This window comes from Anoxybacillus sp. CHMUD (assembly GCF_013096965.1).
In the GTDB taxonomy this organism is placed as follows: domain Bacteria; phylum Bacillota; class Bacilli; order Bacillales; family Anoxybacillaceae; genus Anoxybacillus; species Anoxybacillus kestanbolensis_A.
Genome location: NZ_SDLG01000018.1, coordinates 1 through 50,253, shown reverse-complemented (window position 1 = coordinate 50,253; position 50,253 = coordinate 1). Strand labels below are relative to the sequence as shown.

50 protein-coding genes, 2 tRNA genes, 3 rRNA genes and 1 pseudogene are annotated in these 50,253 nt (G+C 40.3%); 1 reads left to right on the top strand and 55 read right to left on the bottom strand.

Annotation, left to right across the window (positions count from 1 at the left end; all coding sequences use genetic code 11):
- The 45 genes and pseudogenes from ETB99_RS11480 to metG all read right to left on the bottom strand — a co-directional run.
- Positions 1 to 122, bottom strand: a 16S ribosomal RNA gene (locus ETB99_RS11480); the annotation flags it as partial.
- A gap of 258 nt (positions 123 to 380) precedes the next feature.
- Positions 381 to 1,865: a lysine--tRNA ligase gene (gene lysS, locus ETB99_RS11475; RefSeq protein WP_077428208.1), complete on the bottom strand. Its 1,485-nt coding sequence runs from the start codon at positions 1,863 to 1,865 to the stop codon at positions 381 to 383.
- Positions 1,866 to 1,933: 68 nt separating this feature from the next.
- A complete protein-coding gene (gene dusB, locus ETB99_RS11470; protein ID WP_004888612.1) occupies positions 1,934 to 2,935 on the bottom strand; it encodes a tRNA dihydrouridine synthase DusB in 1,002 nt (333 codons plus the stop codon).
- Entirely contained in the window at positions 2,935 to 3,465 is a 531-nt protein-coding gene (folK, locus tag ETB99_RS11465; protein WP_077428206.1) for a 2-amino-4-hydroxy-6-hydroxymethyldihydropteridine diphosphokinase, read from the bottom strand. Before folK ends, dusB begins: the two co-directional genes overlap by 1 nt.
- Before the next feature lie 3 nt (positions 3,466 to 3,468).
- Positions 3,469 to 3,831, bottom strand: coding sequence for a dihydroneopterin aldolase (gene folB, locus ETB99_RS11460; protein WP_006323680.1), 363 nt, complete (start codon positions 3,829 to 3,831; stop codon positions 3,469 to 3,471).
- Entirely contained in the window at positions 3,821 to 4,654 is an 834-nt protein-coding gene (gene folP, locus ETB99_RS11455) for a dihydropteroate synthase (RefSeq protein WP_077428204.1), read from the bottom strand. The genes folB and folP overlap by 11 nt, the downstream gene beginning before the upstream one ends.
- Positions 4,654 to 5,523 carry an aminodeoxychorismate lyase gene (pabC, locus tag ETB99_RS11450; RefSeq protein WP_171700644.1) on the bottom strand — a complete coding sequence of 290 codons (870 nt, stop codon included), beginning with the start codon at positions 5,521 to 5,523 and terminating at the stop codon, positions 4,654 to 4,656. The genes folP and pabC overlap by 1 nt, the downstream gene beginning before the upstream one ends.
- 6 nt (positions 5,524 to 5,529) lie before the next feature.
- The gene (gene pabA, locus ETB99_RS11445) at positions 5,530 to 6,105 is read right to left on the bottom strand and encodes an aminodeoxychorismate/anthranilate synthase component II (RefSeq protein WP_006323677.1); all 576 of its coding nucleotides are present in this window, start codon (positions 6,103 to 6,105) and stop codon (positions 5,530 to 5,532) included.
- Between the two features lie 5 nt (positions 6,106 to 6,110).
- The gene (gene trpE / locus ETB99_RS11440; protein ID WP_077428198.1) at positions 6,111 to 7,511 is read right to left on the bottom strand and encodes an anthranilate synthase component I; all 1,401 of its coding nucleotides are present in this window, start codon (positions 7,509 to 7,511) and stop codon (positions 6,111 to 6,113) included.
- A gap of 120 nt (positions 7,512 to 7,631) precedes the next feature.
- Positions 7,632 to 8,558 carry a cysteine synthase A gene (gene cysK / locus ETB99_RS11435; protein ID WP_077428196.1) on the bottom strand — a complete coding sequence of 309 codons (927 nt, stop codon included), beginning with the start codon at positions 8,556 to 8,558 and terminating at the stop codon, positions 7,632 to 7,634.
- Positions 8,559 to 8,627: 69 nt separating this feature from the next.
- Positions 8,628 to 9,518 carry an Hsp33 family molecular chaperone HslO gene (gene hslO / locus ETB99_RS11430; RefSeq protein ID WP_035021107.1) on the bottom strand — a complete coding sequence of 297 codons (891 nt, stop codon included), beginning with the start codon at positions 9,516 to 9,518 and terminating at the stop codon, positions 8,628 to 8,630.
- A 5-nt stretch (positions 9,519 to 9,523) separates the two neighbouring features.
- Positions 9,524 to 10,297 carry a type III pantothenate kinase gene (locus ETB99_RS11425; RefSeq protein ID WP_006323673.1) on the bottom strand — a complete coding sequence of 258 codons (774 nt, stop codon included), beginning with the start codon at positions 10,295 to 10,297 and terminating at the stop codon, positions 9,524 to 9,526.
- Between the two features lie 100 nt (positions 10,298 to 10,397).
- Positions 10,398 to 12,281: an ATP-dependent zinc metalloprotease FtsH gene (gene ftsH, locus ETB99_RS11420; RefSeq protein ID WP_077428194.1), complete on the bottom strand. Its 1,884-nt coding sequence runs from the start codon at positions 12,279 to 12,281 to the stop codon at positions 10,398 to 10,400.
- Between the two features lie 86 nt (positions 12,282 to 12,367).
- The gene (hpt, locus tag ETB99_RS11415; protein WP_006323671.1) at positions 12,368 to 12,913 is read right to left on the bottom strand and encodes a hypoxanthine phosphoribosyltransferase; all 546 of its coding nucleotides are present in this window, start codon (positions 12,911 to 12,913) and stop codon (positions 12,368 to 12,370) included.
- 21 nt (positions 12,914 to 12,934) lie between these two features.
- Complete coding sequence (tilS, locus tag ETB99_RS11410) at positions 12,935 to 14,317, bottom strand: tRNA lysidine(34) synthetase TilS (protein WP_171700643.1); 1,383 nt, start codon at positions 14,315 to 14,317, stop codon at positions 12,935 to 12,937.
- An 81-nt stretch (positions 14,318 to 14,398) separates the two neighbouring features.
- On the bottom strand, positions 14,399 to 15,352 hold the full coding sequence (locus ETB99_RS11405; RefSeq protein WP_077428214.1) for a serine/threonine protein kinase: 954 nt from the start codon (positions 15,350 to 15,352) through the stop codon (positions 14,399 to 14,401).
- Positions 15,315 to 16,070 (bottom strand): annotated as a pseudogene (locus tag ETB99_RS11400) (vWA domain-containing protein); the annotation flags it as partial. The gene ETB99_RS11405 and the pseudogene ETB99_RS11400, both read right to left, overlap by 38 nt.
- Before the next feature lie 54 nt (positions 16,071 to 16,124).
- Entirely contained in the window at positions 16,125 to 18,590 is a 2,466-nt protein-coding gene (gene spoIIE / locus ETB99_RS11395; protein ID WP_077428190.1) for a stage II sporulation protein E, read from the bottom strand.
- 179 nt (positions 18,591 to 18,769) lie between these two features.
- Positions 18,770 to 18,841: transfer RNA gene (locus ETB99_RS11390), tRNA-Glu, on the bottom strand.
- A gap of 11 nt (positions 18,842 to 18,852) precedes the next feature.
- A tRNA-Met gene (locus tag ETB99_RS11385) sits at positions 18,853 to 18,929 on the bottom strand.
- A 134-nt stretch (positions 18,930 to 19,063) separates the two neighbouring features.
- A complete protein-coding gene (locus ETB99_RS11380) occupies positions 19,064 to 19,456 on the bottom strand; it encodes a S1 domain-containing RNA-binding protein (RefSeq protein ID WP_006323664.1) in 393 nt (130 codons plus the stop codon).
- Positions 19,457 to 19,550: 94 nt separating this feature from the next.
- Positions 19,551 to 19,922, bottom strand: coding sequence for an FtsB family cell division protein (locus ETB99_RS11375; protein WP_077428189.1), 372 nt, complete (start codon positions 19,920 to 19,922; stop codon positions 19,551 to 19,553).
- A 22-nt stretch (positions 19,923 to 19,944) separates the two neighbouring features.
- A complete protein-coding gene (gene yabQ, locus ETB99_RS11370; RefSeq protein ID WP_309138150.1) occupies positions 19,945 to 20,541 on the bottom strand; it encodes a spore cortex biosynthesis protein YabQ in 597 nt (198 codons plus the stop codon).
- 8 nt (positions 20,542 to 20,549) lie between these two features.
- Positions 20,550 to 20,843: a sporulation protein YabP gene (gene yabP, locus ETB99_RS11365; RefSeq protein WP_004888559.1), complete on the bottom strand. Its 294-nt coding sequence runs from the start codon at positions 20,841 to 20,843 to the stop codon at positions 20,550 to 20,552.
- Between the two features lie 66 nt (positions 20,844 to 20,909).
- Positions 20,910 to 21,167, bottom strand: a complete 258-nt coding sequence (locus ETB99_RS11360; RefSeq protein ID WP_021095778.1) for an RNA-binding S4 domain-containing protein — start codon at positions 21,165 to 21,167, stop codon at positions 20,910 to 20,912.
- Position 21,168: 1 nt separating this feature from the next.
- Positions 21,169 to 22,620 (bottom strand): bifunctional methyltransferase/pyrophosphohydrolase YabN, encoded by a 1,452-nt coding sequence (yabN, locus tag ETB99_RS11355; RefSeq protein ID WP_171700642.1) that lies wholly within the window; start codon positions 22,618 to 22,620, stop codon positions 21,169 to 21,171.
- A gap of 2 nt (positions 22,621 to 22,622) precedes the next feature.
- On the bottom strand, positions 22,623 to 24,179 hold the full coding sequence (locus ETB99_RS11350; RefSeq protein ID WP_171700641.1) for a putative polysaccharide biosynthesis protein: 1,557 nt from the start codon (positions 24,177 to 24,179) through the stop codon (positions 22,623 to 22,625).
- Between the two features lie 57 nt (positions 24,180 to 24,236).
- On the bottom strand, positions 24,237 to 24,773 hold the full coding sequence (gene spoVT / locus ETB99_RS11345) for a stage V sporulation protein T (protein ID WP_021095775.1): 537 nt from the start codon (positions 24,771 to 24,773) through the stop codon (positions 24,237 to 24,239).
- Between the two features lie 196 nt (positions 24,774 to 24,969).
- Entirely contained in the window at positions 24,970 to 28,482 is a 3,513-nt protein-coding gene (gene mfd, locus ETB99_RS11340; RefSeq protein ID WP_305792554.1) for a transcription-repair coupling factor, read from the bottom strand.
- Positions 28,483 to 28,540: 58 nt separating this feature from the next.
- Positions 28,541 to 28,771, bottom strand: coding sequence for an anti-sigma-F factor Fin (fin, locus tag ETB99_RS11335; RefSeq protein ID WP_004888543.1), 231 nt, complete (start codon positions 28,769 to 28,771; stop codon positions 28,541 to 28,543).
- A 66-nt stretch (positions 28,772 to 28,837) separates the two neighbouring features.
- Positions 28,838 to 29,401, bottom strand: a complete 564-nt coding sequence (pth, locus tag ETB99_RS11330) for an aminoacyl-tRNA hydrolase (RefSeq protein WP_006323728.1) — start codon at positions 29,399 to 29,401, stop codon at positions 28,838 to 28,840.
- A 56-nt stretch (positions 29,402 to 29,457) separates the two neighbouring features.
- Positions 29,458 to 30,084 carry a 50S ribosomal protein L25/general stress protein Ctc gene (locus ETB99_RS11325; RefSeq protein ID WP_077428181.1) on the bottom strand — a complete coding sequence of 209 codons (627 nt, stop codon included), beginning with the start codon at positions 30,082 to 30,084 and terminating at the stop codon, positions 29,458 to 29,460.
- 56 nt (positions 30,085 to 30,140) lie between these two features.
- On the bottom strand, positions 30,141 to 31,091 hold the full coding sequence (locus tag ETB99_RS11320; RefSeq protein ID WP_077428179.1) for a ribose-phosphate diphosphokinase: 951 nt from the start codon (positions 31,089 to 31,091) through the stop codon (positions 30,141 to 30,143).
- A gap of 17 nt (positions 31,092 to 31,108) precedes the next feature.
- Positions 31,109 to 32,485: a bifunctional UDP-N-acetylglucosamine diphosphorylase/glucosamine-1-phosphate N-acetyltransferase GlmU gene (glmU, locus tag ETB99_RS11315; protein WP_171700639.1), complete on the bottom strand. Its 1,377-nt coding sequence runs from the start codon at positions 32,483 to 32,485 to the stop codon at positions 31,109 to 31,111.
- A gap of 184 nt (positions 32,486 to 32,669) precedes the next feature.
- Entirely contained in the window at positions 32,670 to 32,960 is a 291-nt protein-coding gene (gene spoVG, locus ETB99_RS11310; RefSeq protein WP_003398210.1) for a septation regulator SpoVG, read from the bottom strand.
- An 88-nt stretch (positions 32,961 to 33,048) separates the two neighbouring features.
- Entirely contained in the window at positions 33,049 to 33,429 is a 381-nt protein-coding gene (locus ETB99_RS11305) for a RidA family protein (RefSeq protein WP_004888532.1), read from the bottom strand.
- A 431-nt stretch (positions 33,430 to 33,860) separates the two neighbouring features.
- Positions 33,861 to 34,685 carry a pur operon repressor gene (purR, locus tag ETB99_RS11300; protein WP_004888529.1) on the bottom strand — a complete coding sequence of 275 codons (825 nt, stop codon included), beginning with the start codon at positions 34,683 to 34,685 and terminating at the stop codon, positions 33,861 to 33,863.
- Between the two features lie 15 nt (positions 34,686 to 34,700).
- Entirely contained in the window at positions 34,701 to 35,567 is an 867-nt protein-coding gene (gene ispE, locus ETB99_RS11295) for a 4-(cytidine 5'-diphospho)-2-C-methyl-D-erythritol kinase (protein ID WP_171700638.1), read from the bottom strand.
- A 127-nt stretch (positions 35,568 to 35,694) separates the two neighbouring features.
- Complete coding sequence (veg, locus tag ETB99_RS11290; protein ID WP_004888526.1) at positions 35,695 to 35,964, bottom strand: biofilm formation stimulator Veg; 270 nt, start codon at positions 35,962 to 35,964, stop codon at positions 35,695 to 35,697.
- 199 nt (positions 35,965 to 36,163) lie between these two features.
- Entirely contained in the window at positions 36,164 to 37,078 is a 915-nt protein-coding gene (gene yabG, locus ETB99_RS11285; protein ID WP_171700646.1) for a sporulation peptidase YabG, read from the bottom strand.
- 38 nt (positions 37,079 to 37,116) lie between these two features.
- Positions 37,117 to 38,004 carry a 16S rRNA (adenine(1518)-N(6)/adenine(1519)-N(6))-dimethyltransferase RsmA gene (rsmA, locus tag ETB99_RS11280; protein WP_004888522.1) on the bottom strand — a complete coding sequence of 296 codons (888 nt, stop codon included), beginning with the start codon at positions 38,002 to 38,004 and terminating at the stop codon, positions 37,117 to 37,119.
- Positions 37,997 to 38,569 carry a ribonuclease M5 gene (gene rnmV / locus ETB99_RS11275; RefSeq protein ID WP_171700637.1) on the bottom strand — a complete coding sequence of 191 codons (573 nt, stop codon included), beginning with the start codon at positions 38,567 to 38,569 and terminating at the stop codon, positions 37,997 to 37,999. The genes rsmA and rnmV overlap by 8 nt, the downstream gene beginning before the upstream one ends.
- Positions 38,570 to 38,629: 60 nt before the next feature.
- A complete protein-coding gene (locus ETB99_RS11270; protein ID WP_077428169.1) occupies positions 38,630 to 39,823 on the bottom strand; it encodes a resuscitation-promoting factor in 1,194 nt (397 codons plus the stop codon).
- Positions 39,824 to 40,027: 204 nt separating this feature from the next.
- The gene (locus tag ETB99_RS11265; protein ID WP_171700636.1) at positions 40,028 to 40,795 is read right to left on the bottom strand and encodes a TatD family hydrolase; all 768 of its coding nucleotides are present in this window, start codon (positions 40,793 to 40,795) and stop codon (positions 40,028 to 40,030) included.
- A gap of 116 nt (positions 40,796 to 40,911) precedes the next feature.
- Positions 40,912 to 42,849 (bottom strand): methionine--tRNA ligase, encoded by a 1,938-nt coding sequence (metG, locus tag ETB99_RS11260; protein ID WP_171700635.1) that lies wholly within the window; start codon positions 42,847 to 42,849, stop codon positions 40,912 to 40,914.
- 478 nt (positions 42,850 to 43,327) lie between these two features.
- On the opposite strand from metG, the gene ETB99_RS11255 reads away from it, so the two are divergent.
- Positions 43,328 to 43,618, top strand: a complete 291-nt coding sequence (locus ETB99_RS11255; RefSeq protein ID WP_171700645.1) for a transition state genes transcriptional regulator AbrB — start codon at positions 43,328 to 43,330, stop codon at positions 43,616 to 43,618.
- Between the two features lie 36 nt (positions 43,619 to 43,654).
- Here ETB99_RS11255 and rsmI read toward each other — a convergent pair whose 3' ends face one another.
- From rsmI to ETB99_RS11205, 10 genes are all read right to left on the bottom strand, one after another.
- Positions 43,655 to 44,521 carry a 16S rRNA (cytidine(1402)-2'-O)-methyltransferase gene (rsmI, locus tag ETB99_RS11250; protein ID WP_171700634.1) on the bottom strand — a complete coding sequence of 289 codons (867 nt, stop codon included), beginning with the start codon at positions 44,519 to 44,521 and terminating at the stop codon, positions 43,655 to 43,657.
- Positions 44,522 to 44,527: 6 nt separating this feature from the next.
- Entirely contained in the window at positions 44,528 to 45,262 is a 735-nt protein-coding gene (locus ETB99_RS11245; RefSeq protein ID WP_171700633.1) for a tRNA1(Val) (adenine(37)-N6)-methyltransferase, read from the bottom strand.
- Positions 45,263 to 45,316: 54 nt separating this feature from the next.
- The gene (gene yabA, locus ETB99_RS11240) at positions 45,317 to 45,664 is read right to left on the bottom strand and encodes a DNA replication initiation control protein YabA (protein WP_064220570.1); all 348 of its coding nucleotides are present in this window, start codon (positions 45,662 to 45,664) and stop codon (positions 45,317 to 45,319) included.
- A gap of 15 nt (positions 45,665 to 45,679) precedes the next feature.
- The gene (locus ETB99_RS11235) at positions 45,680 to 46,507 is read right to left on the bottom strand and encodes a PSP1 domain-containing protein (RefSeq protein ID WP_006323759.1); all 828 of its coding nucleotides are present in this window, start codon (positions 46,505 to 46,507) and stop codon (positions 45,680 to 45,682) included.
- Positions 46,500 to 47,498: a DNA polymerase III subunit delta' gene (gene holB / locus ETB99_RS11230; protein WP_064220572.1), complete on the bottom strand. Its 999-nt coding sequence runs from the start codon at positions 47,496 to 47,498 to the stop codon at positions 46,500 to 46,502. The genes ETB99_RS11235 and holB overlap by 8 nt, the downstream gene beginning before the upstream one ends.
- A 10-nt stretch (positions 47,499 to 47,508) precedes the next feature.
- Positions 47,509 to 48,138, bottom strand: coding sequence for a dTMP kinase (gene tmk, locus ETB99_RS11225; RefSeq protein WP_004888504.1), 630 nt, complete (start codon positions 48,136 to 48,138; stop codon positions 47,509 to 47,511).
- Between the two features lies 1 nt (position 48,139).
- On the bottom strand, positions 48,140 to 49,564 hold the full coding sequence (locus ETB99_RS11220) for an aminotransferase class I/II-fold pyridoxal phosphate-dependent enzyme (protein ID WP_128999515.1): 1,425 nt from the start codon (positions 49,562 to 49,564) through the stop codon (positions 48,140 to 48,142).
- An 81-nt stretch (positions 49,565 to 49,645) separates the two neighbouring features.
- A complete protein-coding gene (locus ETB99_RS11215) occupies positions 49,646 to 49,828 on the bottom strand; it encodes a sigma factor G inhibitor Gin (RefSeq protein ID WP_035021128.1) in 183 nt (60 codons plus the stop codon).
- 127 nt (positions 49,829 to 49,955) lie between these two features.
- Positions 49,956 to 50,072: ribosomal RNA gene (gene rrf, locus ETB99_RS11210) — 5S ribosomal RNA — on the bottom strand.
- 59 nt (positions 50,073 to 50,131) lie between these two features.
- Positions 50,132 to 50,253: ribosomal RNA gene (locus ETB99_RS11205) — 23S ribosomal RNA — on the bottom strand; the annotation flags it as partial.

The following is a 50,253-nucleotide window of genomic DNA, read 5'->3' as shown; positions in this document are numbered from 1 at the left end:
CGTGTTACTCACCCGTCCGCCGCTAACGAATCAAAAGCAAGCTTTCGATTCGTCCGCTCGACTTGCATGTATTAGGCACGCCGCCAGCGTTCGTCCTGAGCCAGGATCAAACTCTCCATAGAAAGTTTATATCTCTAGCTTCTTTACGCTTTTCGCTTCGTTCAGTTTTCAAGGAACATCTCTTTGTCGCTATTTAAGCGACTTTTTTAATATATCATTTACTGTTTTTCTTGTCAACAACTTTTTATCTTTCTTTTTTACGTGTTACTTTCAACACGGACGTTTAGTAATATATCATATTCGATCATCCTTAAGCAAGATGTTTTTTTAAGAAAAACTGAGTGAGGAAAAGTACCTCACCCAGTTAAGCTTCCCTGCAATTATTTATGACGCATTTGAGGGAATAACAATACATCGCGGATCGATGGAGAGTTCGTTAACAACATAACAAGACGATCAATGCCAATTCCTAACCCACCCGTTGGTGGCATCCCGTATTCTAATGCTTCGATAAAATCTTCGTCCATTTCATGCGCTTCGTCGTTTCCTTGTTCTTTTTCTCTTAACTGCGCTTCAAACCGTTCACGTTGATCGATTGGGTCATTTAATTCTGTGAATGCATTTGCATGCTCACGTGCAACGATAAATAGTTCAAATCGATCTGTGAAACGAGGATCTTCTGGATTTTTTTTCGCTAAAGGCGAAATCTCAACTGGGTGCCCATAAATAAATGTTGGCTGAATAAGATGTTGTTCTACTTTTTGTTCGAAAAATTCATTTACGATATGACCAAATGTCATATGTGGAGCTACTTCTACTCCATGCTCTTTCGCCAATTGACGCGCTTCTTCGTCGCTCATGTGCTTCCAGAAGTCAACGCCCACATACTCTTTAATCGCATCAACCATATGAAGTCGTTTCCATGATGGCGTCAAATCTACTTCATGTTCTCCATATTGGATTTTTGTCGTTCCAAGCACTTCTTGAGCAATATGCGCAATCATATCTTCTGTTAATTTCATAATATCAGTGTAATCAGCATAAGCCTCGTAAAGCTCAAGCATCGTAAACTCTGGATTATGACGTGTTGAAATGCCTTCGTTCCGGAATACACGACCGATTTCATATACTTTCTCTAGTCCACCTACAATTAAACGTTTTAAATGTAATTCGATCGCAATACGCATATACAATGTCATATCTAAAGCGTTATGGTGCGTAATAAACGGACGGGCTGCAGCTCCTCCGGCAATTGAGTGCATCATCGGCGTCTCTACTTCTAAATACCCTTTTTGATCTAAATAGCGACGCATTGATTGAATAATTAAACTGCGTGTAATAAACGTTTTTTTACTTTCTGGATTCATAATTAAATCGAGATAACGTTGGCGGTAGCGTTGCTCGATATCTTTGAGCCCATGATATTTCTCAGGGAGCGGGCGCAACGATTTCGTCAACATTTCATACGAGTGTACCTTGATAGACAATTCTCCCACTTTTGTTTTGAATACTGTTCCTTGTACACCGACAATATCTCCTAAATCTGACGTATCGAAAATTTCATACTGCTCTTCACCAACATCGTCTTTGCGCACATAAATTTGAATTTGTCCCGTCAAATCTTGAATATGAGCAAATCCCGCTTTCCCTTTCCCGCGCTTCGTCATAATGCGACCAGCGATAGAAACATGAATTTGCCTTTCTTCCAACTCTTCTTTTGATAAATGACCGTATAATGTAAACAATTCTTCTGCTTGATGTGTACGCTCGAATCGTTTTCCAAATGGATCTATCCCTTTTTCACGCAACTTATGTAACTTTTCACGACGAACTAATAGCTGATCATTTAATTCCTCATGCGACATAACGAATTCACTCCAATAACCGTTTATTTTTTTTAAGAAATACTGCCAGCATGAGCTGACAGTATGTTTTACGATTCTATGACAACATGTTGTTCTTTTGCTTCAACTTCCTCCACAAAACTCATAAGCAACGTCACGAGTTCATCACGCGTCTGACATTCATTTATCGCATTGCGAACTTTGGCATTTCCACGAATACCTTTTAAATACCAAGCGGCATGTTTACGCATCTCTTTTACAGCGATATATTCATTTTTTAAAGCAATTAAACGATCCAAATGCAAAATACACACTTCGATTTTTTCACGTACAGACGGTTCCGGAATAAGTTCACCCGTTTCCAAATAACGAACGGTACGATAAATCATCCATGGATTACCGAGAGCAGCACGCCCAATCATGACGCCATCGACGCCTGTTTGTTCTAACATTCGTTTAGCATCTTGAGGGGTCTGGACATCACCGTTACCGATAACGGGGATACGAACCGCTTCTTTCACTTGCTTAATGACGTTCCAATCCGCTTTTCCTTCATACATTTGTACGCGAGTTCGGCCATGAACAGCAACCGCTTGTCCACCTGCCCGTTCTACCGCCTGAGCGTTTTCGACAGCATAAATATGGTTTTCATCCCAACCGATTCGCATTTTTACCGTGACAGGCTTCTCCACCGCATCGACGACGGCGGCTACCATGTCGTAAATTTTATTTGGATCTAACAACCACTTTGCTCCCGCGTCACACTTCGTAATTTTTGGAACAGGGCATCCCATGTTAATATCGATAATATCGGCGTTCGTATGTTGATCTACATATTTAGCGGCTTGTACAAGCGTCTCTTTTTCCCCACCAAAAATTTGCAAGCTCAATGGTTTTTCACGCTCGTCAATATAGAGCATGCCCATTGTTTTTGGGTTATTAAATAAAATCGCTTTATCGCTAACCATCTCTGCACAAACAAGTCCTGCACCAAACTCCTTTACAGTTAGACGAAATGCTGAATTACATACCCCTGCCATCGGTGCAAGTACGACAGGGTTATTAATTTGTACATTTCCGATTTTAAACATCAAATCCCCCCCTTTCCTAATAATTGTTCTTCCACTTCTTCGCGGCTTTTCCATATACGAACACCTTTGTCCGATAACTGCTCCACATACGAACGTAAAGGACGTTGAACAGATGGAATAATTAAAGATTCATCTATTTCAAACAACGGGATTAATACAAACGCCCGTTCAAACATACGCGGATGCGGAATAATAAGTTGTTCTGTCTCAATATTTTCATGATTATATAGCAAAATGTCAAGGTCTAACGTCCGCGGTCCCCAATGAACTTCCCGCTTGCGACCGAACTTTTTTTCAATGTCCATCGTAGCTGCTAACAAAGCAAATGGAGATAGCGATGTAGCGATCTTTACAACCATATTTAAAAAACAAGCTTGTTCGACATATCCAACTGGATCTGTTTCGTAAATCGAAGATGTCGCTAAAACAGAAATATGTGTATGATCACGTAATGCAATCACCGCTTTACACAAATATTCGAAACGGTCACCAATATTCGAACCTAATGCAATATAAGAAGTATTTTCCATTTATTAACGCCCTCTCGTAATTTCAACCGCCACATACGCATAGTGACCTTTAATCGGCGGATTTGGTTTCGTCACTTTGACAGTACACGATGACACCGTTGTATACGCACATAAAATTTGTTCAGCGATGCGTTCCGCTACTGCCTCAATCAGCTTAAACGGCTTTCCTTCGACGATGCTTTGACATATGTCATATATATGTGCATAGTTAACCGTTTCACTTAAATCGTCGGTTACACCAGCTTTTCTTAAATTTGTTTCAATGATGACATCGACATAAAAACGTTGACCGAGCTTATTTTCTTCGGGAAATACCCCGTGATACCCATAAAACTCCATTTGTTGCACATAAATTTTATCGCGCATACTCTCCTCCCTTCCCAAGCATCGCATCCATCATTTTAGCCATTCTAGCCATCGGTAAAACATCGTGTACCCGAACGATATGTGCTCCTTTTGCAATGCCGAGGCAAACCGTTGCTCCTGTTCCTTCTACTCGTTCATGAACGGGTAAATCAAGCACATGTCCGATAAATGATTTTCGCGATGTTCCTAACAAGATCGGATACCCGAGAACCGAAAATTCATCCAACCGACGCATCACTTCCAAATTATGCTCTACTGTTTTAGCAAACCCGATCCCCGGATCGATAATAATTTGTTCGTCTTTCACACCAGCTTGTTTGACTATATCAATACTTTCTTTTAAATCGTTCATCATATCCGAAACGAGATCTTTATAATGGCGATCGTAACGATTATGCATTAATACAATAGGTACACCATAGTAAGCGGCTACTTGAGCCATATTGGAATCTGCCTTTGCCCCCCAAACGTCGTTAATCATTGTCGCGCCCGCTTCAATGGCTTGTTTAGCTACTTCTGCTTTATACGTATCAATCGAAATGGGTACATTCACCGCTTTAGCAACCGCTTCTACAATCGGGATGACGCGACGCAATTCTTCTTCAAGTGATACCTTTTCAGCTCCAGGGCGGGTGGATTCTCCCCCAATATCAATGATATGTGCTCCTTCAGCGACAAGTTGCTTCGCACGCTCAACAGCCTGCTCTACATGATTATATTTTCCTCCATCAGAAAAGGAGTCAGGAGTGGCATTTAAAATGCCCATAATAACCGTATTCTTTCGCAAGTCTAACTTATATGTTCCACAATATATAACATCCATCAATGAACGTACCCGTCCTTTCCTTCATACCTTGTCCATAAATGTGTCGTAAAAAAGGCGTACGCACGTTGGAGACGGCTCGTCATTTCCCCACATTTCCCGGGATATACATCGTTATCTAGTCGACAAACCGGCACAATTTCTTGAATGGAGTTTGTTAAAAATATTTCATCTGCTTCTTTCAGTTGTTGTAGCGAGTAAAATCCTTCTTTCACACGAACACCCCACGAGCGCAACAAATCGATCACAAACAATCGCGTTATACCGTTTAAAATACCGGTTTCTACTGAAGGAGTATACACGATGCCGTCTTTTACCCAAAAAACGTTAGAAACAATTCCTTCTGCGACAAATCCTTCTTTCGTAAGAAAAATGCCTTCTACATTTGAATGGTGACCAACTTCTTGTTTACCTAAAATATTGTTTAAATAGTGATGAGATTTTAAACGAACCGATCCTTCCGGTGTATTTCGCCTCACTTGTAATGTTTGACATACTTTTTCTTCTGAAAACGTCGGAATCGGCTTCATATACATAATAATGGTCGGATTTGTATACGGTTCTACTTGCAGTCCAACATCTCCGATTCCAGCAGATATATTTAAGCGTACATACGCATCTCGATAACCGTTTGCCTTTAACAATTGAGAAAGAATATGCAAAACATCATCTCGAGTGATAGAACATGAAATGTTGAGCATATCGAGTCCGTTATGAAGACGAGCTAAATGATCATCAAGCAAAAACGGATGTCCATCATATACGCGAAACGTTTCAAATAAACCGAGTCCATACATAAACCCGTGGTCAAACGCGGAAATGCGTGCCTCTTCCTTTTTTACGATTTGCCCATTGATATAAATAAACATGCAACATCACTTTCGTTTGTATAATGTAATAAAATTTTTAAGCATGTCTAAACCATATTCCGTCATGATCGACTCAGGATGAAATTGAACTCCCTCAATCGGCAGCGTTTTATGGCGAATGGCCATAATTTCTCCTTCATCTGTCCACGCAGAGATATCAAAACAATCGGGCAATGTTTCCCTTTTTACAATTAATGAATGATAACGCGTGGCTGTAAAGGGGTTGGGAATTTGAGTAAAAATCGTCTTGCCATCATGAAAAATCGACGATGTTTTGCCATGCATTAAACGTTCTGCCTGAACAACTTCTCCACCAAACACTTGGGCAATCGACTGATGACCAAGACATACACCAAAAATCGGGATTTTCCCTGCGAAATATTCAATGGCTGCCATGCTAATACCCGCTTCATTCGGACTGCAAGGACCAGGTGAAATCATTAAAAAGTGGGGGTGAAGTTGTTCAATTTGAGCAATCGTTACCTCATCGTTTCGTTTAACAATTAATTCTTCCCCTAATTGCCCTAAATATTGAACGAGGTTATACGTAAACGAATCATAGTTATCAATCATTAAAATCATTTGGCTCACCTCATGCTTAATTGTACATACTCTTCTTCACTCAGCTCTTTTGCTTTCCATAACGCAAATGCTTTCTTTAAACATTCTTTATACTCATGTTCCGGTTGTGAATCAATGACAATCCCTGCCCCTGCTTGCACATACGCAAGACCATCTTTTGCAATCATTGTCCGAATTGCAATGTTCAACTCCATATCGCCATCAAATCCGATCCAGCCGATTGAACCTGTGTAAATGCCACGTCGAACAGGCTCTAGCTCTTCAATTATTTCCATCGTTCGTACTTTTGGTGCCCCTGTGATTGTTCCACCTGGAAAAACGGCTGATATAACATCGAACGCATCTTTTCCCGCCGCGAGCTGACCAGAAACATGGGAGACAAGATGCATGACATGAGAATATTTTTCAATGACCATAAACTCATCCACTTTTACCGTTCCATATGCACATACACGTCCAAGGTCATTCCGCTCTAGATCGACGAGCATTAAATGTTCGGCTCGTTCTTTTTCATTTGCTAATAATGATTGAGCAATTTGATCATCTTCTTGAATCGTTTTGCCACGTGAGCGTGTTCCTGCAATCGGACGCGTACTTACATACTTTCCTTTCTTTTTCACAAGTAGCTCCGGAGAACCGCTTACGATTTGAAATTCAGGGAAATGCATATACGCCATATACGGTGATGGATTTAATGTGCGCAATTTTTCATAAATCGTAAACGGGTGTGTAAGTAGCCGTTTCGATTGTCGTACAGACAAGTTCACTTGAAAAACATCGCCTTGTGCAATATACGTGCGCACCTTTTCGACAGCTTCCATAAACTGTTCTTCGCTCATTGACACCGCTTCTTCTTTTTCGTAGTTCGGAATAAACGGGCGGGAAACGTCGGAAAAATCAGTTGTCCATAGTTGTTCGTATCGCTCGAGACGTTCGTTCGCTTGTTGCTCTTCTCCTTCTACATAATGAGTGATGAAATAAAGAAAAGATGCATGATGATCATATACGAACACATCATCAAATACTAAAAAATATAAATCAGGCATATTTAAGTCATCACATGCAATCGAAGGAAGCTTTTCAATATAGCGAACACAATCGTAACTGATATAGCCAATTGCTCCACCTTGAAAATCTGGCCCTTCTTCTAATTTTTCTATTTCCCACTGACGGAACCATTTCTTTAGCGATTGCAATATATTCCCTTCAAACGTTTCTGTACGATGCTTCTGCCAAACCGTCAATTTATCATCTTTACCGATAACGACTGCAAATGGTTGTAAACCGATTATGCTATATCGGCCGTCTCGCCCACTTTCAAGCAAAACATGGTGCAACTGTTTTCGCGATAATGCTTTATATTGCGAAAACCAATCACATTGTGCGTATGTGATCTTTTTGATCATTGTTCGTCGCCTTTGTTTGTTCAAAGATGTCCCCCCTCTTCATCAATCCATACGCTTATTGTACAACGAACATGTAGAAACAATCACGAAAAAAAATTCGGCAAGAATGTTCTTGCCGAATTATTCCTCAAACTGATATAATGGCGTGCTTAAATAACGTTCACCGTTACTCGGGATAATAGCTAATACTTTTTTTCCTTTTCCTAATTTTTTCGCTACTTGCAACGCGACATGAATGGCTGCACCTGACGAAATTCCTCCTAAAATCCCTTCTTGACGAGCAGCTAGACGAGCAGCTGCAAACGCTTCTTCTGTCTTTACAGTAACGACTTCATCATAAATGGATGTATTTAAAATATCAGGAACGAAGCCGGCTCCAATTCCTTGAATTTTATGTGGACCTGGTTTTCCGCCGGAAAGCACTGGAGAGTCTGCTGGTTCAACAGCATAAATTTTAATGTTTGGATACGCTTGGCGCAACACTTCTCCTGCTCCTGTAATCGTCCCACCTGTTCCAATTCCGGCCACAAATGCATCGAGTTGATCGCCCATTTGCTCAACAATTTCTTTTCCTGTTGTTAAACGATGTACTTCTGGGTTCGCTTCGTTTTTAAATTGCTGTGGCATAAAATAGCCGTGCTCTTGTGCGAGCTGCTCTGCCTTTTGAATCGCGCCTCGCATTCCTTCACTTCCTGGCGTTAAAACAAGCTCTGCGCCGTAAGCACGAAGTAAGTTGCGGCGCTCTAAACTCATCGTTTCAGGCATAACGAAAATGGCTTTATATCCTTTTGCAGCAGCAACCATCGCTAAACCAATTCCCGTATTTCCGCTTGTCGGCTCAATGATCGTGTCACCAGGATGAATTTTTCCTGCTTTCTCGGCTGCTTCAATCATCGCTAGCGCAATACGATCTTTCACGCTGCTTCCTGGGTTCATAAACTCTAGCTTCAAGTATACATCTGCGCTATCGTGATCAACAATGCGGTTTAATTTAACTACCGGTGTTTGACCAATTAACTCTGTAATAGATTGTACTACACGTGCCATTTCATCCACCTCTAATCCCGAGTATTTTTATAGAATTTGTAACCAATTTATCAGTTATTTTCGAAATTGTCAATCATTTTGTTTTGCTAATTTTTTTAATTCCTCAAGATCTTCGGCTGAAAATATATACGTTTCATTACAAAAATGACAAGATGCTTCCGCTTTTCCTTCTTCATCAATCATTTGCTGAATTTCTTCCACCCCTAAGCTAATAATCGCATCTGCTACCCGCTCACGTGAACAACGACAAACGAATGATACAGGCATCGTTTCAAGAATTTTTACATTTTGTTCTCCGCCGAGTAGCGCATGTAAAATTTGTTCTGGTGTTAAACCACTTTCAATCATTTTTGAAATCGGTGGAATGGTAGTTAAATTTTTTTCAATGTCTGCAATGGTTTGTTCTTCTGTACCCGGCATCAGTTGCAAAATAAAACCACCAGCCGCCAATATCGTATAATCCGGATTGACTAGCACACCAACTCCAACGGATGATGGCGTCTGTTCAGAGGAAACGAAATAGTATGTAAAATCCTCACCAAGCTCCCCAGACACGAGCGGAACTTGTCCTGTAAAATAATCGCGTAATCCTAAGTCTTTCACAACAGTTAATGTTCCATTCGTTCCAACAGCTCTAGCAACATCGAGCTTTCCGTTTGCATTCAGTTCAAAGTGAACATGCGGATTGGATACATAACCACGTACATGTCCTTTGGCGTTACTATCAACGAGAATATGACCAATAGGGCCACCGCCTTCAATTTTAATTGTAATTTGACTATCTCCTTTTAACATCGCTCCCATCATCACGCCCGCTGTCATCGCACGACCTAGTGCTGCGGATGCTGTTGGCCACGTTTGATGTCTTCGCTGCGCCTCCCGTACTGTTTCTGTTGTGCGCACCGCATAAGCTCGCACTTGACCATCGTATGCTAGCGCTTTTACTAAATAATCTGCCATCGTTGTCACTCGCCTTTCTTGTTTCGTTCATATAACAATTGTAATCCTTTTAATGTTAAAAACGGATCAACAATATCAATGATATTCGATTCATGGGCAATTAAAGATGCTAACCCACCTGTTGCAATGACTTTTGGAGGAACGGCACTTTTTTCTTTCATTCGTGACACAATGCCCTCCACTTGTCCCACATATCCGTATAAAATTCCTGCTTGCATCGCACTTACTGTATTTTTTCCAATAATGTCATCCGGACGAGCAATTTCAATACGCGGAAGTTTAGCTGCTCGAGAGTAAAGCGCTTCCGTGGAAATTGTAATCCCTGGGGCAATAGCCCCTCCCATATATTGCTTATGCTCATTAATATAGCAGTATGTCGTCGCTGTACCGAAATCGACAATAATAAGCGGTGCACCGTACAAGTGGATGCCTGCCACAGCGTTGACAATCCGGTCCGCTCCGACTTCTTTTGGGTTGTCATACTTAATATTCAATCCCGTTTTAATGCCCGGACCTACAATGAGCGGTTTAATATGAAAATATTTTGTACACATGCGCTCTAATGCAAACATAATTGGTGGAACAACGGAAGAAATAATAATGCCGTCAATGTCAGAAAAACGCAATCCGACATCTTGTAATAACATTTTTACGATCATTCCGTATTCATCTTCTGTTTTGCTTCGGCTCGTTTCAATGCGCCAATGAAACTTGAGCTCATCCCCATCATACACACCTAATACCGTATTTGTGTTTCCGACGTCTAATACAAAAATCATCACTCATCCCCGCTTTTTTCACAATTTGTTCCTTCTTCATCATATCATAATCGTTTAACCCGACGGTAAAAAAAGATGCCTCTTATAAAAAGAGACACCTTTATTCTTCTTTTTTCGTTTGAATATTTACTTTTACTTCTTCTTGTTTATTGTCATTGCGGTTTGGTAACGTACCATGTTCGAACAAATGTTTAATTTGCTCTGCATCAAGTGTTTCCACTTCAAGCAACGTATTGGCAATCAGATCCAACTTGTCGCGGTTTTCCGTTAGTAAGCGTTTCGCTTTTTCGTAACATTCTTTAATAATGCGTTGCATTTCAAGATCAATTTCATATGCGATTTGGTCGCTATAATTTTGCTCATTATGCAAATCACGACCTAAGAACACTTGACCATGAGACTGACCAAACTGCATTGGTCCAAGCTTATCGCTCATTCCAAACTCCGTAACCATACGACGAGCGATGCTTGTTGCGCGTTGGAAGTCATTATGTGCTCCTGTACTTACTTCCCCAAATACGATTTCCTCAGCCACACGTCCGCCAAGAAGCCCTGTAATTTTATCAAGCAACTCTGGTTTCGTCATAAAATAACGATCTTCTTTCGGTAACATGACCGCATATCCACCAGCCTGACCACGTGGCACAATCGTTACTTTGTGGACCATTTCCGCATCGGCAAGCACCATACCAATGACAGTATGACCTGCTTCGTGATAAGCGACAATTTTTCGCTCTTTTTCAGAAATGACGCGACTTTTCTTAGCCGGACCAGCAATGACACGATCCGTTGCTTCATCAATATCGCTCATATCAATTTTTTTCTTGTTCTGTCGAGCAGCAACAAGGGCAGCCTCATTTAATAAGTTTTCTAAATCAGCACCAGAAAAACCAGGCGTACGCATCGCAATCGCTTTTAAATCAACTGACTCATCGAGCGGCTTGTTGCGTGCATGCACACGAAGAATAGCTTCACGTCCTTTCACATCTGGACGGTCAACCGTAATTTGACGGTCAAAACGACCAGGACGTAAAAGAGCAGGGTCTAAAATGTCCGGACGGTTTGTCGCAGCGATAATAATAATTCCTTCATTTCCGCTGAATCCATCCATTTCAACGAGCAATTGGTTTAATGTTTGCTCCCGTTCATCGTGACCTCCACCTAAACCAGCACCACGTTGACGTCCCACTGCATCAATTTCATCAATAAAAATAATACAAGGGGCGTTTTTCTTCGCTGTTTCAAATAAATCACGTACACGCGAAGCACCAACACCAACAAACATTTCAACGAAATCTGAACCGCTGATGGAGAAAAACGGTACACCAGCTTCTCCAGCAACCGCTCTCGCTAATAACGTTTTTCCTGTTCCAGGCGGTCCAACGAGAAGAACACCTTTTGGAATGCGAGCTCCGAGTTCCACAAACTTACGAGGGTCTTTTAAAAACTCGACAATTTCAACAAGTTCTTGCTTTTCTTCATCCGCACCGGCAACGTCTTTAAAGCGAACGCGCTTCTTATCTTCGTTATACAGTTTCGCACGGCTTTTGCCAAAATTCATAACCCGACTGCCGCCGCCTTGCGCTTGATTTAGTAAAAAGAAGAACAAAATAAAAATGATGATAAACGGAATAATGGACGTAAAAAACGTCACCCATCCGCTCGTTTCATCCGCAGGCAACACTTCTACTTTTGCCTGTTGTGCGGCTTCGTCAATGCGCTGAAGAATTTGCGGACTGTTCGCTACGTACGTCGTAAAAAATTGTCCTTCAGCATACGTTTTTAATTGTCCACGAATTTCATAAACGCCTCGCTCTGGCTTCAACGAGACATACTTTACATCACCATTTTCTAAATGGGTAACGAACGCATCGTACGTCATTCGCTCCGCCCGTTGATTGCCGCCATTTAAAAAGCTTACAACACCAATGACGACGAGAAAAATAAGTAAGTAAAAGATTGTATTACGGAAAATGCGGTTCATCTCCTACCTCCTCCCACACTTAAAACACGCTATAGTCAATAGTATCATAGAAAAACGCTCCAAAACAAACGATGTGCATGAAAAAATTATTTACTGTATACTTCTGGTTTTAACACACCGATGTACGGAAGATTTCGGTATTTCTCACAATAGTCTAACCCATAGCCGACAACGAATTCATCTGGAACGATGAAACCGACATAATCAGCTTCAATATTTGCTTTTCGACCAGACGGTTTATCAAGCAAAGTCACGATTTTAATCGATTTTGCTTTGCGATAACGGAATAAATCTGCTAAATAGCTTAACGTTAAACCGCTATCAATAATATCTTCGATGATAAGCACATCGCGGCCTTCAACCGATGTGTTCAAGTCTTTCAAAATTTTCACTTCTCCAGATGATACGGTCGCATTTCCATAGCTCGATACATCCATAAAATCGATTTCCAAATATGTATCAATATGCTTAATTAAATCTGCCATAAACGGCATCGCGCCTTTTAGTACACCAACCAAAAGCGGAAAGCGTCCTTCATATTCTTTCGTCAATAATGCACCTAACTCTTTTACTTTTTGTTGAATTTGTTCTTCTGTAATTAAAATTTTTTCCATATCTTGATGCATGCCCATATTCTTTCCTCCTACTATCATTCATTGCTTTTTATAGTGTAATACAATATAGCGATTTTTTGTAATATTTGTTGCTGTGTAAACAGATTTTTTTACACCAGGAATCCATATGATGTTCCCGCTCGCATCTTCGATAACTGGCCATTGCGCCCGTTCGTTCGCTGGAATTTTTTCATCAATAAAAATACGAGATATTTTTTTCGCATGTTCCATTCCTTTGACTTTCATGCGATCTCCACACTTTCTTGTTCGCACACGAAGAGGCAACATTAATTGATCAGCCTCAATGACTATATGATCATCGTCTTCAATGAAAGGATAGCGATCAACAAACTGACTGATAAGTTGACATCCGTTTGGTAATACGAGCGTATCAGGAACATGGAAAAGAAACTCATATTCGCTCGTCTGTCTCTGCTGAAACGTAAATATACATACCTCATATTGACGAATAACTTTTAATCCATTCGGAAAATGAAGCATACCTGAAGGATGTTGCCGTTTTAAAAATTGTAACGCTTGGTTGATATGTATAGAAGACAATGACGATGGGACGTTCCCATAAAGATAGTTTAATATTAGTTGAATCCCTCGTCTTTGTAAAGGTTTTGGCATGCGTATAAACGGAGGAATATCGACACGAATCTCTTCTTCTTGTTGATGAACAACGTGCTTCAACTCCTCTTTTGTCAGTTGCTCTAAAAATGCTTCATCTTCGCTCATCATCTCACTAAACTGTTGAATATGCTCATGAACGCGAATATTTTCCCGCTTAAAAAAAGGCAAAACGAAATGACGGAAACGGTTGCGCGTGTAATCGTCCTTTTCGTTGCTCGGATCGTGCCGAGCATGCAATCCATTTTGTTGACAATACTGTTCAATTTGTCTTCGATCGATGCATAAAAATGGTCGAACGATATAGCCACTGCCAAACGGGCGCTTTACGGGTATCCCTGCGTATCCTCCTGTCGTACTTCCGCGTACTAATCGCATAAGCACCGTTTCAATTTGGTCATCGCCGTGGTGAGCTAAAGCGACACAATGTGCGTGATGTTTGTACATAACTTGCTCAAAAAAGGTGTATCGACAATCACGGGCTGCTTCTTGCACGCCCTTTCCTGTTCGTTCCATATATGCAGGAACGTCTAATTGTGTCGCCTCACATATAATACTATGTTGTTCGCAAAAATGTTTCACAAAATGCATATCTTCTTCTGATTGTTTTCCCCGCAACATATGATCGACATGTGCAGCAATAAGTTGAATATCGTAACGCTCTCTTTCACTCCATAAGAAATGAAGCAACGCTAACGAGTCCGGACCGCCTGACACGCCAACAACAACAGTTGTACCACGCTCAAGCAATTGATGCTTTTCGATAAACTCATGCACAACTTCTAGCATATTCTCCCTCTTGGTTAGTAGTGTCGTTTTTTACAATCGTATCATATTTTATTGCCCGTACTCAAAACGAATGCGGAAAAATTAAAGAATTTGAACATACAAATAAACAACATACATAAATAAAAGGCACACAAACAAAAGCATCGTCTCTAATACATGAAATTTTTTCTTCCTTTTTACACGCACCGTTCTTTCTTCGCGCTTTTCTTTCTTTACAGACGGTTGTTGCATACATTGTAGCAAATCTTTCCTCATTTCATGAGCGCTAGTGTACTTTCCATCCAGTGCACACCATAATATTTTCTCGTATTTTTTCAAATAGGGATGAGAGGAGATCATAAGACGTAGCTGCTCTCGGCCATTTTCCTTTCTTTCAAATCGTTTTGGATAGCACATATTAATCATAATCATCGCCACCGCAAATAAATCATACGATGGCTCGGCTTTTCTTGTTCCCATACCCCAATAGCCACGATCAAAAAACTCTGTAAACTCTTTAATGGCTCGTCCGCGAATGGTTGTGCCACCCACATCAATTAATCGCACTTTCGGGACCGTCCCGGAAACAATTAAATTTTCTGGCTTTAAATCACCGAATACCCACCCTTTTTCGTGCAACTTATGCAAATCGCCTAACAACTGCAATATAATGACGATGATCCAATCTTTCCCCCGTTTTTGAATAAAAGTTAACAAATCATCCCCTTCAATATATTCCATCACATAAAATGAATAAATTCTTTTTTCTTGCGGATGAAACCAATCATCTACGTCTAATAAACAAGGTCCGAGGGCAACTCCCTGGACCTCTGAAAATCGTTTCAACACATTTACTTCTGACATCATCGCTGTTGCTTGATTGCTTATTTTTAGCGCCACAAACGTCCGTCCTTCTCTAGCCAAATAAACAACCCCATTTGCTCCTTTACCGAGTTGCTTTATCATTTCATAACGACGTTTATGCCACTTCCCTTGTATAACTGTTCCCGTTGGAATGTTACATAGATTGTTCGATGTATACATCGTCATCACCATCATGCGTAAACAAACTTTTTAATGAGCGTCTTTTTTGGAATTGTTGTAGCGCCTCGCGAATAGCTGGACCGGTCGGTGTAATTCCCCCGGATGTTAGTTTTGGAAACACACTTGAAATGGACTCCATTTTCGGCGTCCAATCTAGAATACGATCTACCTCTCCTTTTTTCCCGGGAAATACAAAAACAGAAAACTCATTATTTCCCAAACGAGCATTCAAACTGATCGATAAGTCTAATAACGCTTCTTTTACCGTTTGCAACTTTGTCTTCATACTTCCACTTGTGTCTACTAATATTAAAACTTGCAAGTTAACAGTTTCCCCTAACTCCTCAACAACTTCCATCACTTCTCCCCTTTTTTCTGGCGGAAGCTGTTCAATGGAAGCCTGGGATCCTAAAATTTGTTTTAACTCCCGATTAATGACGCCTTGCAACGTCTGTGTCATTGCTTTTCTTGTGACCATTTGTACCGTTTGTGATAACTGTTTAGCGTATACGACTTGACTAATTCCTCCACCTGATTGTGCGATTCCTTCAATTTCCCGTAATCCTTGCTCATCAATGATGTCTTGATCAAGAACACCGATTACATTAACCGTAATCCCTTGTTCTTTCGCTAATGCCGCCATAGCAATTGGATCTTCACCATGATTAGAACAACCGTCTGTGATTAATAAAATTTGACGCAACGTTCCTTTTCGCATACGTTCATCCCCTCCGAAAAAAGTAGTATACTCCCATCATCGACGTTCAGAGGGGATTTTATACCTTTATTTCATATATTGATATGCCGGAATGACTGCCCATTTCGGTGTATTATGTTTAATTCTCGCCACAACAATCGTCATATCATCTTCGATTTCTCCACCGTTGACACGAATGACTTCTTCTAAAAGCAATTCAGATACTTCTTGCGGATCATTCGTTTTTAATTCTTTAATTTTTCGTTTTATCCATACATCATGATTTTCGATATGCGAAACCCCATCAAAAATGCCGTCACTCATCATAATGAGTAAATCTCCTGCCTTTAATTGCTCTTCAATCATTTCAAACTCTACCCCAGTAATAATTCCTATCGGCAAATTGCTCGATTCGATTTTCATCACGTTATTTCCACGTTTAATAAAGCTTGGAGATGAGCCAACTTTTAAAAATTTTGTTGTTGCATTTTGCAAATCAACAATGGCTAAATCGAGCGTTGAAAAAATTTCTTCTGTCGTTCGCAACGCCAAAATAGAGTTGATCGATTTAATCGCAATTCGTTCCTCAATTCCCGATTGTAAAATTTTTTGTAATAGTTTGAGCGTTTCTTTACTTTCATAATGCGCTCGTTCCCCATTTCCCATTCCATCACTAATAGCTAACGCATATTTTCCACCACCAATTTCCATCATCGCATAGCTGTCACCTGAAATGAATCCGCCCCCCTTTGCAACGTACGCAACGCCTGTATCAATAACAAACGCTTTTGAAGAACTGAAAGCAACCCGACAGTCCCCGTTCGGATAGACAGAACAATCTTCTTTTTTCACAATAATCGTCTCACCTAAAATATCAGATAGCATTGGTGCAATAAGCTTTTCGCATTCGCCCCTTCCATCGCAATATGGAACAACCATCTCAATATCAACACTTCCTTTGTCTAAACTATAAATTTCAACATCGTTCACATCGACACCGAACTGTTGAAGGGCGTGCAAAATTTGTTCTTCTTGCACATAATAATTTTCACGCTCTTTTTGAATTTCTTTCGCAAAATCCTCCATCACTTGCGATACACCTAATAACTGTTCGGCCACAAGCCTTCTACTCTCTTTCATTTGCTGTTTTAGTTTTTTATTCGCTTTATAAAACGACACATCTTTCTCGATGATTTGAACAACTTTATTTGCTTTCACACAATGTTTATTCCATTCTCGCAACAATTTTGCATTCGTTATTTGATCATTTTCGCTTGCCTCTTGCATAATTTTTTTCATGTAGTCATATGTTTTATCGAAGTGGTTAATCCAACATTGGTCTTTCTTAAAACACGTTTGGCACGTTTTAGCAGCTACATCACTTAAAAAGTAATCAATTTCACGTTCTTCCTCCTCTTCGTGCGTAAGTACACCATAGGAAGAGAAGCTTTTTGATAACGCTTGAAACACATGAGAAAATTGTTCCACTCGCTGAGCGGTAACATCGCGGATTTTTCGCACATATTGTTGTTGCTCATTCGTATGTTCAATCGTCCCTGGCACATATTTCGCCATTTTACTCGTCAACGATTGTGGAGTCATCAAAAAAAGTAAAACGGCTAATAGCGACTCCACGATATTCGGGACAATGTCTGCGATCCCTTGACTATAAAGGGCAATTAACAATGTTGCGACAACAAGACCAAGAGAAACACCTAGCTTTTTCCCTTCCTTCAAAAGCCCTCCAAGCAACCCAGCAAAAGCAAGCAAGCTCATTTGATATAAATTTGAGACGCTCGCTAAGCTTAAAATAAGTCCTGTAACAACGCCGACTGTTGAACCAACGGTAGCGCCGGCTACAAAAGCAAACAACAACAATAAATAGCGCGATGCAACATGTTCTAACGAAAGATCATAAATTGACCAACCAACCATTCCCGTCAGCATAGAAGAAATAAGAATGACGAAAGAAATGACTTCTTCTGGTTTTAACGTTTGCTTATATTTTTGATGATCAAACAATGGCACGCTTTGTAAAAAAATGAGCGTTAAAATTGAGCCAAGTCCCGCTTCAATAAGCATCGTCATTCCCTCGTATATCGTCCATTCATGCCCCCACGTATAAATCATGCCTGTTTTCGCAAAAATGGAGGCAAAAAACACGACAACGGGCAATCTTTTCGGCAGAGCATCAATCCAGAAAAATAGACGATAAAAGATGAGAAACATCAAGATCGAAGCAACGATAAATAAAGAAGTGTAAAAAGAGACGGTCAACGATCCTGCGAATAAAGCAATAAATACAAAACCTAACTTATCGCGTCGAAGTAAATAAATTGCTGCAAAAAAAGGCAAAGCAAACGGTGTCATCTTTGTTAAAATGAGAGCTCGTCCAAGCAAAAAACCGATAACTAGAAATAAAAACCCTTGTTGAAATAATAAATGACTGAATCGAACTGTAAACCGCTGAAGCCATTGTGACGCCGTCGTTTTCGTCCCACTTAAAGGTACTTCCGCCATTTGATTGATTAACTTCCGTTCCACTCGCTCCATGTTCATCCTCTCCCCTTCTCCATATATCAGTCTATTACTTCGTATTATACAGACTGAATTATCAAAATTTTGTCAAAAAAAGAAGATGAATCACATAAATTTTTCGACGGAATATCACAAAAAACGGCTTATATAAACAAAAAGACACCAATTTCGTGACGAAATTGGTGTCTTTTTGATGACCCGTACGGGATTCGAACCCGTGTTACCGCCGTGAAAGGGCGGTGTCTTAACCACTTGACCAACGGGCCATTATGCAATTTGGTAGCGGCGGAGGGAATCGAACCCCCGACCTCACGGGTATGAACCGTACGCTCTAGCCAGCTGAGCTACGCCGCCATGCAACGACATTTGTAATTTTACTATGTTCCTCCGATAAAGTCAATAGTTTTTTCATAAAATCCAAACGAAAAAGCATCCACTTACGAAATGGATGCTTATATAAACTGCCTCATGTCCCATTCGGCAGCAAGTTAACCACGTCGAGCACCACGACCTCCTCGTTTCGATTCGGTATGGCGTTTAAGGGATGCTAAACGATCTTCACTTTCTTTTAAGAAACGGCTAATTTTCTGCTCAAAGCTTTCTTTTGAAGCGCGATCGTTTCCTTTGTTGCGCGGACGTGAAGCTTGTTCCTTTGCCTTTTTGATCGATAAGCCAATTTTCCCATCCTTCTCAACATTAATAACACGAACTTCGACAACATCGCCTACTTTGAGATGTTCATTAATGTCTTTTACGTAGCTGTCAGCTACTTCACTAATGTGCACTAAGCCTGTCGCGCCTTCTGGTAACTCAACAAACGCTCCGAATTTTGTAATGCCCGTTACTTTTCCCTGTAACTTGCTGCCTACTTCAATTGACATAAAAAAAGTGCTCCTCCTTAAAATCTGAAAAATCGTTTCTTTCATTATACATAATGAAAAAAACAAGTGTCAATAAGCCTTCTGCCTATCTTACTTACTCATCCGGAGTGATAAAAATAATTTCTCCCTCTTTCGACAAAAAATATTGCTTTCGAGCCAATTCAGCAATATATTGATCATCGTTTAATTTTTTGATTTCCTCTTTCAATCTTTGTTCGTCTTGTTGCAACGTGCGTAACTTTTCTTCTAACTGTTCTTTCGTTTTTAATTGCTCATCAATCGCAGAAGATTGTGCCGCCATCGTATATAAAAATAGCGAAGAAGCAGCTAACGCCATCGTTGCCACAATGCTAAAACGAACCACCTTCTTTTTACGACGTCGCGCCTTCTTATGTTCTTGTTTTTCTTGTTGAATGACATACGATGTTTGTATTTTTTTCACTTTACTTCTTTGTGGGGCGCCCATGTTTTTCACCGCTCCTTCTTCACTACCCTTTTTTTCTAAACATATTCGCTATTTTTGCAAGAAACCCTTTCCCGATATGAAAAATGCGACCAACCGTTGCTTGAAAACGAAGTGGAGTTTTTCGCCAAACAAAGCGTCCGATCCATGCAACTGGTTGCAATAAAAATCGTATACATCCATACATTACTTTATATAAAATTTTACCAACTAAGAAAACGAAATGACAAGTAGTGATGAATAAAAAAACAAAAAAACGGTAAAGAAGTCGGAGCGGAAGTATGACAGCATAATGAAACATTCGGATGATTAGACGATATAACATTACAAAAGCGCGAATAATTTTTTGCAATAAACGAACGTACATACGTTGAAATAAAGCTTGATAGGCAGCATATCCGCATAATATGGCCAAAAAAATATACAAACGAACTTGCCCGTTGTTAATAACCAATAATGTGTAAAAGACATATAGCGCTTGCGTGACCCAAAAAAGAATGTCTGCAACCCATACGATAAGTCGATGACGCTTGGAACGATTGAATATGTGTGCATATGTGTCAAAAGATGCCCCAATGATCATTCCGATTCCGATCATCGCAAGCAAAGTCGTAAATTGCACGTGCAAACTCATTTAAACAACTTGCTAAAGAACCCTTTAGCCTTCTCCGTGTGATGCTCGTCTAAATAAATGATTTCGAAAATTTTACCTTTAATCGAGACAATTCCTTTATCTACATCTAAGTTTTTCATTTGTAAATTTTGTCCTTTCACAGACAAAAACCCCATAACCGTTTCCAGTAAAAATTCTTCATTATCAAAACTTTCTACTTGTTTTACACCGGTAATTTCTAACGTGCGCCGACTGCGCATAACAATGTCATGTTCTTGAATCGGACCTTTATTTCCAATGTTTTGTGTCATCAACGTCTCCCCCTCACAACGATCGTTTGTACAAGTGTATGAGGGGGGAAAATAGTTTAGAACAAGCTATTCCACTCGCTCTTCTTTCACAATTTCATATAACGCACTCGCATCTTCTTTTTTCGCATGTTCTTGTAATTCGACTACTTTCACTGTCACATGTTTTTGACCAAATTGAATCATAATTTCATCGCCTATTTTTACGGTTGAACTCGCTTTCGCTTGTTGGCCATTAATCGATACACGTCCTTGATCAGCCACTTCTTTTGCTAACGTTCTTCTTTTAATGAGCCGTGAAACTTTTAAAAACTTATCGAGTCGCATATTATAGCCCCTCCCTTTTCGCTTCTTCCCATATTTCATCTAATTGCTCTAAAGAATACGCACGCCAAGCTTTCCCTTGTTGTTTTACTTTTTGTTCAATGTATTGAAAACGATGGTAAAATTTTTCGTTCGCCATGGCTAACGCCTCTTCAGGATTGACTTTATAATATCGACATACGTTAATAAGCGCAAATAGTAAATCTCCAAACTCTTCTTTTAGTTTTTGTTCATCCATACGACCGGCTTCTTGCTGCACCTCATTCATTTCTTCTTCAACTTTACGCCACATCGGCTCTACGTCCGACCAGTCAAATCCAACTTTTGCTGCTCTTTTTTGATATTCATATGCGCGAAGCGTACTCGGTAACGCTTTGGCAACATCGTCAAGTAATGAATGAAGTACGTTTTCTTTTTCCGCCTGTTTGATTGCTTCCCAGTTGCGTACAACCTGTTCCGCATGCTCAACATGAACGTCTCCGAATACATGCGGATGGCGCCGAATCATTTTTTCTGTAATGGCCCGAATGACATCATCAATCGAAAACATTCCTTCATCTTCACCAATTTGAGCATGAAGCATAACTTGCAATAATACATCGCCAAGCTCTTCAATTATATTTTCATCATCTTGCCGATCAATCGCATCAAGAAGCTCATACGTCTCTTCAAGCAAATACTTCTTCAGCGACTCGTGCGTCTGTTTCCGATCCCATGGGCAACCGTTAGGCCCACGCAACGTCGCAATCACACGGCGTAAAGTAGTAAAATCGTGATATAATAGCTCGTCATTTTCTACTTTTGGTACGTAAACGCTCGTTAAATTGCTCACCGTTATGACCCGATCTAGCTCATATAGCGGAACTTTTTCGATGCGTTGTTGTTTACTTCCTGCTGCATAAACGATAAAAATAGGATAATCATGTGGTAATTTTTCCAATAAAGCTAGTTTCACATCGGATGCAATGAACGAGTCATATACTTGACAAAAAATAATATGATTCCGCAACTGAATTTCGTCCGGTTGAAATAAGGTAGCATCAATCAATTGAAAACCTTCGATTGGATCGAGCTCAACGGCAGTAAATAACGCATCAAGAAAACTTTGTCCCCCTTCTACACGAACAGAAATGTGATCTTTTTTTTCGAGCAATAGCTTTACTGTACGCTCAGCAACAAGTGGATGGCCTGGAACAGCGTATACAACGTCCCCTTTTTTCACTTCTGCACATAAATGTTCAACAATATGTTCGTATACTTGTTCAAACTGATCATATTTTTCGTATATGTCGTCAAACGATTGAATGTGTATCCCTTCTGCTTCCAACTGTGCGACAACAGGATGATCTTTCGTTCGTAAAAAGAGGCGATTCGCCTGTTTTAACGTACGGTACACACCGAAAGACAACTGATCGATGTCTCCTGCCCCAAGACCGACAATTGTAATTGTACCCATGACTATCCAGCCTTTCTTTGCTTTATTTTTATTAAATAACGTCCAAACGGAAAAGCTAACAAGTCTTTTTCCGCCAAAACCTCTTTTTTAACGATCATTATAATATAAACAAACGCCCCAATAAAAACACCAATGATCGCTTGAAGCGATGAAAACAGACGTCCATGATGAATTGGTAACTCGTTTATCAATATGATATATCCAACTAAAATGATCGCCATCATCGCTGCGGCTTTTATCGTTTGAATGATTATAGAGAGCGAAAGCAAAGGACGAGACATTCGTTTTTGCACATAAAAAAAGGCGATAGCGCACATGACGACATAGGCAATGAGTGTCGCTACAGCTGCCCCTACTGTATGCCATAAAGGAACGAGCAACACATTCAACCCCCATTTTGCTATCATGCCGACACAAACGAGGAAAATTGGGCGAAATACATCCCCAAGCCCCTGCAAAATAGCAATAGATGTTAATGTTAAAGAAGTAAAAAGAATAGAAACAGCTAAAATCGTCAACTCCATCGCACCAACATGATCCTTAAACAACATGATATTCGCTTGTTTTAATATGCAAACTAAACCAACGACTGCCCCCATTCCAATGATAAACGCTACGCGAACAGCTGTATATATTTCGTTGCGTTCTGTTTGTTCATGCGATAACATCGGCACAAGCGCTAATGAAAAAGAAGTAGCTACTACTGTCCCAAGCTGAATAAACGGTTGACCACGGTCATAAATTCCCTTTGCTGTTTTAGCTAGTTCATGCAATCCTGCTTGTTGTAATAAAGGGAGAAGGGTAAATGAATCAACAAGTTGTATTAAAACAAGAAGCATGTTAGCTAAACAAATCGTTACGCCATGAACGGCTAAAAATAAAAGCACTTTTCTTTTTTCTTTTGTTGGAATCCATGGCTCGGTATGAACATTCGTCCGCTTTCGCAACATATATGCGACGAGTACTGCAACGGCTGCAAAACTTCCCATAAGTGAACCAATCATCGCACCAGCTCCTGCCTCATAAACGGTAAATCCGCGATGAAGCAAAAAAGAAGAAAGAAATAAAATCGCTCCGACACGTACAAGTTGTTCAACTACTTGCGAAACAGCGGTCGGATTCATCTCTCCTCCCCCTTGAAAATATCCGCGAGAAACGGAAGTAAACGGAAGAAGCAAAAAAGCAAACGAAACGGCGCGAATCAACAGAGCTAGTTGATGATCTCCCATGAGCGCCGCGAGTGACGAAGCGCCAAAATAAAGAACGGAAAACATGACGATACTAAGGCATGATAAAAAATAAAAAGAAAGCCGAACAACAGCAAACTTATATGTTGATTGTTTATTTTCGGCAATAAGTTTTGAGATCGCAACCGGATAACCATACGTTGACAAAGCGAGGAAAATACCGTAAAAAGGATAAACTTGTTGATAAATATAAAATCCGACATCGCCTACAATATTTTGATACGGAATTCGGTAAAAAGCGCTTAATATTTTTGTAAATAAGGCGGCGACCGTCAACACAAACGCACCGCGCAACCAGTCTTTTTTTTCCATACACTTCACCTTTTTTTACTATTACATACATCAAAAAAAGGTAGCGAGATGCTACCTTTATTGTTCCATTTGTCGAGCAAGGAAGCTCGCCGCAGTTTCCGCTGCTTTATGTTCCACTTCGCCAAGCGTTTTATCTTTCGAGAAAATAATGACTGCCCCGATTGGATCTCCTCCAGCAATAATCGGTGCAATCACGTATGATTGCATATGTTCTTCATGACCTTGCGTGAATGATACATTTTTTTCTTCCGTATGCAAAATCGATTGACGATCTTCCATCACCTTTTCAACAAGTTCGCTTACGCTCTTGTTTAAATACTCCTTTTTCGATCCGCCTGCTACTGCAATAAATACATCGCGATCACAAATGAGCACAGGTTGTTCTAAACTGTCGAAAAGAGCTTCAGCGTACTCTTTTGCAAAGTCACCTAATTCACTAATTGGTGAATACTTTTTTAAAATGACCTCACCATCGCGGTCAACAAATATTTCAAGTGGGTCTCCTTCGCGAATACGAAGTGTTCTGCGAATTTCTTTTGGAATTACTACTCGTCCTAAATCATCGATTCGTCGAACAATACCTGTTGCTTTCATCTATCGATGCCTCGCTTTCATCTAGTGATTAAAAATGGCACTGGTGAAACAGTTGAATAATTCACCATTGTTGTGATTAGTATCCGTCACAAACAAAGTTATATACACAAAGGAGGGGGATTTTTTTTTTTAAAAGTGAAAATCCCCCATCTTCATCATTGCCATTTACTTATAAACAATAAACATGAACAATCAATTATTTTTTAGCATATTTTAACCCTTTTAGCAACTCATAAATGATCATTAACCACTGTTGCGGCTTCATTCCTTTTACATGAACGACAATTTTAAAGCGATCTCCATCCATGCCGAAACCAACATCCCTGCCATACGGTTCACCGAGCTTAAACAATTTGCTAACATCAATTTGCTTTGTCGTTTCTTGTGAGAATAAAATGGTGACTTCTTGCTTCGTTTGCTTAATGGATTCAATGAGATGCTGTTTCGCATATATTTTCATTTCGGCAATTTGGAATAAATAAGCCACTTCGTCTGGATAATCACCGAAGCGATCCAACATTTCTTCTCGTAATTGCTCGAGTTCTTCTAACGAATCAAGTCCGCGGAATCGCTTATACATCTCGATTTTTTGTTGTTCATTGGCAATATAATATTCAGGGATGTACGCATCGACTTCTAAATCAATTTCCACTTCAAACGGTTTTTCTTGTTTCGTTCCTCGTTTTTCTTCAATCGCTTCTTTCAACATTTGAGAATAAAGCTCAAAGCCGACGGAATCAATAAAACCGTGTTGTTGTGCCCCTAATAAGTTGCCAGCTCCTCGGATAGATAAATCACGCATCGCAATTTTGAAGCCAGATCCAAGCTCGGTAAACTCTTTAATGGCTTGCAATCGTTTTTCTGCTATTTCATTTAGCACCTTATCTTTTCGGTACGTAAAATACGCATACGCAATGCGATTGGAACGTCCTACGCGCCCGCGCAATTGATATAGTTGTGAAAGACCCATCTTATCCGCATCATAAACGATTAACGTATTCACATTTGGAATGTCAACACCTGTTTCGATGATCGTCGTACTCACTAGTACATCATATTGACCTTCTAAAAACGCAAGCATGACCGCTTCAAGTTCATGTTCGGACATTCTTCCGTGTGCATATGTCACGCGAGCATCAGGTACGAGCGCCGAAATTTCTTCTGCCTTTCGATCAATATCTTCAACGCGATTATAAAGAAAAAACACTTGTCCTCCGCGCGCCATTTCGCGTTCAATCGCCTCTCGCACAATGATTGGGCTGTATTCCATCACATACGTTTGTACAGGGAAACGATTTTCCGGAGGTGTTTCGATGACGGACAAATCGCGGACACCGATAAGCGACATATGTAACGTGCGCGGGATCGGTGTAGCGGTTAACGTTAATACATCGATATTTGTTTTTAGTTGTTTAATTTTTTCTTTATGAGCAACACCGAACCGTTGCTCCTCGTCAATAATTAATAAACCTAGATCTTTAAACGATACGTCTTTTGATAAAAGCCGATGTGTTCCAATAACCATATCAATCGTACCGTCTTTTAAGCCTTGGATTGTTTCGGTTTGTTGCTTTTTCGTGCGAAAACGACTCAATAAACCGACGTTAATCGGATACCCTTGGAAACGTTCACGAACTGTTTCGTAATGTTGTTGCGCTAAAATCGTCGTCGGTACGAGAAAGGCAACTTGTTTTCCGTCCATGATCGCTTTAAAAGCGGCCCGCAACGCTACTTCTGTCTTTCCGTAACCAACATCCCCACATAGCAATCGATCCATCGGCCGTTCGCTTTCCATATCGCGTTTAATTTCACGAATGGAACGAAGCTGATCTTCCGTCTCTTGATATGGGAACGCCGCTTCAAATTCCCTTTGCATCTCGTTATCCGGTGAAAAAGCGTACCCTTTGCTCGCTTCGCGCTCTGCATATAATTTCATCAAGTCCTCGGCAATATCTTGAACAGAAGACTCTACTTTCTTCTTTACTTTCTTCCACTCTGTTCCACCTAATTTATAAATTTTCGGCTCTTTTCCTTCTGAACCGACATATTTTTGGACGAGATCCATTTGATCAACAGGAACGTATAACGTATCATTCCCTTGATATTGAATATGAATGTAATCTTTATGAACACCGTTAATTTCTAACGTTTCGATCCCTAAATATTTTCCGATTCCATGGTTGACGTGGACGACATAGTCCCCGACTTTTAAATCTGTATAACTTTTAATCCGTTCCGCGTTCGACAATTTTTGGCGTCGCACAGGACGTTTCATTCGCTTTTTAAATAGCTCTTCTTCTGTAATGACGGCGAGTTTTTGCATCGGCAATTCAAAACCTGCAACTAACCCAGACGGGACAATTTGACATTTCCCATGCAATAATGCATCATCTTTCCCGATTTGGACAGCATCAATCTCATAATCTTCTAACGTTTGTTTCAGTTTTTTCGCTCGCTCTTCATTTCCTGCTAACAAAACGACAGCATAATTCCCCTTTTGCCACCGCTCAACTTCTCCCTTTAACAACTGCATTTGACTATAAAACACTTGCATTTGCTTACAAGATACATTAACAATGTTTTGAGGATGCGTGTATGGAATATGACGTAAAAATAAAGACAAGTAAATCGTTGATCTCGTCCGTTTTTGCAATACTTCTGGAAACGAATGAGAAATCGAGACACTTTGCACAATTTTTCCTTCTTCTAATAAGTTTGTGTACCATTCTGCTTCTTCCTGTTCCAGTTTTTCTGCTACTTCTTGAATACGACTCATTTCATCGATGATGACGACACCGTGCTCTGGAATGTAATCTAGCAAACTTGCAGCAGAAGGATAGAAAAGCGAGAAATATTTGTACATTTCTTCGATTGATTTTCCGTTTTTCAACTGCTCCAATTCAAATGATACATGTTCATATAAACGATTTTTCGTTTTTTCATCATGAATATGTTGCAACGTATCATGAAGTTGTGCTTCTAGCCGTTGAATCGCTTCGTTTATATGTTGTTGTTCAATGATCAATTCCGTTGCCGGTCCAATTAACACCTCATCTATCTCAGCCACCGAACGTTGATCATCGACTGAAAACGTCCGAATTGACTCGATCTCCACGTCGAATAGCTCAATACGATAAGGAAGCTCAGCTGTAAGCGGATAAATATCAATAATACCTCCTCGGACGCTAAATTCCCCCGGAGTTGAAACAACAGACACACGTTCATATCCCATCGCAATAAATTGCTTCAAACAATGTTCCACATCCATTTGCTCACCGACGCGAAAATGAAGTTGATAACGTTGCCATACATCTTTCGGTGGCAATAGTCGTCGAAGTGCAGCAATGGGAGCGATAACAATTCCTTTTTTCCGTTCACACCAATAGTTTAACACTTCTAATCGTTGTGCTCGCAATTCCGGACTAGCTACAGCTAGTTCAGCGGCAATCAGTTCATTAACGGGATAAAGAAACACTTCTTCCTCATCAATTAATTGAATGAGATCATCATATATTTTTTGCGCTTGAAATAAATTGTGCGTCACAATGCATAAAGGTCGCTCAGTATCCTCATATAAAGAAGAAATGAAAACAGAACGGGCAGAGCCAGACAAACCGGTCACAAGCTGTTCCTTTAAGCCATTGCGAACCCCTTCTGCAACCGATTGCATGTCCGCGTGATGAATAAAATATTGTCGTAATCCGCGCAAAAAAAACCCCTCCTCTCCAAACATAAATACAAAAACGCTTTGGGTAACCCAAAGCCAATCATTGAATAAATTTTTCATATTGGTGAAGATCAGGATTTCGATCCAACGCCTCCTGGCAATCTTCGCAAATCGCCTTGACACAAATTTCCCCTGTCGGAAGATATTGAATCATATCTAACCTTTCTTCTTCTGTTAATCGATGAAACCCCAATTGCTCACTCTCTAACTCAAGTGCATCAATCGTCCCGATTTTTACGCCACAATGGCGACAATAGTAATGCAATGCCATATGTGTCCCTCCCAAATGGTTGTTTTAATCGAATACATTTTGAACCATTTAGTCGGGAATTATTCATTACTTATTAAATTCGTTCATCACTTGCGCAAATGAAATTTTCAACGATCGTTCACATGCATCCGCCGCCTTTTGAATGGCTTGCTCGATTTGTATTTTCTCTTCCGCTGTCCACCGACCTAATACGTAGTCACTCACTCTCATTCCGTTTTTCGGCCGATCAATGCCGATGCGAATGCGTTTAAATTGCTCTGTTTTCAAATGATGAATAAGCGATTTCATTCCGTTATGACCGCCAGCGCTTCCCTTTGGACGCAAGCGGACCGTTCCGGTTGACAAATCTAGGTCGTCGTAAATGACAATGAGATCGTCGACATCAATATTATAGTAGTCCATCAATGGTCGAACGCATTCACCCGATAAGTTCATATATGTAAGCGGTTTGCATAATATGACTTTTTCACCTGAAATGATGCCACTTGCAAATATACCTTGGAACTTCGTTTGATTGAACGTAAATCCCCAGCGACGAGCAAGCTCATCGATCACCATAAACCCTACATTATGCCTCGTTTGTTCATATTCTTTTCCAGGATTCCCTAAACCAACAAACAGCTTTACCATTTCCCTGCTCCTTCTCTCCATACCGCAAAAGACGTAACCAATGATGGCTACGTCCGTCACGGTGTTGTTTCGCGTCCTTCTTCCGATTCTGGTCTCCCCGGTTCTTGTTCTTCACCGCTATGAATTTCTTCTTCTTGTTTTGGTGGCAAAATCGAAGCGATCACTTCTGTTGGATCGTGATTGATTTCATAAGCACCGTTTGTTTGAATATGTGAAACTGTAATAACATCGCCTACTTGCAAATTCGTTATGTCGACATCAATGGATGGAGGGATGTTTGACGGCAACGCCCGAATGGACAACTGATGCATTGCTTGTTGCAATACACCCCCATCTTTCACGCCAGCTGCTTCACCAACGAGATGAATCGGAACGTGAACATCTATTTCCTTCTTTGCATCAACAGCTAAAAAGTCAATATGAATAATATCATGGCGAATCGGGTGTTTTTGCATATCGCGAACGATGATACGAATATGATGGTCGTTCATCTTTGCGTCTAAAAGACCTGTACCCCCTGTAGCCCGCAACTGCTTTAAAAACTCAGCCGCATCAACAAAAACTGATTGGCTATTCATCGTTTTCCCGTACAACACAGCCGGGATGTGACCTTGTTTCCGCATTTGTTTGACGTAAGAACGTCGATGATCTGTACGCAATTGAAGTTGTAACAATGAAATCACCTTCCTATTTTAGCATCGCTCATAGCTTCCCCTAAAACAGGAAGGTCTAAACGTCATTAGTCAAACAACGCGCTAATCGACTGCTCTTCGTGTACGCGAATAATTGCTTCACCAATCAGAGGAGCAACAGATAGTTCGACAATTTTATTCATTTTCTTTTCATCAGGAATCGCAATTGTATTCGTAACAACAAGCTCTTTAATTTTCGAATTTTGAATTCGTTCAATCGCTGGACCTGATAAAACTGGGTGCGTACAACATGCATACACTTCTTTTGCCCCATGCTCAGCTAACGCATTTGCCGCTAAAGTAATTGTTCCAGCTGTATCAATAATATCGTCCACTAAAATCGTCGTTTTTCCTTGTACATTACCAATAATGTTCATCACTTCTGCTACATTTGGTTTCGGACGACGCTTGTCAATGATCGCAATTGGTGCTTTTAAACGATCTGCCATTTTCCGCGCACGCGTCACGCCACCGTGGTCCGGAGAAACGATGACAATATCATCAAGTTGCTTTTCTTTAAAGTAATCCGCTAAAATCGGAACCCCCATGAGATGATCGATTGGAATATCAAAAAATCCTTGAATTTGCGGCGCATGCAAATCAAGTGTAATAACGCGGGAAGCACCGGCAGTTTCCAATAAATTCGCAACTAATTTCGCTGTAATCGGCTCACGAGAACGTGCTTTGCGATCTTGACGAGCATATCCGTAGTACGGCATAACAATGTTAATTGTTTTTGCAGACGCTCGCTTTAATGCGTCAATCATAATAAGTAACTCCATTAAATGTTCATTCACGGGCGCGCTCGTTGATTGAATAACATAAACGTCGCATCCACGAATACTTTCCTCAATGTTAATTTGAATTTCTCCATCGCTAAAACGAGAAACGGAACACTTTCCTAATTCAACACCAATCACTTTTGCGATTTCTTGGGCTAAGATTGGATTAGAGTTTAACGAAAATAACTTTAAATTAGAATTTAAATACTGAGACATGGGTCAATGAACCTCCATTAGGATTTTTTCTTCGCTTGTAGACGTTCAACATAATTTTCTTTATTTGTTTGCCGAGCACGTGCGATAGCTAAAGCCTCACTAGGCACATCATCGGTAATCGTGGAACCAGCCGCTACATACGCTCCACTTCCGACCGTAACAGGAGCAATTAAGTTCGAATTACAACCAATAAACGCACCATCTTCAATTTTTGTCACGTATTTATTGGCACCGTCATAATTTACTGTAATGGTTCCGCAACCAATATTGACATGTGCGCCTACTTCAGCGTCCCCAATATAACTTAAGTGCGATGCTTTACTGCCGTCTCCAAACGTCGCTTTTTTGATTTCGACGAAGTTTCCGATTCTCACATCATCACCAATTTTACATAGCGGACGAATATGCGCAAATGGACCAATGGTTACGTCTGATCCTATTTCACTATCATGTACAACCGAATGACGAATCGATGTGTCGTTGCCAATACGGCTATTTTTCACTTCACTATTCGGTCCGATGATACAGTTTTCACCGATCACCGTATGTCCCTCAATCCATGTCCCGGGATAGATGACGGTATCCTGTCCAATGTGCACATCTGGTCCTATATACGTATGATCAGGATCGATGATTGTCACACCATTTGCCATATGTTTACGATGAATGCGTGCACGCATAATTTTTTCTGCTTGTGCAAGCGCAATGCGGTCATTTACACCTAACGTTTCTTCAAACACCGGTGTTTCATATGCTGAAATGATTTCGCCTTGTTTTTTCAAAATTTCGATGACATCTGGTAAATAATATTCACCTTGTGCATTGTCGTTTGACACTTTCGTAAGCGCTTCAAATAATGCACGATTATCGAAACAATACGTCCCTGTATTAATTTCTCGAATGTTCCGTTCTTCTTCGGTTGCGTCTTTATGTTCTACAATTTTTTCGACATGTCCATCTTTATTTCGGACAATGCGACCGTATCCTGTTGGATCTTCTGCAAGGGCGGTTAAAATCGTTGCTTTCGCTTTTGTTTGTAAATGATGTTGTAAAAGCGCTTCCATCGTTTCTGAGGTGATCAATGGCGTATCTCCACAAACAACGAGAGTCACACCATCTTTATCAGCTAAATGAGGTGCTGCTTGCAAAACAGCATGTGCCGTCCCAAGCTGTTGTTCTTGAATGACGTACTCACTTTGACTGCCGAGTTGTTCTTTTACTCGTTCTGCTCCAAAACCAACAACTGTAATTAGTCGATCTACATGTAACATAGAAATTGCATCCACTACATGTTGTACCATCGGCTTTCCACAGACAGGGTGCAACACTTTATACAGCTTTGAACGCATGCGCGTCCCCTGTCCAGCCGCTAAAATGATCGCATATCGTCTCATCGTAAGGCCTCCATACCTCTCTTTATCCATATTGAATATATATCAATTATGTATGTATTTCAAGGAAACATTGTCATCTACCAAAAAAATTCATCATTTTCACTATATGTTCTTTATCAATGAGATAAATGCATTTTTCATATGAAAAGGACCCTTCTTCTCGAGAGGGTCCTCTTTCTTATGATTACGAAGCACCTGCTTCTTCAAGCTCTTTTTCCAACTCACCAGCACGGTGATATTCAGCTAAAACAGCCTCCTGGATTTTCCCGCGGGTTGTTGAGTTAATTGGATGAGCAATATCACGGAATTCCCCGTCAGGAGTACGCTTGCTTGGCATAGCGACAAACAAGCCGTTATTGCCTTCAATGACACGAATATCATGAACAACAAATTCATGATCCAACGTGATCGAGGCAATCGCTCTCATACGTCCTTCGGTATTCACGCGGCGTAATCTCACGTCAGTTACTTCCATTCTGTTCACCACCTTTTCCCTATATAAGAACTTAATTGAATTTATTCCACGTCGTTTTTTATTTTCCTGCTAACTTTAAAAAATTTTTTTACGATTGTTTAACAAGGGCAACGACTTCAATTTCAATTAACGCATCTTTTGGCAAACGAGCCACTTCAACAGCGGAACGCGCTGGTTTATGATCGCGGAAATATTGGCCGTATACTTCATTCATCGCCGCAAAATCGTTCATGTCTTTTAAAAACACCGTTGTTTTTACAACAGTTTCTAAAGACGCTCCTGCCGCTTCAAGCACCGCTTGCAAATTTTTGAATACTTGATGCGTTTGTGCTTGAATATCCCCTTGCACCATTTCTCCTTCAGGAGTTAAAGCAATTTGTCCAGAACTGTAAAACATGTTGTTGACGATAATGCCTTGTGAATATGGTCCAATGGCTTGTGGAGCTTGGTTTGTGTGTACAACTTTCATCATCTTTGGCGAGGAGACCCCGACTTCTAAGCGAGAGCGAAAGTCGGGGAGGAATCGCCCTTCCTCCTTTCTTTTGTATATGATAGAATAAGAATGTGGAGAAAACCGTTGAATCAAGGCACTCCAATCCCCGTTACTCGATGTAGGGAGTTGGTTGCAGGAAACGTTGCAACCGTAAAACATCGAGCGTACATCCGTCTGTTGTGCGTGGAAGTCAAGTACTGCCTACAGACATGCCGAGCCACTCGGTAGCGATATAGGCATGACCTATGTCGTTGGGTAGTCGTCAACCTGCCCCTGATGCAACCCCAAGTCAAGGAAGGAGGACGAAGTCCGTTCGCACTTCTGGGGAGTTGCAAGCCCCCGCTTCAAGCGTTAGCTAAGTGGGGGTAGTTGACGTCTCTTCCTCCTGCATGTAAAAATCATTTTACTTATTTGACAAAATGAAAGTAGTTTCCTTCTTCTACGGTAATTTGTTTTTCTTTTACATTAACAGATGTGAGTTTCACAAGGGAAACATATTCATCAACGAGTCGTTCTTCTGCTTCTTCCGACTCGACAAGCACACCAATCCCAACAACGTTTGCACGGAATTCTGCAAGCAAACTAATCATGCCGTTGATTGTTCCGCCCGCTTTCATAAAATCATCGATAATTAAGACATTCGCTCCTTCCGTTAAACTTCGCTTCGATAGCACCATCGTTTGAATACGTTTTGAAGAGCCTGATACGTAATTGATGCTGACCATCGAACCTTCTGTCACTTTGCTGTCGCGGCGAATAATGACGACAGGTACATTTAAAAAGCTTGCAACAGCGTAGGCTAAAGGAATTCCTTTTGTTGCAACTGTCACAACAAAATCAATATGTTCATGGGCAAACGCAGAAGCATATAAGCGACCAATTTGGTTGACGATACGTGTATCGCCAAGCAAATCTGTCATATACAAATAGCCCCCTGGCAATAGCCGATCGGGATCCGCCAAGCTTGTACATAGTTGCTGAATAAATTGTTTCGCTTCCGTTTCTGACATTTTCGGTACGTATTGCACCCCACCGGCCGCCCCAGGAAGCGTACGCAACAAACCGATTCCTTGCTGTTCAAACGTTTGCTTAATAATAGCCAAATCTTCGCTAATCGACGATTTCGCTGATCCGTATCGTTCCGCAAAAAAAGTAAGCGGAACAAGCTGGTGTGGATGATAAAGCAAATAGTGTGTCATATCGACAAGCCGACTACTTCGCCTTAATTTCATACAATAACTCCTCCTTTATTGTTCATGTCTTTCTCCAATTAATCGAACAGCATATACGTGTTCGCAAAAACCGCGCAAACCATTATATACACGTTGTAAACGTGAATCGTGTTGAACGAGGCCAAACACGGTCGGTCCACTTCCGCTCATTAATGAGACATCTGCACCAAAACGTCTCATTTGTTCCTTAATTTGCGCGACTTCAGGATACATGTTTAGCGTGACACTTTCTAATACGTTTCCAGCGAGCGCACAAATTTTTTCATAATCTTTTTCTCTAATCGCAGCAACCATTCCATCTACGTTTGGATGATCGACGGATTGCAAGTTTAAATTCCGATACACATCCGCAGTTGACACACCGATCGTTGGCTTCGCTAAAATGACCCAACTTGGTGGAGGAGCAGGAATATGCTCAATTTTCTCTCCCCGTCCCGTTGCGATCGCTGTTCCTCCATATACGCAAAACGGAACGTCCGAGCCAATCTCCGCCCCAATTTCAGCAAGTTCGTCTAAACTCAACCCTAACCCCCACAGCTTATTTAATCCTCGCAACGTTGCAGCGGCATCGCTGCTTCCACCTGCAAGACCCGCCGCAACGGGAATATACTTCGTAATAGAAATCGCTACCCCTCGACGAACACCCACTTTCTCCTTCAACAATTTAGCAGCTTGATATGCTAAATTGCGTTCATCATCCGGCACGAAGCGATTGTGCGAAATAATTTGGATCGTATCGCTATACAAATCCATTAACTCGACACGATCAGCTAAATCAATCGTCGTCATCACCATTTTTACTTCATGGTAGCCGTCTGGGCGCTTATGTAATACGTCGAGTGATAAATTAATTTTCGCTGGTGCTTTCACTAACAACCTCAAACTGTTCACCTACTTTTCCGACTTCAAACTCCTATCGACATTTTACCACAAAAAATAGTGAACAAATACGGACCTTTTCAATGGCCACAAAAAAAGAGACCACCGATATTGGTCGCCTCCTTAGCCGTCATGAATGTGAGCTGCTCATCGCTACTTGTTCGTCATCTAAAAATGTAAGTTGTACTGTTTCCGTCAACACGTCTGCATAACTATATGATACACGTTCAAAAGCGTTTTCTTCTTGATCAAGTTCAACGACAAATACGGACGGATATGTTTGCGCTAACACACCGCAACGCTCGATTGTCTTTCGACGCCCACCGTTCGCTTTTAACGTCAATCTTTTACCGAGATTCGAATCCAACACTTTTTTAATTTCCGACAATGTTTTTCCCATCGTATCCACCTCACTATTACATAGTATAACAAATGAAAAAAGATAAGTCAAAAAATAAGAATTATATCAACAAAAAATATTAAATGTCAATACTTTTGTTTTTATTATGAACAAATAAAGAAAAAATTATGTACAAAAAGTGTTAAAAAACAAAACTTGTCTTTTTACCACTACGGCAAAAAGACAAGAGATTTTTTGTTTATGTTTGCCCATCCATCGTCCGAAAAGGCATCCCTGTCCGCAAAACACCGCGCGTCTCAACACCACCGAGCCCCTTTTCCCCTGTCAATGTATTTCTTAATACGTCCCATACGTTAATGCGGTCCATAAAAGGAGTGAAACTAACGCGTGAGACAATATATACAGGATCTAGAGCATGAATATTGACGCGTGCAGGAGAGCTTGCGAAGTTCGCACCTGCTCGAATAAGCGATTCAAAATGAGATTGACACGCCCCAGCAAAAATGACAAGTTGATCGAGATTCGGAATTTTTTTGCGTGCCTGCTTCACTGTTTGGACAAAATATTTCGAATGACGATACGCCCTTAAATCATCTACCGATCCTTTCGATTTCGAATATGCATCATGTCCCGTTACAACTAAAATATCTGGACGCACTTGTTCAAGTAGTGGAATAATACGATCGGGCATATCTGTTTCATGACAATGAACACCATATACCGGGACCCCGATTCGTTCATACAGTTGCATGCATTTACGTAAATAAAGCGGGTCGCCATCTATATGAAGCACACGTCCCGGTAATTGGAAAAAATCCATTTTCACTTCATATCCGCCTGTCGCATCATATTCACTTTTTTCCCGTAGCGCCCGATAATCTTGACGCAACAATTTATAGCACTGCTCAATATGCCGCTTTTCTTCTTCTTTTCTTCTCTTTTTTTCCCGCTCGTCAATAACAACTAAATCAGAAAACGGAGCATCGGCTATAAGACGAACATCCTCCCCATATAAAATGGCTTCTTTTTCCCCTTCTTTTTCTTTTATATCAATAACCCGAAACAAAATATCACATTCATACGATTTTCGTGCAACAATATCTCCCACTTGAATCACACACACTCGCCCTTTCGTTTGTTTTGTTTGTAACATATGCGACGAAAGGATAGAACGTGTAAAAAAAAGAGGCATTAAGCCTCTTGATAAAAAATGGGATATAATTGTTCGCTTAATGTAGCGAACTCAGCAATGGCGAGCGTCTCTCCTCTACGTTTCGGATCAATACCAGCATTCGCGAGCGCATTTTCAATCTGTTCTTTTTTCTCCTTGCCGTTTGGCAATTGGTTCAGTAAATTATTTAAAATCGTTTTCCGCCGCTGTCCAAAACTCGCACGAACGACAGCAAAGAAAAAATCTTCATTCGAGACAGAAACGGCAGGTTGCTCTCGTTTCAATAAGCGAATAACGGCAGAATCGACATTTGGCTTTGGCACAAATACCGTTCTCGGCACATGCATCACCGTTTCAGCATGCGTATAATATTGCACAGCAATCGTCAAGGAGCCGTAATCTTTTGTCCCTGGTTTCGCAGCCATACGATCAGCTACCTCTTTTTGTAACATAACGACCATACCGCGAATAGGTAAACGACCAGTCAACAACTTCATAATAATTGGGGTCGTGACGTAATACGGCAAGTTGGCAACAACCATAATATCATCAACATCTGTGAACTGTTCCGCTATCACTTGTTGTACGTCTGCTTTTAATATATCTTCGTGAATGATTGATACATTCGTATATGGGGAAAGCGTATCTGCTAAAATGGGAAGAAGCCGTTGATCAATTTCAAATGCGACCACTTTTTTTGCTCGCCGCGCTAGTTGCTCCGTAAGCGCCCCGATTCCCGGTCCAATTTCAATAACACCTGTTCGTTCAGAAAGTTGGGCGAAATCAACAATGCGGTGTAAAACATTCGGCTCAATTAAAAAATTTTGACCTAAACTTTTTTTGAACGAAAAACCATACTTCTCTAAAATTTCTTTTGTACGGGTCGGTGTAGCAATATCTTTATACATGTTCTTCCTCCTGTATAACTTGCTTCATCGCTTCTATAAATTGTTCTTTTGAAATTTGAAACATTTGTAACCGTTTATGCAGCTGTTTTCCGTTTGTATAACCAATTTTTAATAATTGACCTAACCGCTCACGGCGAGCTCGTGCGAATGGACCACCGATTAATCCGGCATCGACAAGCTGTTGAAATGAAATTTCTTCTTTCGGATCAATCATTTCTTCGTACACACTTAATAGCGCTGTGCGAATCGCTTCAATCGAAGCGTGCTCAACACCGAGACCTTTTCCGTGCTTTCTCCGCGCTTCTTCACGCGTTAAAAAGGCATGTTTGCATCCCGGCACACGTTCAGCAATTGTTTTACGAATTTTTTCACCCGGATAATCCGGATCGGTAAAAATAATGACTCCGCGCTGTTGTTGAGCTAAACGAATGCGTTCGATTGTTTCATCATTAATGGCTGCACCGTTCGTTTCAATCGTATCAGCATCTACCGCCCGACGAATCGCTACGGTATCATCGCGCCCTTCAACCACGATAATTTCCTTAATTTTCATAAAATCCTCCATCTCTCATGTGTTCTTCACCCATTATAACGAAAAAAACAGAGGATCGTGAAATCCTCTGTGTTATTTTATAATCTTTATTTTCACACGTTTCGTGCCCCAGCGATATGCAGTTGATTTATCAGGGAAAAATAAATCGATTTTATATCCCTTTACATTTTTCCCTGTGTCGGCCGCAACTGCATATCCGTACCCCTCTACGTATACTTTCGTTCCGAGCGGAATAACGCGCGGATCAACAGCAATTACTTTTGCGTTTGGATTGGCACGCAAATTAATTCCCGTTGCTGTCGTTCCAGAACATCCTGTGCAATATGCTGTATACGCTGTAGCGATCACGTAAAGTTCTTCGGACACTTCCCCACTTCCACGCGAGGCTAATATTTTGGCAACTGGCTTTGTTCCAATCGCAACAATACGATTTTTGCTTGGTTTAATTGTCTCTGTTTTAATTAATTTACGCGATACTTCTTTTCCGTTTTCCAAGATGACTTCGTACTGCTTGGCGACAAGCCCTTTTTCGCCTTCGCTAATTACCTTTTGCTTGCCTTTTTCCAATTGTGCGTCTTTCTTTTTCACAACTGTATAATTTACTGGTTCTTCCACTACATCGGTGACTTTTTCAACTCGAACAATGTTTATTTTTGTGTTTGGTTGAATCATTTCATTCAATTTTGGTTGAACGCGATCCAGCTCCCGCAATGTAATGTGTTGTTTAGCTAAAAAGTCAGCGACCGTAGTCGAAGTAGACCAAACTTGTTGCTGTTTGCCGCCGTCATTTAATGTGATTGGAAATGCCTTACTTATCACAATTTTCATATTTTCTTTCACTACTTCGTCAACGTTTGGCGATACTTGATCGTGCTCACGAAGCTCGATTTGTTGAATATGCAATACATCCTTGACAGTTTTAGCCGTCGTCCTTAACTTCTTTTCTACCCCATCAACAATGAGTACAATCGGCTTACTCGCTTCCCACTTAACAGTTAAATGATTAACAATTTTTGTTTGCGGTGAGGGAGAAATAAAATCTTCTTCTTTTAGCTTAATGTTTTGTTCTTTTAATAACTCAGCGACTGTATTGGCATGGGTACGTACTTTTTGCTCTTTTCCGTTCGTATATAACGTAACCGTTTCTTTTGTCCATTCATAGCTAGCATATCCTGTCATTCCTGATAATACCAGAAATCCTCCTGTAGCTAGCGCAATTTTTTTCTTTGATGTTGATTGCAATAATTTTTTTACATACGTAATCAAAATAAAAACGCCTCCTTTTCCGATAGATGACCGTGACGACCCTCCCTCTCTATGAAACTTATTATCTATTATTCAAAATATTCTTTCATAAGGGAAGAAAGACTTGTCGACAAGCTTATTGTATGTTTGTGAAAAAAGATGTAGAACGATCACGTTTCATCTTTTCTTTAGACAAGTCTTCCAATCAATCGACACGTTTCTCTATCAAATGATGCCGAATAATCGCTTGGCGTTGTCGGACGTTTTTTGAGCAACTTCTTCAAAAGATAACCCTTTTAATTCAGCGATCGCTTCGGCAACATACTTTACATAGCTTGGTTCGTTTCGTTTTCCGCGAAACGGATGCGGCGTTAAATACGGACAGTCCGTTTCAATAAGTAGCCGATCAAGCGGAATTTCTTTTGCTACTTCTTTCGGTTTTTTTGCATTTTTAAACGTAACAGGACCACCAAACGAAATATAAAAATTCATATCCATACATTGCTGAGCTACTTCTATACTTCCGCTAAAACAATGCATCACGCCACCGACTTCTGCCGCTTGCTCTTCCTGTAAAATATGAACAATATCAGCTGTCGCATCGCGATTATGTATAATAATCGGCAACTTCACTTTTTTAGCTAAACGAATTTGCTTTCGAAATACTTCTTTTTGTACTTCTTTCGGCGACTGATCCCAATAATAATCAAGCCCCATCTCACCGAGCGCCACCACTTTCGGATGCGCTGCTAGCTGCTCAATCATCATAAGATCGTCATCAGTCATATGAATCGCATCAACAGGATGCCATCCGACAGCTGCGTAAATAAAGGAATATTGATCAGCTAACTCCATTGCTCGCTCGATAGTTGGACGATCAAATCCGACAACAACAATATGTGACACACCTTCTGCACGTGCTCGTTCGATAACTTGTTCAACATCTTCGTTAAATTGTGTAGCATTTAAATGTGCATGTGTATCAAATAACATATAACCCCTCTTTTCTTCCGGTGTTCAGTTTACCACACAAAACTGTTACATAAATCACAGCCATATAACAATTACGTTACAAAATAGAAACAAAGAGGTGTTTTCACAACACCTCTTTACTTCACTTTTGCACCATTTGGAAGCGACTCGTCTACTGTCGCCAACGATAATACACCATCTTTTTCTCCTGCTAAAATCATACCCTGTGATAATTCTCCACGCAGTTTGACAGGTTTTAAATTCGTCACACAAATCACTTTTTTCCCAATTAAGTCCTCTGGTTTGTAATATTTCGCAATACCTGATACAACTTGACGTTTTTCATATCCTAAATCAAGTTGCAGTTTAAGTAAGCGATCGGCTTTTGGAATTGGTTCAGCGTGAATCACTTGTGCAACGCGCAAGTCTACTTTCATAAAATCATCGATCGTAATTTCTTCGCTTTGCTCTTGTTTTTCCTCTTTATTGACTGTTGTTCCCTTCATTTGCGTTTGAATATATTGCACTTCTTCTTGTACGTCTAGCCGTGGGAAAAGCGGCGTTCCCTTCTCAACTGTTCGTTCTTGTTGCGAAGCACCGAACGTTTGCAAACTATCCCAGCTCATCAACTGTTCATCCTGAATGCCGAGCTGGGCAAACATCCGTTTAGGCGTTTCTGTTAAAAATGGCTGCAATAAAACGGCTACATAACGAAGAGACTCTGCCAAATGCGACATAACAGAAGCCAACTGATCACGCAACGTTTCATCTTTTGCCAACACCCACGGTTGCGTTTCATCAATATATTTGTTCGTGCGACTAATGAGTTGCCAAATCGTTGTTAAAGCGTGGGAAAATTGCATATGTTCCATCGCTTCCTCGTATTGTTTTACCGTATCATACGTTGTTTGCACAAGCTGTTCATCAAACGGTGTGTGCGTACCGCCGTATACTGGGATACGTCCACCAAAATATTTCTCAATCATCGCTACAGTTCGATTAAGCAAGTTACCTAAATCGTTTGCTAAGTCGTAGTTTATACGCTCAACAAAACCTTCCGGCGTAAATACACCATCTGAGCCAAACGGCACTTCACGAAGCAAATAATAACGCAATGCATCGAGACCGTAACGATCGATTAACGTCACCGGATCAACGACGTTTCCTTTTGATTTCGACATTTTTCCATCTTTCATAAGCAACCAGCCGTGCGCAAACACTTTTTTCGGAAGTGGAAGATCTAGAGCCATCAACATAATTGGCCAATAAATCGTATGGAAACGAACAATTTCTTTTCCAACAAGATGGACGTCCGCTGGCCAATACGTTTTATATTTTTCGTCATTTCCTGTTCCATATCCTAACGCCGTAATATAGTTCGACAGCGCATCGATCCATACATAAATGATGTGCTTCGGGTCTCCCGGAACACGAATGCCCCAGTCAAACGTCGTCCGTGATACCGCTAAATCTTCTAAACCTGGCTTGATAAAGTTGTTAATCATTTCATTTTTACGCGATTCTGGCTGAATAAATTGCGGATTTTCTTCATAAAACGCCAATAAACGATCAACATATTTGCTCATACGGAAAAAATATGATTGCTCTTTTACTTTTTCGACAGGACGCCCGCAATCTGGACAATTTCCATCAACTAATTGTCTTTCCGTATAAAACGACTCACATGGAGTACAGTACCATCCTTCGTACTCGTCTAAATAAATGTCCCCTTGTTCTAAAAGGCGGGCAAAAATTTTCTCAACGACTTGTTTATGACGCTGTTCCGTTGTACGAATAAAATCGTCGTAAGATATATCAAGCTTTTTCCACAATTCTTTAATTCCGGCCACAATTTCATCGACATATGCTTGTGGAGTAACTCCTTTTTCTTCTGCCTTCCGCTGAATTTTTTGGCCGTGCTCATCCGTTCCAGTCAAGTACATCACATCATAGCCGCGCATTCGTTTATATCTCGCCATTGCATCGCCAGCCACCGTTGTATACGCATGACCGATATGTAATTTATCGCTCGGATAATAAATAGGTGTTGTGATATAAAACGTTTTCTTCGTCACTTGTACCCCTCCTTGTCGCACGTGTAGTAGAAACGCTCTCGCCCAAAGGACGAGAGCGATTGCATACTTGTATTCTCGATCAATACATCTATTCCTCTTATCTCACCAAAATATACATAAAAATAGAGAGCGCTGTCAACTATCCAGCATGAGATTGTCGATAAACAATATACTTTTGTCGAAAATATACAAGAAAATTTGTCGAATTTATGTTGAATTTTGTCGAACAATATTTATAATAAAGTTCGTATCGTCTTGAAAAGCAGTTAAAAACTGTTATGCATCTCTTGTCAAATCGTTTGGATTTTGTCATTTCAACCATAATTTTGGCGAATTTTATGTGCAACGACATGTAAATCATACATTTTTTTTTATTATTGCATATAAAAGGATTGACGCTTAATGGAAAAGTTGTTATGATAAATCCATAGAGATTTTGTCGAATATTGACGAAAAAAGATGAAAGAAGGAGAGGAGAATAAACATGAAATCAACAGGTATTGTTCGTAAAGTCGATGAGTTAGGTCGTGTAGTTATTCCAATTGAATTGCGCCGTACATTAGGTATCGCGGAAAAAGATGCGTTAGAAATTTATGTAGACGATGAGCGCATCATTTTGAAAAAGTATAAGCCAAATATGACTTGTGTAGTAACTGGGGAAGTATCTGACGACAACTTCAAGCTTGCAGACGGAAAAATCATTTTAAGTAAAGAAGGCGCAGAAACGTTATTGCAAGAAATCCAAAACTTGCTTCAACAATCAAAATAAAAAGTTTCTCTAGTTTTTTCTAGAGAAACTTTTTTCTTACTTATGGTACGCGTCGTACACATCCCGTTTCGGCAATTGTCGATCTTTTGCTACTTGTTTAATCGCTTCTTTCGAAGTATATTGCTTCGCCTCTATGTAATAGTTGACATGTTCCACAATCGTTAAATCATCCCACCATACTGATTGTTCATCTGGCATATGATTCCCTTCCACAAGAAGGCAAAACTCTCCGCGCACTTCATGATGTTCTGCCCAATGCATCACCTCTTCGATCGTTCCGCGAATAAATTGTTCAAATCTTTTTGTCAGTTCGCGCGCCACGACCATTTTCCGATTCCCGAATACATGATGCATAATAGCTAGCGTTTCTTGAAGACGATGCGGCGCCTCGTAAAAAATGAGCGTATCTTTTATATGTTTTAGTTGCTCGAGCTCTTTTTTCTTTTCTTTTTTATGACGTGGTAAAAATCCATAAAAATAAAAATGATTCGTCGGTAGTCCAGAAGCTGTTAACGCCGTAACCGCTGCGTTAGCACCAGGGAGCGGAATGACTTTACAATTAACGTTTAGTGCGCCCTTAACAAGTTCATAACCCGGATCAGAAATCGTTGGCGTACCTGCGTCGCTTACTAATGCAACATGTTTTCCTTCTAACAAGGCGGCAACAATTTTTTCACCGCTCGCCTCTTTATTATGTTCGTGATAACTCACAAGCGGTGTGTGAATATCAAAATGGTTAAGCAACTTTTTCGTTTGACGTGTATCTTCAGCAGCAATAAAGTGAACTGTCCGTAACGTGTCGACCGCACGAAATGTCATATCTTGCAAATTTCCGATTGGCGTTGGGACAATGTACAAAACGCCCTTTTCCCCTTCTTCAACAAAGCTTTTTTGTTCGTTCATATAATCTCATTCCCCATATAAAATATATTTTAGTTCACTCGTATATTCCCCATTTTGTTCATACACGATCAGAGGTGGCAATATTTTTAGTCCTTTATTTCCATCTTTTATCCCTTCAATTAAAATGGTGTTCGCCTCTTTTCCCTCTTTTGGATAAATGAATCGTAAACGTTTCGGCTCCAAACGATATTGCCTCATCAATGTAACAATGTCTAACAAACGTTCTGGACGGTGAACAAAAGCTGCTTTACCACCTTGCTTTAACAATTGACTGCTAACGCGAATGACATCTTCTAACGTACAGTAAATTTCATGACGCGCAATGGCAAAATGTTCATTTTTGTTGATTTCTTCTTGGTTTGGTGTTGGAAAATAAGGCGGATTGCACGTTACGACATCAAATTTACTATGTCCGAGACAAGCAGGCATATCTTTAATATCGCCGTGAATCATTTCAATTTGCCCTTCTAGTCCGTTATATTGTACACTTCGTTTCGCCATATCATAAATCTTTTCTTGAATTTCGACACCAATAATTTTTCCTTTCGTCCGTTTACTTAACAACAGCGGGATCACTCCGTTGCCTGTACATAAATCAACTAAATTTCCTTTTTGAATCGGAACGTATACAAAATTCGCTAACAATACAGCATCTAATGAAAAAGCAAACACGGATGGACTTTGGATAATTCTCATATCTTCTGCTAGTAAGTAGTCCAGTCGTTCATCTTCACGCAACATGTAAACTCCCTCTTTCTACAACAAAATAGCCTTCCAGACCATTTGTCAGAAAGGCTATTTTTTATTTAAAAATGACAAGCAAAACAAACAATCTCCATCGGTCCGTAAACTTCCGTAATGTACGTTGCAAATATGAAATCCCTCTTGATACAAGCGAGCTAAATTATCATACCCTTCGCCTATATCGACTAACTTCGCTTTCGTCTGTTTTTTGCCTTGTTCAATTTTTCGCTCAGACAGCTGCTCGAGCCGTCTACGCAAATGGTCATTTTCAACTTGGAGGCGATGATTTTCTTCGATTAACTCTCCAAGATAACTTTTTAACTCACCGAGCTGCTTGTATAAATGAGCAATTTGCTCCTCGATACTCGTTACAGATTGGAAAATCTCTTTTTTATTCACGCGCCATCCACCCCATCACTCTGTGGCTTGAGTAGGAAGAACTTTTTCTTTTATTAATTCATCAATCGTATACTCAACTACCCGATCTTTTTCCACTAACTCCACTTGTAACACTCGTTCTAAAATGTTCAAACCAACAACTTTCCCTAGTCCAAGAGGCGTTTCGATCATTTCCCCTAAATCCGGCAACTGTTCTTTCGCTGTTTCGTATTCGTCGTTTTCATATTTTAAACAACACATTAATCGACCACATAATCCTGATATTTTTGTCGGATTTAATGATAAATTTTGATCTTTTGCCATTTTTATAGAAACAGGATCAAAGTCACCTAAAAACGTCGAACAACAAAGCATACGTCCACATGGACCGATTCCACCTAACATTTTCGCTTCATCTCGTACGCCGATTTGTCTTAACTCAATTCTAGTGCGGAAAATAGCAGCTAAATCTTTAACAAGTTCACGGAAATCAACTCGTCCATCAGCAGTAAAATAAAAAATGATTTTATTACGATCAAATGTATACTCCACATCGACGAGCTTCATTTCTAATCCATGCTCTTCTACTTTTTTCAAGCAAATGTCGTATGCTTCTTCCGCTGCCTTTTTATTTTCTTCTACAACAAGCTTATCTTTTTGATCAGCTAGGCGAATTACTTTTTTCAACGGCAAAACAATGTCTTTTTCGTCGACTTGCTTTTTAGCTACAACAACCTTCCCAAATTCAACACCGCGAACAGTTTCAACAATAACATAATCACCATTTGAAATGGGTAAATCCCCCGGGTCGAAATAATAAATCTTTCCCGCTTTTTTAAAACGAACACCTACAACTTCATACAAACGCAGATCCCTCCCGCAACTGCAATACTAACTGTTCCATTAAAAGCTGCGGATTCATATTCGTATGCAACCGCGCTTTTGCTTGTAAAATTGCTTTCATATGTTGAGCAATTTGCTTTTCAGAATAGAGAAAACGCGACCGCTGGAATTCGCTTATGCAATCATCGTATGCAATTTGTTGTTTTTCACCGAGTATGACATATAGTAAGTCTTTATATAAATATAATAACAAGTCCAATCCTATATTCATTTGCTCTTTATTCGTAAAATGAGTCAGCCAATGTTGCTGAATAACGAGCAATGCTTGGACATATTGCTTGTTTAATGCTTCATATAATTGTATCACTATTTTTCGTGCTTGTGCAAACCAATCATCTTGACTTAATTGATATGCTTCTTCCACATTGTTCGTTACTCTTGCAGCTAATATCGCTAACTCCCGCGCTACACCTTTTTGTTGTAAATAAGCATATATTCGCTCCGTTGACAACGGATGGAATGAAACAACTTGGCAACGCGAAACAATGGTCGGAAGTATGCGATGAAATTGCTCCGTTAACAAAATTGCCACCGTTTTTGCTGATGGTTCCTCTAAAAATTTCAGCAAACTGTTGGCTGCTTGAACAGTCATTTGATCAGCATGTTCAATAATATATAATTTACGACTCGATTCGACAGCTGTTTTTGTAAACTCCTCTTGCAATTGCTCAATTTGTTGCTTTTTAATGGAGTTTCCATCTGGGATAACGAGATGAACATCCGGATGATTACCAGATTCAATTCGTCGACAGTTGACACATATTTCACAAGGTTCATCGTGCACATGTGTCAAACAAAACAGACGCTTCGCAAATAAAAGAGCTGCTTCCTTCTTCCCCGTCCCTTTTTGTCCTTTAAATAAATAGGCATGGGCCACTCTTCCTTTTCTTATGCTATTGGCGATCGTTTTCGCTACATGCGGTTGATTCATTTCAAGCGTTTTCCAAGACATAAAAATCCTCTCACTTTCTTATTAAAGGCTCAATTAGTGCCCATACGTCCTCAAACACTTTTGTTATCGGTTGAGTAGCGTCCACTTTTTTTATCCGATTTGGAAAACGGTCTAATAGCACCATATACCCTTTACGCACTTGTTCATGAAACGATAATTCCTCTAAATCAAGTCGATTCACTTCCCGCAATCCATTTTCGCGAATGCGCGCTAATCCAAGCGATGGATCAATATCAAAATAAATTGTTAATGTAGGCATCCAATTCTCAATAGCGAATGCATTAATAGCTAATATCTCATCTATCCCTAAACCGCGCGCTACACCTTGATAAGCTAAAGAACTGTCAATAAAGCGATCACAAAGAACGACTTTCCCATCTTTCAACGCAGGAATCACTTTTTCAACTAAATGTTGTCGCCTTGCCGCAGCATAAAGCAAAGCTTCTGTCCGCGCATCCATTCGTTCGTTATTAGGATGCAAAATAACTGCACGAATTTGCTCGGCAATGTCGATTCCACCTGGCTCACGTGTCGCTACAACATCAACATGTTGTTCGCTCAAATAATCCTTTAACATGCGGACGATCGTTGTTTTCCCTGCCCCCTCTGGACCTTCAAATGAAAAAAATAAATAGCTCATCTCATACCTCCTGAAACACTTCGATGTAATCTCCGTCTATATCTGTTTGAAAATAGGCATCCGTTTTCTTCAAATACTGAATGATCTCAATATGTTGCCTTGTCACAATTTCTCCGATAAGTAAAATAGGAATCCCAGGTGGATAAGGGACAACCATTTGAGCACAAACACATCCGATTGCATCGTGAAGCAAAATTTTTTTTGTTTGGCGACCTTTCGTCCATTCATAACTTACTGCTTGACAATGTTTCGGTAACTGAATTTGTACTCGTTCATTTTGCGGCTCACGACGAATGGATTGCAACGCGCGTTTTATACGCTCCGTAACGTCTGGGAGTTGTTTCATTTTCGCAAGCGGATAGACAAGTAATACGTTATACGGATCAGCCATCTCCGTGAATATCCCATTCATTTCTAATAACTGTTGTAACTCATATCCTGAATGTGCGCTACGTGTTTGCAACGTAATTTTTAATAAGTCTGTTCGGATAAGCGGATGTCGTGATTCCACAACATGAATCGCCTCAATTGTTCGCAATTCTTGTTTAAATAATTGAATTTGGGCAATTATTTCATCAATCGTTTCACGCGTTTGTCGTGCTACATAAGCGCGTGCCAAATCAAGTGAAGCCATGATCGGATAAGACGGGCTACTTGTTTGGAAAACTTGCAAAAAGTATTTTAACGCACGTTCATCGACCAGTTCGCTATTAAAATGTAGAAAAGACCCCATAGTCATAGCTGGGAGCGTTTTATGGGCTGATTGTACAACAACGTCCGCCCCACACTCAACCGCCGATTTTGGAAAAGGTTCTCCGAGCACAAAATGAGCACCATGTGCCTCATCAACTAAAACAGGGATTCGATAAGAATGTGCCAAATGAATGATTGGTGTTAAATCAATAGCCATGCCGTAATAGTTTGGATTTGTTAAAATAAGTGCAGCCGCATCTGGATGCTTGCGCAACATATGAGAAATTGTTTCAAAAGACACGAAAGACATGACTTGAACATCTTCATCAAATTCTGGAGAGATAAAAATCGGTGTTGCCCCAACAAGATGTAGCGCATGTAAAATGGATTTATGACAATTACGTTGTACGATGACTTTCTTATTTTTTTCACACGCGGCTACAATCATAGCTAAATTACCAGCCGTAGAACCGTTGACTAAAAAATATGTGCGCTTTACTCCATACAAATTTGCTGCTAACTGTTGTGCTTGTTCAATTGCCCCTGCTGGATGATGTAAATCGTCTAAATGTGAAAGCTCAGTTACGTCTAAATGCAATAATGGCGCAAAAGAAAAAAGAGCTTCTTCATAAAAAACAGCTCCATATTTATGCCCTGGTACGTGAAATGAAATCGGTTGTGTCGAAGCATGTTCACGTAAAAGTGTATATAGAGGTGTTTTCGTTTGATCCATCTTTATTCGCTTCCTCGCTCACGTTGTTTTATATATTTTATATTAAAATAAAACAGGCCCTAATCATAGTAGGGGCCTCAGTTATGAATATATTTTATTCTCTCCTATTCTTTTCAACCGATCAACGTAAAATTTGTATTTTTCATCATTTGTTTCGGTTTGAATCAAGTCGTTGTGACAATCCATACATATGAAATGATGAAAAACATGAATCCCTTTTTTATTTTGCTCATCACATACAATACAAGTTTCTTTATAACACATTCGTTCTCCACCTCCCGCCAATAGTTTTCCCAGTTTCATATAACAATATACTTCAGAAATAATCATTTGGTGCGGGGGGTGCAAAAAGACAAAAAGACCAAGACTAATTTGTCTTGGTCTTTTTCTTGCCCGGCAACGTCCTACTCTCGCAGGCGGTGTCCCGCCAACTACCATCGGCGCTGGAGAGCTTAACTTCCGTGTTCGGGATGGGAACGGGTGTGACCTCTCCGCCATCGTCACCGAGCAATATGTATTCCTTCAAAACTAGATAACAGAACAGTCGCCTCCGCTTTTCGTATGTGTTTAGTTAAGTCCTCGATCGATTAGTATCCGTCAGCTGCACGTGTCGCCACGCTTCCACCTCGGACCTATCTACCTTGTCATCTTCAAGGGATCTTACTCGCTTGACGCGATGGGAAATCTCA

Coding starts and splice junctions, on each gene's coding strand:
- lysS (WP_077428208.1), bottom strand. CDS start 1,865: ATGTCGCATGAGGAATTAAATGATCAGCTATTAGTTCGTCGTGAAAAG.
- dusB (WP_004888612.1), bottom strand. CDS start 2,935: ATGTTTAAAATCGGAAATGTACAAATTAATAACCCTGTCGTACTTGCA.
- folK (WP_077428206.1), bottom strand. CDS start 3,465: ATGGAAAATACTTCTTATATTGCATTAGGTTCGAATATTGGTGACCGT.
- folB (WP_006323680.1), bottom strand. CDS start 3,831: ATGCGCGATAAAATTTATGTGCAACAAATGGAGTTTTATGGGTATCAC.
- folP (WP_077428204.1), bottom strand. CDS start 4,654: ATGGATGTTATATATTGTGGAACATATAAGTTAGACTTGCGAAAGAAT.
- pabC (WP_171700644.1), bottom strand. CDS start 5,523: ATGTTTATTTATATCAATGGGCAAATCGTAAAAAAGGAAGAGGCACGC.
- pabA (WP_006323677.1), bottom strand. CDS start 6,105: ATGATTTTAATGATTGATAACTATGATTCGTTTACGTATAACCTCGTT.
- trpE (WP_077428198.1), bottom strand. CDS start 7,511: ATGATCAAAAAGATCACATACGCACAATGTGATTGGTTTTCGCAATAT.
- cysK (WP_077428196.1), bottom strand. CDS start 8,558: ATGGCACGTGTAGTACAATCTATTACAGAGTTAATTGGTCAAACACCG.
- hslO (WP_035021107.1), bottom strand. CDS start 9,518: ATGGCAGATTATTTAGTAAAAGCGCTAGCATACGATGGTCAAGTGCGA.
- ETB99_RS11425 (WP_006323673.1), bottom strand. CDS start 10,297: ATGATTTTTGTATTAGACGTCGGAAACACAAATACGGTATTAGGTGTG.
- ftsH (WP_077428194.1), bottom strand. CDS start 12,281: ATGAACCGCATTTTCCGTAATACAATCTTTTACTTACTTATTTTTCTC.
- hpt (WP_006323671.1), bottom strand. CDS start 12,913: ATGGGCATGCATCAAGATATGGAAAAAATTTTAATTACAGAAGAACAA.
- tilS (WP_171700643.1), bottom strand. CDS start 14,317: ATGCTAGAAGTTGTGCATGAGTTTATCGAAAAGCATCAATTGCTTGAG.
- ETB99_RS11405 (WP_077428214.1), bottom strand. CDS start 15,352: ATGGTGATGACGATGTATACATCGAACAATCTATGTAACATTCCAACG.
- spoIIE (WP_077428190.1), bottom strand. CDS start 18,590: ATGGAGCGAGTGGAACGGAAGTTAATCAATCAAATGGCGGAAGTACCT.
- ETB99_RS11380 (WP_006323664.1), bottom strand. CDS start 19,456: ATGTCAATTGAAGTAGGCAGCAAGTTACAGGGAAAAGTAACGGGCATT.
- ETB99_RS11375 (WP_077428189.1), bottom strand. CDS start 19,922: ATGGGCGCCCCACAAAGAAGTAAAGTGAAAAAAATACAAACATCGTAT.
- yabP (WP_004888559.1), bottom strand. CDS start 20,843: ATGACACAAAACATTGGAAATAAAGGTCCGATTCAAGAACATGACATT.
- ETB99_RS11360 (WP_021095778.1), bottom strand. CDS start 21,167: ATGCGACTCGATAAGTTTTTAAAAGTTTCACGGCTCATTAAAAGAAGA.
- yabN (WP_171700642.1), bottom strand. CDS start 22,620: ATGGGTACAATTACAATTGTCGGTCTTGGGGCAGGAGACATCGATCAG.
- ETB99_RS11350 (WP_171700641.1), bottom strand. CDS start 24,179: ATGGAAAAAAAAGACTGGTTGCGCGGTGCGTTTGTGTTGACGGTCGCC.
- spoVT (WP_021095775.1), bottom strand. CDS start 24,773: ATGAAAGCAACAGGTATTGTTCGACGAATCGATGATTTAGGACGAGTA.
- fin (WP_004888543.1), bottom strand. CDS start 28,771: ATGGCATTGCATTACTATTGTCGCCATTGTGGCGTAAAAATCGGGACG.
- pth (WP_006323728.1), bottom strand. CDS start 29,401: ATGGTAAAGCTGTTTGTTGGTTTAGGGAATCCTGGAAAAGAATATGAA.
- ETB99_RS11320 (WP_077428179.1), bottom strand. CDS start 31,091: ATGTCTCAGTATTTAAATTCTAATTTAAAGTTATTTTCGTTAAACTCT.
- glmU (WP_171700639.1), bottom strand. CDS start 32,485: ATGAGACGATATGCGATCATTTTAGCGGCTGGACAGGGGACGCGCATG.
- spoVG (WP_003398210.1), bottom strand. CDS start 32,960: ATGGAAGTAACTGACGTGAGATTACGCCGCGTGAATACCGAAGGACGT.
- ETB99_RS11305 (WP_004888532.1), bottom strand. CDS start 33,429: ATGAAAGTTGTACACACAAACCAAGCTCCACAAGCCATTGGACCATAT.
- purR (WP_004888529.1), bottom strand. CDS start 34,685: ATGAAATTAAGGCGAAGTAGTCGGCTTGTCGATATGACACACTATTTG.
- veg (WP_004888526.1), bottom strand. CDS start 35,964: ATGGGAAAAACATTGTCGGAAATTAAAAAAGTGTTGGATTCGAATCTC.
- yabG (WP_171700646.1), bottom strand. CDS start 37,078: ATGTTACAAACAAAACAAACGAAAGGGCGAGTGTGTGTGATTCAAGTG.
- rsmA (WP_004888522.1), bottom strand. CDS start 38,004: ATGTATAAAGATATTGCTACACCGACCCGTACAAAAGAAATTTTAGAG.
- rnmV (WP_171700637.1), bottom strand. CDS start 38,569: ATGGAGGATTTTATGAAAATTAAGGAAATTATCGTGGTTGAAGGGCGC.
- ETB99_RS11265 (WP_171700636.1), bottom strand. CDS start 40,795: ATGTTATTTGATACACATGCACATTTAAATGCTACACAATTTAACGAA.
- rsmI (WP_171700634.1), bottom strand. CDS start 44,521: ATGAACGAACAAAAAAGCTTTGTTGAAGAAGGGGAAAAGGGCGTTTTG.
- ETB99_RS11245 (WP_171700633.1), bottom strand. CDS start 45,262: ATGTTGCGTGAAGATGAACGACTGGACTACTTACTAGCAGAAGATATG.
- holB (WP_064220572.1), bottom strand. CDS start 47,498: ATGTCTTGGAAAACGCTTGAAATGAATCAACCGCATGTAGCGAAAACG.
- tmk (WP_004888504.1), bottom strand. CDS start 48,138: ATGAGCTATTTATTTTTTTCATTTGAAGGTCCAGAGGGGGCAGGGAAA.
- ETB99_RS11220 (WP_128999515.1), bottom strand. CDS start 49,564: ATGGATCAAACGAAAACACCTCTATATACACTTTTACGTGAACATGCT.
- ETB99_RS11215 (WP_035021128.1), bottom strand. CDS start 49,828: ATGTGTTATAAAGAAACTTGTATTGTATGTGATGAGCAAAATAAAAAA.